This window comes from Streptococcus sp. DD13, assembly GCF_001578875.1.
Taxonomy (GTDB): Bacteria; Bacillota; Bacilli; order Lactobacillales; family Streptococcaceae; genus Streptococcus.
Genome location: NZ_KQ969506.1, coordinates 710,778 through 754,356, shown reverse-complemented (window position 1 = coordinate 754,356; position 43,579 = coordinate 710,778). Strand labels below are relative to the sequence as shown.

Below are 43,579 nucleotides of genomic sequence, written 5' to 3'. Positions count from 1 at the left end.
AAATCAGGCGCCAGGCGACCTATGGACCAGCTGATTTGTTGGGGCTTTCCGATACCCTGTTGACACCGGATGAGATTCGGCAGGCACTTGATGAGGGTGGGGCCTCCTATCAAGCAATCATCGCTCCGCTTGAACAAAAAATCGCAGAGAGGCAAAAACAAATGGATCACCTTAAGAGGGAGATGATTTTGATAGAGGAACAGCTTCAAAAAGGGATTGAAAACATGTTACAAAGTGATATAGAATTGTCTCGTCGGTTTAAAGAATGGGGAATGATGATTTATGGTGCCTTTTGATCCGTATATGCCAGATATCCTAAATGTAGAGCAAGAGCTCTACGCTTTAGAAGATAAAAAGAGACAGGGTCACGCTTCAGTAGACCGGAAAATGAACGAACTATACGACCGGAAGAGACAGTTGGAGCGGCTCATGGAGGACCGATTTGTGCGATTTCATGATCTCATCGATCGTCTGGAACTGACGGCTTATTGTGACCCATCGCAACTGCACCACCTATTCGGATCCTATCAGGCAGATATCGAGACAGCCTATCGACGAAAGGAGCGGGACTTGTGGGAGGAGTTGGATCAAATAGACCAGTCCTATCGAAAAGAAAATAGGCAACTGGAGGATAGGCTAGATAAGCTGCAAAAAGCAAGGGGAAGGTGGTTAACGAGTGATCAACAAAAACCTAATCCATGAATACATGATGCTGCACATCTATGACCCTTTAGAGATGAGGAGGCAGCAGGAGGCATTGCAAAAAGAGCTGGATCGTCAATTTATACGAACTGTTTTAGCACCAGCCAAGCGCGAAAGAATGCGAGAAATAGAAGAAAAATATTTTGACCAACTGCAACAAGTGACTGAAAAATACCAGGCCCTCTACGCTATCCTAACAGAACAGCTGGATACGAGTATAAAAGGACAATTTTCCAATCAAGTGGGGAAGGCCTTAGCACATCAGATGGAAAAAATGGAAAACCTGGCTAAACGCTAGAGTCTCTATCCCGTAGGAGAGCACAAAAAAGAAGCATTCTTGCTTCCTTTTTTGTTTTAGACTGTTCCTATCTGAACGATTTATGAAAGAGGGAGATTAACGTCCTCCGCCAGGTCCACCTCCAAATCCACCTTGTGGGCCTCCGCCCCCCATCATGGACTCAGTGATTTCGGTTACCGTTTCTCCGTTGACGGTTAAGCTTCCTCCGTTGTAGTAAGAAGAGCCGGAGAAGTCAAAGGCAGATTGGGCAGTGATATTTAAGGTACCACCATTGATGGTCAAATCACCATTAGAGTCGATGGCATCGGTATCTCCAGAGGCCATGTTGATGGTGATATTTCCACCATTGATAGTGATAAAGACCCCGTCTTGTGCCGCCATACTATCGCTAGAAAGAGATCCGTCCGCAGCATTGATCCCATCATCAGATGCTTCGATGGAAATCGTTCCATCATTGATGGTGATGGTTTTTCCTTCGATTCCTTCTACAGACTGTGTGATCTTGTAGGTTCCGCTATCGAGAATCAAGTCTTTAGAAGCATGGATCGCATCATCTCCAGCTGAGATGGTCATGGTATTGTTCGCAAGATACATGTTTCCAACCGTCAAGTCATCATCATTGTCGACTTTGACAGCATCCTCTGTTGCATCGATAGTCATGGTAGTATTGGCGATATTGAGTTCGTCGTTGACATTTAAACCGTCACCGACAGAAGTGATCTTGAAGGTTCCACCCGTGATGTGCAGGGTATCGTTGGCTTTGATTCCTTTGTCCTTCTTGGCATCAATCGTCAGGGTCCCCTTCCCGTTGATGGTCAAATCCCCTTTAGAGAAGATCACAGCATCGGCATCTTCATCTGTACTAGAGCTAGAGTCTGATAGGGTAGAAGTTGTGCCATCTTTGAGCGTGATGTATACATGACCGGCCTTGGTCGCTGAGATAGGAGCTTCCGTATTGGTCATGGTTACCCCATCCAAGATAATATGAACATCATCTGAGTCGCCAGCTTCAATCTTTAGCTGTACACCATCAGAAGTTCCCGAGATGACATATGTTCCTGCTTTTGAAATGGTCACAGTAGAGCCTGAGACCGCTACACCATCTCCCGAGACAGTCGCACTCGAACCAGACAATTTTACAGTAGAAGCGGTACTTTCATCATAAGAAGTGTCATAGTCTTTTTCTGTAAAATATGAAGCATTAGTTGTGGTAGTAGTTGTAGTGCTTGAACTCCCAGTGCTTGTGGCAGTGGTTGCTTGGTTTTTCGAGCAACCAGCCATAAGGGCTAGTGCAACAGCACCTGTTAATAAAAATTTCCATTTGTTAGATTTCATAGAGTCTTCCTCGCTTTTTTAAGATAGCTCTAGTTTAATGGAAGGACCTAAAAGTTTTCTGAAAGTAGTCTGAAAGAATTCTTAATTTCAGGTTTGGTTAAGGTTTCCTTAAAGAAAGATTAAGAAAACCTCTATACACTAGATGGCAATGAAAGCAAGAATCTTCTACTTCAACTTCATTCTTTTATAGAAATTAGTCAGGGAAGACAAAAGCTTTTTTTCAACCAAATGTTTTGTATAGAAAAGAGGATAAAGGATGACAAAGCCAGTTGAGACCAAGTTCAAACGTGTGGAAACTAAATATGTTGTTGAAAAGGAGAATCTTTCAGCGCTTTTAGCGGATTTGAAAGAATACCTAGTAGAGGATGACTATCCAACTTCCACGATTTCAAATATTTACTTTGATACAGAAGAATTTGATGTGATCCAAGATGCCCTAGCAAAGAAGAATCGCCGTGAAAAAATTCGGATGCGGACCTATTTAGAATCTCCAAAGTCAGATAGCCAAGTCTTCTTGGAAGTAAAGGAAAAAGATGAGCAAGGAGTCGGTCACAAGTATCGAACGCTGGCAACGGCTCAGACCATTACCCAGCTCTTAACAGCAGGGATCGCTCATCCAGAACTAGAGGATGCAGAGCTTGTGGGGGAAATTACTAGATTGCGCAAGCGGTATGGCAATGCCCTAAAACCACGAATGTATATCTACTATGATCGCTATTCCTTGAAGGAAAAAAAGTCTATTAAGGGCTATCCCTACTCCAAGATTCGCGTGACGATCGATCAAAATCTGATCTATCAAGATGAAGATGTTAGCTTATTTCGAGGGAAAGAGGGCTATCCTCTTCTAGATCAAGACAGTGTCATCATGGAAATCAAGGCTCCAGGGGAAAAGCCACAGTGGCTTCAGGAGATTCTTGACAAACATGACCTCGTCGAGCAAAAATTCTCTAAATACAGCTGTGCCTATCACAAATCCCAAGGGCTGGATTACCAGCCTCGCAATAAAGAAATGAGAGGAAGCCTTCATGTCTAATTTGTTTCGATCAATCTTTCAGACAACGACAACAACCGTTGATCCATTGCAATTGCTCTATGTCCTTTTGGTGAGTCTCTTTTTAGGACTTGCCTTGTCTTGGACCTATCGTTACCGAACCTTATACACACGGGAATTTGTCATTAGTCTAACCTTATTACCGAGTTTGATGAGTTTGGTGATTTTCCTTGTGAATGGCTCACTCGGAACGTCCATCGCCGTCGCAGGAACCTTTAGCCTGATTCGTTTTCGTTCGGCCACCAGTGGCTCTCGAGAATTGATAGCCATCTTTTTAGCTATGATCATTGGCCTCGCAGCTGGGTCTGGGTATTTGGTACTAGCGGTTGTAGCGACCTTGTTTATACTAGGAGTCTGGTTGCTTTTGGAAAATCAGCAGAGCCGAACAGTTCATCAGCGGAGACGTCACCTTACCTTAACAACTTCCAAGCAGGATGGTTTGGAACAAACGCTGCAGCATCTCCTGCCCCAGTCTTGCTCAGAAGTCGAGCTCATCTCCGTGAGCACCAGTCAGTCTGGTCAGTCCCTGACCATTCATTATGAAGTGGATCTAAAACCAACAGTCGATGACTTCCAACTCACCCAAAAATTACTAGGGACGATCTCCGATTGTGATGTCGCCTTAACCAAAAAAGCGAAGAAGAAGAAAAACCTTTAAAGAACAAAGAGCCCACGACACCATTTCCCTACAGAAATGGTGTTTTTTGGTGGGTGGAAATAAAAGATATGTTCAACATATATATTTTAGATGTAATTTTATCTTAAATAAACAGATACAATACAAACAAAGATTTATTTATAATAAAAATAAAAAGACTTCCACAATGTTCTGGAACAAAAGTGATTTTATTTCTAGTTATGTAAGCGCTATACTAAATGTGTGGAGTGATGAAGGAGTGATTAGCTATGAATCAACGTCAATTCAATATACTCTATCAATTAACCAAGGAAGCTGAACCGATTACAGGTTCCGAATTTAGTCAACAATTTCAGGTTTCTACGAAAACAATTTATAAAGATATCGAACAAATCAATTTGTACCTAAAGGATTGTCCTGCTTATGTTCAAAAAAAATCAAGCGTTGGCATTTTATTATGTTATCAAGGATTCTCAAGAGAAAAGTTATTGGCGGAGTTAAAAAAGTCTCCTTATTTTAGTGAAATTAATGGAGTAGCTGACTTACGTGCTCTTCATTTGCTGGTTGATTTACTATTACATACTCAGGTTGATATTCTGGATTGGTCAATGGAACATTATATCAGCGAAGCGACTGTTCGAAGAGATTTAGAAGAGATTGATAGACTGTTTCTGCCCCATTCAGTAACTGTTCAAAGGTTAAATGGGGGGATAAGGATTGAGGGAGACGAAGAAACGATTCGGAATATCTCACGGAATTATTTTTTAGACTGTCAGTTTCTATCGAATGAGACCGTTCAAAACTTGTTGATTACTAACGGTGAACTAGAGGAGACCTTACATCATATCAGACAATGTCTGACAAAATTTCATTTCACCATTCAAGATGGATATAGGGACTATTTATTGCTGGATATGCTGTTGGTTAAGACAAGGAGTCGGATTAACAAACATATTAAAAAAGTAAAAAAATTTAATTTATCAAATAAAAGAATGATGGAAGTCTATCTCCTGGCAAGGGAATTGCTAGGAGGGCTAGTAGAAGAAGTGTTTGAGGGAGAAATTGTCGTATTAGCTGAAGCTCTGATTACTTTTGGAAATTATGAACAATTGTACTTTCAAAGCAACTCTCCAATTAAGCGTATTACTCGTCAATTGATACAAGGTGTAGGGGATATGCTAGGTTTAGATTTATTGCAAGATCAGTATTTAGAACAAATGCTCTTAAATCATATCCCAGCAATGATTATGCGATTGAAAAATAGGATGAAAATTAAAAGTGTCGTAACTGAAGAAGTAAAGCGAGAGTACAGTGTCCTATACCATGTCATTTGGCTTTCCTCTCATGTCCTTAAAGACCAATTCCTTGTAGAACTAACGGATACAGAAGTAGCTTTTCTGACAATCCATTTTGAAATTGCATTAGAAAAGCTTGGTCGGCCTATGAAAATCTATGTTGTCTGTCCACATAACTTAGCGACTTCAGAGCTGTTAATGAGTCAAGTGAAAAGACTTACTGGTTATTATCAGCATATTTTTAAGGTTGAATGTGATGAACTATATAGATTGAATTTTAACTCCTATGATTTATTGATTAGCGCAGTTCAGCTAGATAATGTTTCATTTCCTTATATGCATGTCGGTAGTATGATGTCAAAAAGTGATAAGCAGCTTATTCAAAATCATTTTTTAAGGTATTCTGAAGAAAATGTTTGGTTAGAAGATATATTACCGTCAGAAGAAGAAAAGCAACAAATTATGCTGAAGAAATTGCTAGGTCATTCGATTTTTTTAAATGAAAAACAGGGCAATTCCTATGCTTGTATTGATAGATTAATTGAAGCTACTAGTAACGTCAACAGTCAAAACCCTCAGTTTAAAGAGTCTATTTTTAGGAGAGAAAAGATGGGAGTGACGAGTACATATACTGGGATCGCCCTTCCCCATGCAGATCCTAAAGAGGTCGAGGTGTCAGAACTTGTTATCCTTACTTTAGATAGACCGATATTCTGGGGACAGAATTTAGTTAAGGTAGTCATCTTGATTGCTATTTCTGAACAAGATATAGATATGTATAAAAATGCACTTTTGTCTATTTACAAAAAAGTAGATAGTTCGAGTTATATCGATTCACTCTGGAAATCTAAACATTTGGAAGAATTTTATCATCGCTTATTTTCGGAAGTCGTTTTTGACTCTATTTAATATTAGTACATCAAAGTTTAAAAAATAGAAAGGAGAGATGCATAGTGACTATCGTTTCTCAACTTGTTAATAGAGAACTAATTTACTTAAAGGAGGAAGGAGGCAGTAAAGAGCAACTTTTGACAAACATTGGTCAAAAACTATTTGAAAAGGGATATGTTAGAGAAGATTTCTCACAAGCTTTGTTAGAAAGAGAGGCAGAATTTCCGACAGGACTTCAGCTAGAGAAGATTGCAATTGCGATACCTCATACTTACTGTCAATATGTAAAGAGACCATTTATTTCTATCGTTAAATTACTGGATCCGGTTGAGTTTATCCAAATGGGAACAATGGACGAAAAAGTTGATGTTACCTTTATTATTGTTCTTGGCATTACAGAACCAAAAAATCAAACGGGTTTATTGGTCGAATTGATGAATGCATTTGGGCAAAAAAAATTCTTAAATCAGTTAGTCCGAGAAACTGATGTGGAACGAATGTATCAGTTATTCAATATGTTTAAAATGGAGGAAGAAGAATGAAAAAATTAATTGTAGCCTGTGGTTCAGGTGTCGCCACTTCACAAACTGTCGCTTCAAAAGTTGAGCGTTTATTAAAGGAAGCACAAGTTCCTTGTGAAATAGAAGCTGTTGATATGAAATCATTGGATCATCATGTTAAACAGGCAGATGGTTATATTTCTATTGTAAAGGCGAAAAAAGATTATGGGATTCCCGTTTTTAATGGGGTAGCCTTTCTGACAGGAATGGGTCAAAAACAGGAATTACAAAAGATTATTGATTTCTTGAAGAGTTAGAAGGAGGATATGATGGAATTATTACAAACTATTGTCCAATTTATTTTGGATTTAGGAGCTGCAGTATTTGTACCATTTTTAATGCTTATCGTAGGTCTTGCAATGAAAATGAAGTTTCGTGATGCTTTTACAGCTTCTTTGACATTGGGAATTGCCTTTACAGGTATGGGAATTCTGGTGAATTATATTATGAGTAGTATGGGAGCGGCTGCTAATGACTTGACAGTTCATACTGGTCTCAGTCTACCTGCAGTAGATATAGGTTGGCCCGGAGCAGCATCTATTAGTTGGGCTTGGCCGTATGCCTTTCTAGTATTCCCTTTGCAGCTTATCATAAACTTTGTGATGCTTGTGTCCAAACAAACGAAAACGCTGAACGTAGACTTGTGGAATGTTTGGAATAAGATTTTTACAGCCGTTATCGTAACTTATTTTACAAATAATATTATCTTTGGGTTCATTGCAGCTGGCATCATTATTGTCTTGGAACTAAAATTAGGAGATGCATTTGCGCCAGAAATAGAGCGTTTAACTGGTGTTCCAGGGATCACTGTTCCTCATTTTATCACCCTTATCGCTGTTATTTTACATCCAATTGATGAATTATTGAAAAAAATACCTTTTTTGAATAAGCAATTTGATGCGGATACCTTAAAAGAAAAAATCGGAATATTTGGTGAAAATTCTGTAATGGGAGCACTGATTGGGTTAGCATTAGGGGCTGCATCTGGAAATGGAATTAAATACGCCTTAACCCTAGCGGTTCAAGCGGCTACTGCCTTGACCTTATTTCCTATGGTTTCAAAGCTCTTTTCTCAGGCACTTTCTCCGATTTCTGAAGCTGTTTCAGACTTTATGAGAGATAAATTTGAAGATCGTGAAGTTTATATTGGTTTAGATTGGCCTGTCTTGGGAGGACGGAATGAACTGTGGGTAGCTGTTATTTTTACGATCCCCTTCCTTTTAATTGGTGCAATTCTACTTCCAGGAAATATAGTCTTACCGTTTGCTGGAATTATTAATTTATCATTTGTAGTGGGCGCTTTGTTACTGACAAATGGAAATGTACTTCGGATGATCATTCATGGTCTGATCTCAACGCCTCTCTTTCTTTACGGAGCCACTTACTTTACTCCTTATATGACGCGATTAGCTGAAGAAACTGGAACGCTAACTCAAAAAGGCCAAATTTCTTGGGCAACCTTTGAAGGTCCGGATATTCGATATATTTTAGCAAATGGCTTTAATGGACAATGGTTGGCGATTCTTCTAGGTGTTATTTGGTTAGGTTTGTATGCGTGGTTATTAGCAGATCGAAAAAAATATAATCGGACATTAGAATGAGGATTCAAATGAAAAAAGGTTTACTATTGTTCCTTTCGGCTCTATTTATCATTTCGATTATTTATCGCATTTTATGGTTAAATATCCTCATACTTCCTATTGGGATTTATCTTGAAAAACAAAAGTTATTTAGAGACTGGGATAAAAAGCGAGCTATAAAATTGCAAGAAATAAAAGAGAGGAGAAAACATGACATATCCAACATATATTGAAGAACTTTGTGAGGTGACCTACGATATGTGGCAAAAGGGGTGGGATGAGTATAATGGAGGAAATGTTAGCTACCGCTTAACAGAAGAAGAAATAAAACATCTCGTCCGAGATCTCAAAGATACACCTTTTACTGTATACGAGGAAGCCCTTCCTGAAGTTAAAGTGATGGAAATACCTAAAATTATACGCGGGCAATACATCCTCATAACTGCTACTTTTAGTCATTTTAGAGTGCTACATCATCAGCCAGAAGTTGATTCAGGAATTATTCGCTTAACAGAAAATGGCTATCAAGTTGTAGCTGGTTTTGTAACAGGTAAGAAACCGACTAGTGAAATTTTCATGCACATATTAGCACAGGCTAGTCGAATGGAACAAAATCAAGATCAACGTGTTGTGATTCACAATCATGCCACTAATATCGTGATTTATTCCCTCTTACAAAATATCACGAGTCGTTCGTTGACTATGGATCTATGGTCAGTCTTGACGGAGTCAATTGTTGTTTTTCCGGATGGTCTTGCAGTTCTTCCGTGGGAGGTTCCAGGAACGAAAGAAATTGGTTTGGAAACGGCTCGAGAATTGAAAGGTCATCGAATGGTTGTATGGGGAAAACATGGCGTATTGGCCACAGGAACAAGCTATCAAGATTGTTTTGGGCTGATTGAAACAGCAGACAAAGCGGCTCACATCGCATTAGAACTGAAGCGGATTAGTGGAAAAGATATTTATGAAAATAATGTGCTGAGCCAGGATAATCTTCGTCTTGTTTGCGAGAAATTGGGAGTATCAGGAGCTTACTTATAGTGTGAGGGAATCCTTGTGATTTCTAGGTTTTAGAGTGCAGACAAACCATTTTTGAGGTTTGTCTTTTCTTGTTCCTTATCCTAAAAAACGAAAAAGAAGAAAAATCTTTAAAGAACAAAGAGCCCGCAACATCATTTCCCTACAGAAATGGTGTTTTTTGGTGGGAGGGAAAAGGTTTTTTAAAGAAGGCTCTCATGACGAAAATCTGGTAGAAAGCAACTTCTTCACCTCCTAAAATATCTAGACGGGAGTTTGTGAAAGTGGTATAATGAAGACATCGTTAAAAAAATCACGAACTTTCTCTTGGAGGATGATTTCAGGAAAAGAAGTGAGAGGAAAGGGGTATTTCAGACAAGGGGATAAAAGGTCACATTCTTTTTTACATTGAAAAATGGGTTGTATGTTAGTGTGTCACTCTACAAGCCATTTTGGCAAATACTAGTGGAATACTCCACGTTAAAAACATCATAAAAAGAGGTATTATCATGTCAGAACGTTTAAATGGTCATACATTGCTAGTTAGCTTAATTGCATATCCTATTCGCCATAGTCTTTCACCAACCATGTGGAATGAATCATTCGCAAAAAATAAGATGGACTATGCCTATTTAGCATTTGAAGTTGGGAATGAAGAATTAGCAGATGCTGTGCAAGGAATTCGTGCCCTCAAAATTCAAGGTTCAAATGTTTCCATGCCAAATAAACAAGCTATCCTCCCCTTGCTAGATGAGTTATCTCCAGCAGCAAAATTGGTGGGTGCAGTCAACACGGTTGTCAATGTGAATGAAACCGGACATTTGGTAGGTCATATCACAGATGGTGTAGGAGCGATGAAAGCGCTCGCATCAGAAGGGGTAGAAATTAAAGACCAAATCGTCACGATTACAGGTTGTGGAGGTGCAGGAACAGCGATTGCGATTCAAGCGGCCTTAGACGGTGCAAAGGAGCTTCGCATCTTTAACCGTGATGATAAGACTTACGCGAATGGACAAGAAACAGTCCGTAAAATCCTAGAAAATACAGATACGATTGCGACGCTGAACCATTTGGAGGACCAGGAAGCGTTCAAAAAATCCTTGGCAGAGTCTTCTATTTATATCGATGCGACGAGTGCAGGGATGAAACCACAAGAGGATGTTTCCTTGATCAATGATCCTGAGTTGATTCGTCCTGACTTAGCGATTATGGACGTGGTGTATGCGCCAGCAGAAACGAAATTATTGAAATTTGCGAGAGAAAATGGAGCTAAAATTGCCTTTAATGGATTGAAAATGATGTTGTATCAAGGAGCAGAAGCCTTTCAATTGATTACAGGTGAAGAAATGCCGATTGATTATGTTGAGTCCGTCTTATTTAAATAAGAAAACGAGGGGAGATTTGAATTTATGACAAAGAAAAATTACCACTTAACAGCCTTGTCTCTATACATTAACTATATCGTCCATGGGATTGGGGTTGTGATTATTTCTCAAAACAAGGCTGCTTTAGGTGTCCAGTGGAATACGGATGCTCAAGGGGTGATGACAGTTGTTTCGATGTTGGGGATTGGTCGCTTGATTGCCATTGTCTTTTCAGGCTACTTATCGGATAAGTTTGGTCGAAAACCGTTTGTTCTACTTGGAATGGTGAGTTACATCTTGTATTTTGTCGGCTTGCTCTATGCGCCAAATACGACAGTTGCCGCAATCTTAACAGTGATCGCAGGGATTGCAAATTCCTTCTTAGATTCCGGAACCTATCCTGCCTTGATGGAAGCTTATCCGAAAAATGCCGGAACTGCTACTGTTTTGATTAAGGCGGCAGTTCAAATTGGACAGTGGATTCTGCCTTTTATCATCCTCTTAGCGACTGCTGTAGGCCAGTATCAATTAAGCTTTTATATCGCAGCATTAGCTCTTTTGTTAAATGCTTTATTGGTTTGGCGGACCCCTTTCCCAGACCAAGATGCGAAAGAAGCAGAAGCGGCTGGTGAGAAAAAAGAAGAATCTGTTTCTGTATTCAAATCTCAACCCAAAATGTGGTTAGAAGGGGTCGCTTTTGTTCTCTATGGTTTTATCTCACAAGCGACTTTCTATACGATTTCCCAGTTCATCTCCGCTTATGGCCAATCGGTTGCAGGGATGGACGAGGGGGCTGCTTCCTTGCTCTTATCGACCTATTCCACAGGAACTTTGGTGTGTGTAGCCTTTACAGCACTTGTAGGGATAAAAATTCGTCCAGTTAATTTAGTTCTTCCTTATACCTTTATGTCTATGATTTCCATCGCTGTCATGTACTTGTTCCCTAGTCCAACAGTGATGCAGATTGGTGCCGCTCTGGTTGGTTTCTTTGCAGCAGGTGGTGTGATGCAATTAGGATTGACAGTGATGGGAGAAATGTTCCCAGCCGGTAAAGGAACGATCACCTCAATTTTCTACACATTTGGTTCGATTGCTTCGTTTGCGATTCCTTTCTTTGGTGGACGGATGAGCCTCCAAAATGTGATGTTGATGGATACCGTGTTTGCAGTCATCGGGTTTGTGATTGCCGTGATCGTCTTTATTCGCTATTACCAAACAATCGATACAACAAAAAAATAGGAGACTGGAATGAAAACTGTTCAAGTTGAAAATGTCGTATTTGGTCAAGGACGACCAAAAATTCTCGTTCCTCTGGTAGGACAAACAGAAGCTGAAATTTTGGCTGCGGCGAAACAGGCGCGTGACTTAGATTGTGATGTCATTGAATGGCGGATTGATTTCTATGAAGCTGTCGAAACTCCTCAAGCAGTCGCTGCCTTTTCCCATCGTGTGAAAGAAGCGGCACAAAAACCTCTCTTGGTAACCTTCCGGACAGCCAAGGAAGGTGGGGTATTGGAAATTTCTGATGCGCTTTACTTTGATATCTACAAAGCAGTGGTAACAAGTGGAAAAGCTGATTTGATCGACTTGGAACTGTTCATGCCTGAAAGAGATGTTCAAGAAATGATTGACCTGGCTCATGAGCATGGTGTGAAGGTCATTATGTGCAATCATGACTTTGATGCGACACCAGAAAAGGATGAAATCGTCCGTCGTCTGGCTCTTATGGAGGAAAGACGAGCAGATATCTGTAAGATTGCAGTGATGCCTCAGTCAAACCTGGATGTCTTAACCCTTTTGCAAGCAACAGCAGAACGAAAAGCTGTCTCAGAACGTCCCTTAATTACCATGTCGATGGGAGCACTAGGGATGGTCAGCCGTGTAGCTGGAGAAGCCTTTGGTTCCTCCGCTACCTTTGGAGCTGCTGCCAAAGCTTCTGCACCTGGTCAAGTACCTGTTTCAGAGTTGCGGACGATTTTAGATACTTTCAAATTGGATAGCAGTCAGTAAGGAGTGACCATGTCAAAACAATTATTTGAAGCATTTTCCCTAAAAAATGGAGCTTCGCTCAAAAACAGGATCGTCATGTCCCCCATGACCACTCAATCTGCTTACTTTGATGGGAAAATCCCTCAAGAATTGGTAGAGTATTATGCTCATCGTTCGGGTGAAGCAGGTGCGATTATTGTGGAGTCTGCTTTTGTCGAAAACTTTGGTCGTGGCTTCTATGGAGCTGTTGGGATTGACACGGATGACAAGATCCCTGGCCTAGCTCGCCTGGCATCTGCAATTAAAGAAAAAGGCTCAAAAGCTATCATTCAGATTTACCATGCTGGTCGGATGGGCTTCCCAAATATGAACGAAGGGAAAAATCCGATTTCGGCTTCGCCTGTAGCAGCCCTTCGACCAAACGCTCCTGTCCCAACGGAGATGACCCACCAAGAAATCTTAGCCATGATTGATCACTTTGCTGAAGGGGTCCGTCGGGCTATCCAGGCTGGTTTTGACGGAGTGGAGTTGCACGGAGCCAATACTTATCTCTTGCAACAGTTCTTCTCCCCTCACTCAAACCGTCGGGAAGATGCTTGGGGAGGTAGCATTGAAAAACGGGCAAAATTTCCTCTAGAAGTCGTCAAAGCAGCCAAACGCGTGATTGCAGAAGAAGGGGCAGAAAACTTTATCTTGGGCTACCGCTTCTCACCTGAAGAATTGGAAGAACCAGGTATTCGCTTTGAAGATACCATGTACCTTTTACAGGAACTGGCTGAGTATGATTTGGATTACTTCCATTTCTCTATGGGGGTGTATACACGAAGTTCCATCGTCGATAATACCGATCCAGAAATGCTCGTGACCAAATTTAACGCACAAAAAACGGGTAAATTGGCTGAAACTCCTATTATCGGTGTCGGTGCCATCCTGCAAAAAGAAGATGCAGAAGGAGCCTTAAAAGCCGGTTATGACTTGATTGCTGTAGCCAAAGGGTATCTAGTAGATGCTGATTGGGCTGGCAGTATCAAAGCTGGTAAGGAAGTTCAACCATTCGCTGATGTACATGACCGTGAGGCTCTCTTTATTCCAGAGCCACTGTGGGACTTCATGGACGATACCTTCTTCCTTGTCAAGGATGTCGAAGCGGAGAAAGCGAAAGCGGCACGCTTAAAAGAATTGATGAGCAAGGACTTAGAATTCACACCAGGTCAATACCATGTGACCGCTTATGGTCACAATAGCGAATTGCCAATGGTGGTCACCTTCGATGAGCACAAGATTACAGCGATTGAGATTGACAATTCAGGAGAATCAGCTGGTTTGTCTGACTTGGTATTTGAGCGCATGCCAAAACAAATCATCGAATTCCAAACACTGAATGTGGATGCCGTATCGGGTGCGTCCTCAACCAGCCAAGGGGTCATTGATGGCGTATCCGATGCAGCACGTCAGGCTAGCGGTCAAGATGCTGTGGATGTCTTGAAGGCACGTAAAAAACCAATCATCGAACGCTCAACAGAAGTCTTCGAAGAAGAAGTGGATGTCGTCGTTGTCGGTGGTGGTGCTGCGGGTATTGCGGCCTCCCTTCGTGCAGATGAATTGGGCTTAAAGACCGTCTTGATTGAAAAACTCAGCTTTATTGGAGGTGCAATCTCGGTATCGGGTGGAAACCAGGTGGTGCTCGGTTCACGTCTTCAACACGAAGCTGGAGTTACAGACGATGAGCCACAAATCATGGTCGAAGACTTCCTAAAAAATGGGAATCACAAAAATGTGGTCGAGTTGGTCGAACTCCTGGCTACAAACGTGGGTCAAACCACTGATTGGGTTCACGATTATGTAGGAGTCAACTATGACATGGCAGGTGGCCTGCACATCCTAGCAGAATACCGTAAAAATCGTGAGCTAGCCTATGCCCATGGAGGGCACGGCTTTGCGGATGCTGTCCGTGCCAAAATGGCAGATTCTGGTGTTCAATTGCTTCTGCAAACCAAGGCTGAAAAACTCTTGACAGACGGTCAAGGCAATGTAACAGGCCTAGTAGCAGTGGAAGAAAACGGAATAACTCACCGCTTCACAGCGAAGGCGGTTATCCTCACGACAGGTGGTTATGGGAACAACAAGGCCATGCTGTCAGAGGATCTTAAAGATGTCCTCTTCTACGGCACTCGCTCATCAATGGGTGAGGGCGTCCAAATGGCTCAAGCTCCAGACGTGGATGCGGCTACCCTTATGATGGATTACGGTAAAATCTATCCGAATGGAGTAGAAGTTTCACCAGGTACAGCCAAATCAACGATTGATGGGAACTTACGTGTCCTCAAGGAAAATGGTATTCTGGTCAATTCACTTGGGCATCGTGTCATCAATGAACGGGCAAGCAACCACGACATCTTAGAAGTCTTGATGGAACAAGAGCCAAAAGTACTGTACTTGCTTTTGGACCAAAAACATTTTGACAGCTTCCGTGAAGGCTTGGCTGAAGCTGGTATTTCACCAAAAGAAGTCAACGAGTGGTTGGAAGCAAATGGTAGCAAGACACCTTTCCTCTTCCATTCTGAAACGTTAGAAGATCTGGCTGACTTAGCAGGTATGGATAGGCATGCTCTTGCAGATACCGTAGCGCGCTTCAACAAGGCTGTTGAAACGGGTGTCGATGAAGAGTTTGGGCGTCCAAGTATGTTCTTGCAAGTCCCAGTAGGAGAAGGCCCTTACTACATGATTGAGCAAAAACCACGTTTTGCAACGACCATGGGTGGCTTGGTTGTGGACACGCAATTGCAAGTCCACAATACCAAAGGTCACGTTATCAAAGGTCTTTATGCTGCTGGTGAGGTTGTCGGTGGTGTCATGGGAACCGACTCACCATCTGGTGCCAACAACGCTTGGGCCCTGACTTCAGGTAAACTGGCTGCCGAACAAGTGAAATAAAATCGTAATCTCAATAAAGAAAACAGATAAATGAAAGAATCGGACCTAAATGTCTTCCATAGAGACAGGGTTCGATTTTTTTGTGAAGGGGGATTCCGTCCTATCCGTCCTCTTTAGAATGTGATTTGAGTCTAAAACAAGATATTCTTTCCAAAACTATCTCTCCATTACGAATAATAAAAGGGAAGGGATAAAAAGCATCCGTAAAAGAAGAAAGGCCCTTCCGTTTTCTTGGAATGAAAAATGTAAGACGAAAAATGGGATGCTCAACAAGCATTTGGATGAGGAGAGAAAGATGAAGTTAACGCGATTTAGGAGTGTCCGGTGGGCTGCAGTGGTAGCCGTGCTCTGTAGTTTTTTGGAAGTGGCGATGTCTTATTCGCTATCACTCTTGGTAGTCAGTGATATACGGCAACTGTTCTTTCATATTGGTTTGGTAGTCGGAGTCTACCTGGCATTTTCAGTGATGCTGTATCTAAAAATGAAAACCAAAGCCAATGCAGTCTTCTTTTTAGAGCAAGGGATCAAGCAGAGTTTGGACCACTACCATGCCTTACTTTCTTATGAAGACTTTCATCAAAAAGATCATGGAGAGCGCTTATCCACTTATGTTCATGATGTGAACAAAGTGCTTGATTTGACCTTGGAAAAATGGTTATCCATGGTAGAAAAAGCTGCGACAACCCTATTTGTCTTCCTCGGATTGGCCTTGATCCACTATAGTATGGCTATCCTAGCCCTTGTTTCGTTTGGAGTGATGACCATCGTTCCTCAACTGTTCCAAAAGAAATTATCTGGTCTGATCCTTCAGACACAAGAGGCAAAAGAAGGATATTTGGCTAAGATGCGAGAACTATTGCAAGGATACGATACTTTTTTAGAGAATGTTGCTTTTTCTGTCTTCTTTCAGAAGTCTCGAGAAGCGTCTTATCGTTATTCAAAAGTCGTCTTAAAGACAGAAACATTTACGGCTATGATGAGTGCTGTTTTGACCTTTGTAAATGCCCTTGTCACCGTATTCGCCCTTGGCTTTTTGTCCTATTTAGTCTTAATTGGACGTGTAGAAATGGGAGCTTTCTTATCGGTTAGTGCTCTGCTTCCATCCTTTGGAGCAGCTGTCATGGTCTTTATCTCCGAACGAGAATTTTATCGTTCAGGACAGGACCTATATGCGAGTCAATTTGCGGATGTGAATCTGTTTAGCGAGAGTTCAAATGAATGGACATCAGCTTTGTGGTCTAAGCAGGCAGGCTTGATAGAATCTGCTCAAATGAAAGATAGCCCCACTCAGGTGATTGAGGATTTGGCACTACACAATATCCATGTTTCCTACGGGGAAAAGGCCATAAATTTGCCGTCCAATCTCATCTTTGAAAAGGGGAAGAAGTACGCCCTGACAGGGGAGAGTGGTTGTGGGAAGACAAGTTTGTTACGGATTTTAACAGGGCAAATTCTTCCTCAAAGTGGAGATTACCTTGTAAATCAGCAAGTTAACCAAGGACCAGTCTTTCACAGTCTTTCTTATGTCAATCAACAGACCTTTTTGTTTAATGATAGTATTCGACGCAATGTAGACCTAAAAGGGGAGCATACGGATGAAGATATCAAGCGGATCTTGTCTCTGCTGAAGCTTGATGCGTTTGAACCAGACACTCTGATTGAGGACAATGGAAGCAATCTTTCAGGAGGACAACGGCAACGGATCGCTATCGCGCGGGCTATGCTGCGCGGGAAGTCTGTGATGATTTTAGATGAAGCGACGGCTAGTTTGGATCAGGAAACTGCTCAACAGGTGGAAAAATCCATCCTTTCACAGGTCCCTACAGTGATTATGGTCAGTCATCATCTCTCGGATGCGACCAAGTCCTTCCTCAATCAAGTCATTGAATTAGGAGCCTAAGGATTGATTTCTCTCTTCATTTTTACAAAAGCTCGCTTGTTGGCGAGCTTTTTTGGTATAATGAGGACATGTTAGCGATAGAAGAAGTACAATTACTGAGCCTAGAGAATCTTCCGGCCCTCACGGTGATTACAGGAGAGGACTTGGGGCAATATGCGCAGGTCAAAGAAAAGTTGTTAGAGCTCCTTCACTATGAGGCGAGTGATCTCCGTTTTTCTTATTTTGATCTATCGGAGTCTGTTTTCGAAGAGGTTTTAAATGATTTAGAAAGCCTTCCATTTTTTGAGGAAGAAAAGATTATTCTAGTAGATCAGTTCTTAGACGTGACCACTCAAAAGAAAAATTTCTTAAAAGAAGATGAACTCAAGAAATTAGAGGCCTACCTTGAACATCCTAATGAAACCAATCGCGTGATTTTCTTTGCCCCTGGCAAGCTGGATGGAAAACGCAGGATTGTGAAATTGTTGAAAAGAGACGCGCGTGTCATTGAGGCTGCGAGTATTAAGGAAGCAGAACTTGCTTCCTACTTTTCAAAAGTGGTTCAAAATGTCGGTCTCCAGATGGAGCCTTCCGTTTTTCGGGCATTTTTAGAAAAGTCGAATATGGATTTTTCAGAATGTCATAAAAATATTCAGTTTTTACTGGCCTATAAGGCTTCAGGCTTCGTCACCTTGGAAGATATTCAGGAAGCACTTCCGAAAACCTTGCAAGACAATGTATTTGAGCTGAGTCAGTTGCTCTTGCAGGGGAAGATTGATAAGGCACGCCAGCTGGTCTCAGACCTTAGACTTCAAGGGCAAGAAGAAGTGCAGTTAGTGGCTATTTTGCTGAATCAATTTCGCATCATGTTGCAAGTGAAAATTCTCTCTCAAAGACAAGGAGGAGAAAGCCAGATTGTAGCGAGCTTATCTAGGATTCTCGGAAGGCAAGTCAATCCCTATCAGGTTCGCTTTGCTTTACGTGATTCTCGCCAGTATTCCATTTCCTTTTTTGAACAGGCTGTGAAAGAGTTGATTCAATGTGATTTTGAGATAAAATCTGGAAAAATGGAAAAAGAATACCTTTTTGATCTCCTATTATTAAGGCTACTTTCATTTACTTCATGAGCAAAAAGCTTGAAAAGGCTTGCAGGCTAGGGTAGAATGGAAGTAATCAAAAAGTTAGAGGAGGCCTATGATGGCAATTATTTTACCAGAACTACCATATGCATATGATGCACTTGAACCACACTTTGATGCTGAAACAATGACTTTGCACCATGACAAACACCATGCGACATACGTGGCCAATGTCAATGCAGCTCTTGAAAAACATCCAGAAATTGGAGAAGATTTGGTGGCTCTTTTGTCCGATGTGACAACGATTCCTGAAGATATTCGTCAAGCAGTGATTAACAATGGTGGTGGTCATTTGAACCATGCCCTTTTCTGGGAATTGTTAACAGCGGAATCCACTCAACCATCTGAAGAATTGCAAGCTGCGATTGATCGCGATTTTGGCTCATTTGATGCCTTTAAAGATGCCTTTTCTGCAGCTGCGACAACACGTTTTGGATCCGGTTGGGCTTGGCTTGTGGTCAATAAAGAAGGAAAATTAGAAGTTGTTTCGACGGCTAACCAGGATACTCCCCTTTCACAAGGATTGGCACCAATCTTGGCTTTAGATGTGTGGGAGCATGCCTACTATCTCAATTATCGGAACGTTCGACCAAATTATATCAAAGCTTTCTTTGAAATCATTAACTGGGACAAAGTCAATGAACTGTATCTAGCAGCAAAATAAGAATATTATGAGGCAGCTGCCTGTAAGGACTACAATAAATGGATGGTTCTTTTCAGGGGAGCTGTTTTTTTGTTATTCTCGGTGACCTAACGGTTGGCCTGGTCTTCTTCAGTAATTCTGATAAAGAGTTCTTCTTTGGGTATGAGAAGACGTTTCAGTCACTTGAGCAATTGGAACAAGCTATTGTAGACTACATTGATTACTACAACAATAAACGAATTAAGATCAAATTAAAAGGACTTAGTCCTGTGAAGTACAGAACTAAATCCTTTACTTAAATTATTTGTTTAACTTTTTGGGGTCAGTACGATGACAGTTCCTGCAAGGAGTGTTGCTGTTTTGGGTGATTTCAGATCATTTGACAAACATGGCATCTCCAAAGCTGAAAAATCGGTAGCGTTCAGACACAGCGTGCTCATAGGCGGATAAAACAAGCTCTCGCCCAGCAAAGGCGGATACCAACATCACTAAGGTGGATTTTGGCAGGTGGAAATTAGTCGAGAAGGCATCGACAATCTGAAAGTGATAACCTGGTTTGATAAAAATATTGGTCCAACCGGAATCAGCTCGTATTTCGCCGTTAAATCGGTTGCCGATGGTTTCGAGTGTTCGGATCGATGTAGTGCCGACAGCGACAATTCTTCCACCGTTTGCTTTGACCTCACGTAAGGTGCGAGCAGCATCTTCTGTTAATTGGTAGAATTCTGAGTGCATCTCATGCTCGTCCACATTTTCCACTGAAACGGGTCGAAAAGTCCCAAGTCCGACATGGAGAGTCAGGTATACGAGCCTGACTCCCTTTTGCTGGATTCTCTCTAATAATTCTGGGGTAAAATGAAGGCCAGCTGTTGGTGCAGCGGCAGATCCATTTTCTTTGGCATAAACCGTTTGGTAGCGATCCTTATCTTCAAGTTTTTCATGAATATAGGGAGGTAAAGGCATTTCTCCGAGACTTTCAAGTACTTCGAGAAAGATCCCATCATAGTTAAATCGAACAATCCGACCGCCATGTTCCAATTCTTCTAAGACGGTAGCGGTTAAACGGCCTTCTCCAAAGATAATCTGTGCTCCTTGTTTCAATCGTTTCGCGGGCTTCGCGAGAACTTCCCAGTCATCATTTTCTGTATTTTTCAACAGAAGAAGCTCAACATGACCATGTGTATTTAGCTTTTCGCCGTGGAGACGAGCTGGTAAAACCCTTGTGTCGTTCATCACCAAGGCATCACCTGGATGGAGCTGATCGATGATCTGGTCAAAGTGGGTATCGACGATGTCACCGGTCTTTCGGTCTAGGACAAGAAGTTTCGACTGGTCGCGCTGTTCGAGAGGTGTTTGGGCAATTAATTCCTCGGGCAAATAAAAGTCAAAGTCTGCTGTATTCATGAGATCCCCCTTAAGCCGTAATGATGATATAGAGGAAATAAATGAGAACAAGCACAGGGATGGCAAAAATAATCCCTGCAAGGACCAGGAGGATCCGACTTAAGACCTTGTAACTCCCTTGGATAAAGTAAGCAAGGATTGCTAGGCCAATAGCAATGATAAAGGCGATTAAAATCTGTGTAATAAATTCCATAAGCCCATTATACCATATTCTCTGAGGGCTGAGAAAGGAAATCGTCCCTTCTTATGGTATACTGACTGTATGCGTTTAGATAAACTTTTACGAGCCCAAGGCTATGGTAGCCGAAAAGATGTTAAAAAATTGATCCAAAGGAAACAGGTTGTAATAGATGGGATCGTCTGTCAAAAAGAAGGGCAGAATGTTGATCCGCAACTGCAGGAGATTCATGTTTCAGGGAAACGCATTCGAAATACGGAGACAGTGTATTATTTACTCAACAAGCCTCAGGGAGTCGTGGCAGCTTGTTCAGATCGAGAACATCCGACTGTTCTGGATTGTATCCGAAAAGAGGATTATCGTCCGGGTCTCTATCCGATTGGTCGCTTGGACCGAGATACAGAGGGCCTGACCTTGATAACCAACAATGGCCCTCTAGGTTATCGGATGCTTCACCCGGATTATCATGTGGAAAAAATGTATCTGGTTAAGGTGAATGGGATGCTAGAACCAGATGCTGTTGATTTTTTCAAAGCAGGAGTCCTTTTCTTAGATGGGGTAAGGTGTCAGCCGGCCAAACTCACGATTGTCCAGTCTGGAAAGGAAGAAAGTGTCGCTCGCTTGACCATTCGAGAAGGGAAGTTTCATCAAGTTAAAAAGATGTTTTTGGCCTATGGTTTAAAGGTCATCTATCTTAAGCGTGAAAGGTTTGGCCCTTTTCAGATTGGAAATCTTGAAGCAGGGGCTTATCGCACTCTGACGAAAGAGGAGGGCCAGGTGTTAAAGGAATTTTTAGATTAAAAACCTCTGATGGTTGTTCATCAGAGGTTTCTTTGTTTAGAGGTACTTTTGAGCGACAACGATATCTCCCGGATAGGACAGATCTTTCTTTCCGTTAACAATCTGATAGGCATCAGCCCCTTTTCCGGCGATGATTACGGCATCGCCTTTTTGCGTCGTCTCTGAGAGCGCCTGAGCGATAGCTTGTTCCCGATCGACAATGATCCGGTAGGGTCTCGTCATGTAAGAGGCGATTTCTTGGCAAATCTGGAGAGGGTCCTCTTTATTGGGATCATCAGCTGTTAAGATCACTTGGATCGCAGGATACTGGTTCAGCAGAAGGCCAAAATCTTTCCGCCGGCTTTCTCCTTTATTGCCAGGGGCTCCAATTAAGAGGGTGATACGTCCGGACTGGTGCTCGGTGACCACGCTTAAGAGCTTTTGCAAGCTATCTCCATTGTGGGCATAATCAACAAACACTTTTGCTTGGTTTTCTTGGGTGAGGACTTCCATACGACCAGGGACAGTGGTAGTAGCAATCCCAGAATGTATCGCAGGTAGGCTAGCACCTAAGCGCAGACAAGCTAAACCAGCTGCCAGGGCATTTTCTTGGTTAAAGCGGCCGATGAGTTGGATATCAAACTGTCCAGCTATCTTTCCGCTCGTGACAAAGTCAAAAGCGTGGGACTGCTCGATGCAGTTGCTAGATTGGCTACCGTAAAAATCATGGTCTTGAGTAGAAACCTCTTCAAAGACGGTCTGAAAGTAATCCATATCGCTATTGACAATCACAACACGACTGTTTTTCAGTAACTGTCGCTTGTGATAGAAATAATCCTCAAAACTAGGATGTTCGATAGGACCGATATGGTCGGGACTGATATTGAGAAAGACTCCGACATCAAAGGTTAGGCCATATACTCTCTTGACTAGATAGGCTTGGCTCGAAACTTCCATGATCAGATGTGTCATACCATTTTGCACGGCTTCAGCCATCATGGCAAAGAGATCTAAACTTTCTGGAGTTGTCAAGGTGGATTTGAAGAAATGTTCACCATCTAGTGTGGTATTCATTGTTGAGAGCATGGCTGGTCGGAACTCTTCTTTTAGGATATTGTAGGCAAAATAAGCAGCCGTCGTTTTTCCCTTGGTTCCTGTGAATGCTAAAAGTTTTAGCGAACGCTGTGGATTGCCATAGAAGTCCATAGCTATTAAACTCATCGCTTGTTTGATATCCTGTACGACAATGACTGGAATCGAAACGTGAAAATCAGTCTCTGAGATATAAAAGCGAAGGCCATCTTCGATAGCTTGCTCGAGGTAGGCCTTTTTGAATCCGGCACCTTTGGCAAAAAAAAGAGTATTCGCTTCTATCTTATGGCTGTCATAGGAGAGTTGATCAAAAATAAAGTCTTCCGAAAGGGAAGGAGTATCACTAGGGTTGATGAAGCTACAAAAATTCTGGTCAGATTGTAGGATCTCAACGATACGGTTCAATGTAATCATACCTCTATTGTAAACTTTATGGAATCGTTTTACAAGTTTCTAAGAAAAGTTTATAATGAAAGATACTGAAAGAATGAGGAATACTATGTCTGAAACAAAATCACACGCAGCTCATCAACAAGAGCAAATGCTTCGTTCGACGCTGTGGTCAACTATCGGAAATTTTGCGAGTCGCTTTTTAGGTCTGGTCTATGTCATCCCTTGGTATATGTGGCTAGGCAGTCAGGCAGCCCAGGCCAATGCCCTATTTACGATGGGTTACAATATTTATGGGTATTTTTTATTGATCTCGTCTGCAGGAATTCCTGTTGCGATTTCGAAGCAAATCGCCAAGTATAACTCTAGAGGAGAAGGGGATCTTGTCTATCCGATGATGCGAAAGACCCTGTCCTTTATGGCTGTTGTGGGGCTGATTTTGGCTGGGATCATGTATCTGGCAGCTCCCATGATTGCGTCTATTTCAGGTGGCGGTCAGGAGTTGATTCCGGTCATTCATAGTCTGTCTTGGGCCGTATTGATTTTCCCTGTTATGAGTGTCATACGGGGGTTGTTTCAAGGGTTTAATAACCTAAAACCCTTTGCAATGAGCCAGGTAGCAGAGCAGATTATCCGTGTCATTTGGATGCTTTTGTTTACCTTTATGATTATGAAACTAGGAACTGGAGATTATGTAGCAGCCATTACCCAGTCTACCTTTGCGGCCTTTGTTGGAATGCTTGCGAGTATGGCTGTGTTGGCCTATTACCTTTACAAGGAAGGGATGATCCAGAAGTTGCTAAAGGGAGGGGCGTCAGATCAATCGCTGGATACGACAGCCATGTTGCTTGAAACCTTGCGAGAAGCTGTACCCTTTATTATTACGGGTTCTGCCATTCAAACCTTTCAACTGATTGACCAAGCGACATTTGTCAACTCGATGTCTTGGTTTACCAAGTATACGTCTACGGAGTTACAGGTTCAATTTGCCTACTTCTCTGGAAATCCCAACAAGATTATCATGATCTTAGTGGCTGTTGCGACATCGATTGGAGGAGTTGGGATCCCTCTCTTGACAGAGAATTTTGTGAAGCGAGATCATCAGGCCTCCGCTCGTTTGATTGTCAACAACCTCACCATGTTGGCAGTTGTATTAGTTCCAGCTATTGTTGGCGGGATTGTAGTGGCTTCTCCTCTTTATACAGTCTTTTACGGTTTACCTGATGGATTGGCTGTGGGACTCTTTATCGTTTCCCTTTTGCAAACGATCTTTTTAGCCCTGTATACCGTTCTTTCACCGATGATTCAAGCACTTTTTGAAAATCGTCGGGCTGTCCGTTATTTCGGAGAAGGGGTGCTGATAAAGCTGGTTATTCAAGTTCCCTTTATCTTTTTGTTTCAAGCCTATGGCCCCTTACTTTCGACTATCGTTGGGCTCGCCTGGCCAATTTGGAAGATGCTGCAACGGATTCATCAGGTGACCCGTTTTAAAAAGCAAACCCTTATCAAACGAACGCTGTTTATCACGATTTTATCGCTTCTCATGATGCTTGTTTTAGGTATTTTGGAAGTCTTTTTCGCCCTGGTATTTCCAACTACCGGCCGCTTGTCTGCTATGATCCATCTGTTCTTTAGTGTTGTGATTGGTGGTGGAGTTTATGCTTACTTAGCCTTGTGGACGCGTTTGATTGATTTAGTGATTGGAAAAGAAAAGGCGGAAAGCTTCCGTCATAAGGTGAGAATTCGCTAACCGTCTTGGTCCGTTTTTTAAGAGAAAATGAGATATAGGAATAAAACCAAAACTAGTCTTCACCTAAGGCTAGTTTTTTCTCGAAAATGGTCTGATAAAAAATTTTAATGTTTGCCTTTAGATTTATATATCAGGAGAGAAGTTTGATTTAGAAGCTTTCATGGTAAAATAAAGGAAGAAACGAATGAAGAGGAAGTTGAAGCCGATTCATCAAGGGAGGAACAGTACATGACCGAATTTCAAAGAGACACTATTTTAGCACATGCAGGTATTCGCTCCGATGAGAAAACGGGTGCCTTAATCGCCCCAATCTACTTATCAACGACCTACCAACATCCAGAATTTGGTCAGTCAACTGGCTACGATTATACACGGACCAAGAATCCAACGCGAGCCTTGTTGGAGGAAACATTGGCAGCTATTGAAAAGGCTGACCATGCAGTTGTCACGAGTTCTGGTATGGCAGCCTTGGTTTTATTGTTTAACGGATTTCCGACAGGCAGTAAAATTGTTGCTGCTAGAGATCTTTATGGGGGATCTTATCGCTGGTTCCAGCAACAAGAAGAAGCCGGTCGTTTTGCCTTTACCTACTGTCAGACGGAAGTGGAGCTCCTGGAATCGATCTCAGAAGAGACCGATTATGTCTTTATAGAGACGCCGACCAATCCCTTGATGGTGGAGTTTGATATCGAAACATTAGCAAAGGCTACCCATGCAGTTGGGGCTAAGTTGATCGTGGACAATACCTTTTATAGTCCGATATATCAGAATCCGATTCCGCTTGGGGCAGATGTTGTCCTACATTCGGCGACGAAGTATCTCTCCGGACATAATGATGTTTTGGGCGGGGTTCTCATCACTTCCGATCAAGAGCTCTATGAAAAAATCTATTTTGATCAGTATACGACAGGGCCGACCTTGTCTCCCCTGGATAGTTATTTATTGATGAGGGGGCTAAAAACGCTCTCCTTACGGATGGAACGATCCACACAAAATGCTCTCAAGGTCGTTGACTATCTGCAATCTTCTCCCGCAGTAAAGGAAGTCCTCTATACAGGAAAGGGAGGTATGGTTTCTTTCAAAGTCGTAGATGAAGCGAAAATTCCGTCTATTTTGAACCGGTTGAGAGTCTTTACCTTTGCGGAAAGTTTGGGTGGGGTAGAGAGCTTAATCACCTACCCAGCGACGCAAACCCATATTGATGTACCGCGGGAACTACGTTATTCATATGGATTGACCGATGACTTGCTCCGTTTGTCCATCGGGATTGAGGACGCCCAAGATTTGATTCAAGATCTTCGTCAAGCACTAGAAGAGGACTAGGAGGATAGGTTATGAGTCGCTACAATTTTACGGAATACCCCAATCGCCTAGGGCAACACACCTATAAGTGGCAGGCGACAGAAGAAGATGGAGACGTCATCCCAGCTTGGATTGCTGATATGGATTTCGAAGTGCTTCCTGAAGTCCAAGAAGCAGTTCATGCCTATGCGAATCAGCTAGTCTATGGCTATACCTATGCCAGTCCAGAACTGATTGATAGCATTCGGCATTGGGAAAAAACAGAGCACGACTATGACTTTGCTTCAGAGGATGTCGTCTTCATAGAAGGGGTCGTACCGGCTATTTCAGTGGCCATCCAAGCGTTTACAAAAGAAGGCGATGCTGTTCTGATCAATACACCTGTTTACCCGCCTTTTGCACGCAGTGTCCGTCTCAACCAACGCAAACTAATTGAGAACTCGCTTGTTGAAAAAGATGGTCTCTTTCAGATCGATTTTCAACAATTAGAAAAGGATTTTCAAGAACAAAATGTCAAAATGTATGTTCTTTGTAATCCTCACAATCCTGGAGGACGCGTTTGGGAGAGAGAAACCCTGGAGAAGATTGGACGACTTTGTCAAGAATATGGTGTCCTCCTTGTTTCGGATGAAATTCATCAGGATCTGACCTTGTTTGGACATCGACATGTGAGCTTTAATACGGTTCAATCTGATTTTAAGGATTTCAGTTTGATATTGACTAGCGCGACAAAAACCTTTAATATCGCAGGGACTAAAAATTCTTTCGCAATCATTGAAAATCCCCGCCTGCGAAAAGCTTTTCAACGGAAACAACTAGCCAATAACCAGCATGAAATATCTGGACTGGGATTTTTAGCGACAGAAGCTGCTTATCGATATGGGAAGCCCTGGTTGACAGAGTTAAAGGGAATTCTGGAGCAAAATATTGAGTATGTGGTGACCGAGCTTGAAAAGAAAACCAAGATTAAAGTTATGAAACCCCAAGGGACTTATCTGATTTGGCTAGATTTTTCGGCTTATGAGCTATCCGATGAAGCCTTACAAGATAAACTTCGCCATGAAGCGAAAGTCATTTTGAATGCAGGACTGGATTTTGGTCGCGAAGGCCGGCATCATGCACGCTTAAATACCGCAGCTCCCTTCACTTTGATACAGGAGATTTGTCATCGATTGACCACATCTTTTGGAAAATAAATGCCAGAGAAAGGCATTTCCCCCATTTTGGAGCTTGATTTAAAAAATCATCTAGAGTCTCTTGACATCCTCAGGATACAGGAGTATGATAAAGACAGAAATCGGTAGGTGAGGCTACCATAAGGATACGGATGACTACCGCAAAGCAGTGGAGACACTACTCGTTGGTCAACAGTCCTGATCGCTAAGGTCAAGACTAAGCTCATTTCATCGCCTTATGGAGTTAAAGCTTGAACGGACAGTCATTAGAAGCTCGTGTTTAAGTAGAAGTAGTCTATCCGAAACCCTTGGATAGACTATTTTTAATGCCCAGCCAGTTTCTAAGGCAGGAAAAGCCACACACGACCACTATTTCGAAAGGAGAACGATGATGCAGATCGATGATCACCCCGAACCGGATACACTCAGTCTATCATTGATTTGTATCGACGGATCGAACCAGTGATGGACTCCAAATAAAAATGGAGGAAAAAATGAATCAAGTCAATGAACGCTTTAAAGCGGCTATTCAAAACACCATCAATGACACTCTGTCTGTCTACCACACCAGTCTTTCTGGGCTGACAGAGGAACAGATTGAAAAAAACCGCGCACTGTATGGCGAAAATCGCATCAGTAAGGGAAAGGAAGAGTCGATTATTCGAAAGATTTATGAATCGATCATCAATCCTTTTACGGTGATTCTGCTCGTCATCGCTTTTGTCTCTCTTGTTACCAATGTCTGGTTAGCAAAACCAGGAGAAGAAGACCCGACAACATCGATTATTATTGTTGTCTTAGTATTGATTTCTGGAGGGATTCGCTTTGTGCAGGAGCTAAGAAGCGACCGTGCGGCCAGTAATCTGTCCCAGTTGATTGTAAATACTGCCACCGTTATACGAAACAATACTGAACTCGAAGTTCCCATTGATCAGTTGGTTGTAGGAGATCTGATCAAACTGAGTGCCGGAGATATGATTCCGGCAGATATTCTCTTACTGGAATCGCGGGACTTCTTTGTCCAGCAATCTGGTCTAACAGGAGAAAGCGAGCCTGTCGAAAAAATCTGTCTCGATAAATCCAAGCAAGAAGAAACGGACAGCTTCTTGGAAAATGAATGTCTAGCCTTTATGGGAAGCAATGTCCTTTCCGGAATGGGGACTGCTTTGGTCTTAGCAGTGGGAGACGATACCATGATGGGGGCTATCGAAAAGACCATTCGTAATTTTGATGAGCCAACCTCTTTTGAACGAGAAATGAATAGCATCTCCTGGCTGTTGATCCGTCTCATGTTGGTGATGGTGCCTATTGTCTTTTTAATCAATGGATTGACCGATGGAGACTGGCTAGAGGCAGGTGTATTTGCCCTTAGTGTCGGTGTTGGCTTAACACCTGAGATGTTACCAATGATCATCACTGCAAGTCTGGCCAAAGGTTCCATTATTATGGCGAGGGAAAAGGTCGTCATCAAAAAGTTAAATGCGATTCAGGATTTAGGAGCCATTGATGTCCTGTGTACGGATAAGACAGGAACCCTAACCCAAGATGAAATTGTCTTAGAGTACCCCTTGGACATTCACGGAGAACTCGATTTAACCGTTCTTCGCCGGGCCTATCTCAATTCTTATTTTCAAACAGGATTGAAAAACCTAATGGACCGGGCGATTATCCATCGGACGGAGAAAGAAGCAGAAAAACATGAAATTGTTCGCCATCTGAACAAGGACTTTCGAAAAATTGATGAATTGCCGTTTGATTTCGAGCGACGTCGGATGAGCGTCATTGTCAAACACCAGGATGATGTCGTGAGCATGGTCACTAAGGGAGCCTTAGAAGAGATGTTGGCCATCTCTAGCTATGTGGATTACCAAGGGGAAATTAGCCCCTTGACAGATCAGGTCCGATCCGACATCTTAGCTGAAGTAGCTTATTTAAATGAACAAGGACTCCGAGTTTTAGGGGTTAGTTACAAGTCCCATTTGGATGAAACACATGCCTTTAGTGTAGCAGATGAAAGTGAGATGATTTTGACGGGATATCTAGCTTTTTTAGATCCTCCGAAACCATCTGCAGCTCCAGCCATTAAGGCTTTATCCGAATATGGTGTCGCTACAAAGATTTTGACAGGAGACAACGAGAAAGTCACTCAAGCTGTCTGTGAAAAGGTTGGCTTGGATGCAAGTCAGATCTTATTAGGCTCTGAGATCGATGAGATGGATGAGCAAGAGCTTGCTCAGGCAGTGGAGACCGTCACGATTTTTGCCAAACTTTCACCAACTCAAAAAGCTCAGATTATTTTGCAGTTGAAAAAGAATGGGCATAAAGTAGGCTACATGGGTGATGGGATCAACGATGCCCCTTCTATGAAGGTAGCAGATGTTGGGATTTCTGTCGATACAGCCGTGGACATTGCCAAAGAAACAGCGGATGTCATCTTGCTAGACAAGGATCTCATGGTCTTGGAAAAAGGTTTGGTCGAGGGGCGTAAAGTCTATGCCAATATGACCAAATATATCAAAATGACGGTCAGTTCCAACTTCGGGAATATCTTTTCTCTCTTGTTTGCCAGTGTTTTTTTGCCATTTCTACCGATGGCGCCCGTTCATCTGATCGTATTGAATTTGATTTATGACCTTTCTTGTATTGCTCTTCCGTTTGATAATGTAGACGAAGAATTTCTCAAGAAACCTCGGATTTGGGAGGCACAGTCCATTACCAAATTTATGGTTTGGATCGGTCCGATTTCTTCTATCTTTGATGTTATGACCTATCTGTTCTTGTATTTTCTGATTGTACCGATGGTTGTGGGACACGACTATGTTCATGGATCTGCAGGTGCAGCGGAGTTTATACTCCTCTTTCAAACAGGATGGTTTATTGAATCCATGTGGTCTCAAACCATGGTCATCTACATGCTTCGCTCACCGAAGATTCCTTTCTTACAAAGTCGACCAGCATTTTCTGTGCTCGTCACGACCTTGGCAGCAGCTTTCTTTGTCACCCTGCTTCCTTATACACCGTTAGCGTCCGTCCTTAAACTGGGCCAGCTCAACGGACTTTATTTCCTCTTATTGGTAGCCATTATCTTGCTTTACATGTTAAGTGTAACGTTTGTGAAACGCTTGTATATTCAACGTTACAAGGAATGGTTATAAGAGGAAAGATGAGAAAAATCTGATTTTTAGTTTGCGAATTAGAAATTCTTATAGATGGCGTTTTTCTAAAAATCTGCTATAATAGGAACAGCAAAAAATCCGAGAAAGGAATAGAAAATGGGAAAAGCAGAAGTCATCAATCACCCACTAATCCAACATAAACTCTCTATTTTACGACGCACTGAGACCTCTACCAAGGTCTTTCGAGAGCTGGTAGATGAGATTGCGATGCTGATGGGCTATGAAGTTCTTCGGGACCTTCCTCTTGAAGATGTGGAAATCCAAACCCCAATTACAAGGACAGTCCAAAAGCAACTGGCAGGGAAGAAACTAGCGATTGTCCCTATCCTTCGTGCAGGGATTGGAATGGTAGATGGATTGGTTAGTCTGGTTCCTGCAGCAAAAGTGGGTCATATCGGGATGTACCGCGATGAAGAAACGCTTCAACCAGTTGAGTATCTGGTTAAGTTACCAGACGATATTAGTCAACGCCGCATCATTGTGGTAGACCCAATGTTGGCAACGGGAGGATCTGCTATCTTAGCAGTGAATTCTCTTAAATTACGTGGGGCTCATCAGATTAAGTTTGTTTGCTTGGTCGCAGCTCCAGAAGGAGTCAAGGCTCTTCAGGAAGCACATCCAGATGTAGACATTTTTATGGCTGCTCTCGATGATCATCTAAATGAACATGGCTATATCGTTCCTGGTCTAGGAGATGCTGGAGACCGGCTTTTCGGGACCAAATAAGAGAATCATACAATTTGAAAAACGGCTCTTCATTTCTTTTGGGGTGAAGGCTGTTTTTTTGATTTCCAAAAGTAGGCGAGAAGAGCGAAAACCATACTTTTTATTTGACCATATTTGACCAAAAAAGGTATAATGACTGTAATACATCAATGGATATAAAGGAGAATACGACATGATTCCAGTAGTAATTGAACAAACTAGTAGAGGCGAACGTTCCTACGATATTTATTCTCGTCTCTTAAAAGACCGAATCATCATGGTCACTGGACCAGTTGAGGATCAAATGGCCAACTCGATTATCGCGCAATTGCTCTTTTTAGATGCCCAAGATCATACAAAAGACATCTATATGTATGTCAATACACCAGGAGGCTCTGTATCAGCTGGTCTTGCAATTGTAGACACGATGAATTTCATCAAATCGGACGTTCAAACGATCGTCATGGGGATGGCTGCTTCAATGGGAACCATTATCGCTTCTAGCGGTGCAAAAGGGAAACGCTTTATGTTGCCTAATGCAGAATACATGATCCACCAACCAATGGGAGGTACAGGGGGAGGTACCCAACAGACAGATATGGCGATTGCCGCAGAACATTTGCTTAAGACACGTCATAATTTGGAAAAAATCCTTTCAGAAAACTCTGGCCAACCGATTGAGAAAGTTCATGCGGATGCCGAACGAGACAATTGGATGAGTGCACAGGAAACTCTAGAATACGGATTTATTGATCAAATTATGGAAAATGACCAATTAAAGAAATAAGGATATTGAATGGAGAGTGGGACAGAAATCGGTCATTCCTTAAAATTCGATTTGGTCGTCCCAGCTGCGCACAGTTGAGTAGGGCTGTAAATGCTGATGAAATCAGCCTAGTAGAGCCCACTCAACCACTGCGTCTTGCTCGACCATCCAAAAACAATGGAGAGGCTAGGACTTTTGTCCCAGCCTCCTTTTTGCAAAGCTGGTGAGAGATGCTTCCCCTATTTTAGCAAGAGACCAGTATGAATCCTCCTCTACATTTTTAATTGAATTTTTGATATAATAAGAAGGTGAAGGAGTCGTTTTATGTGGGAAAAAATCAACCGAAATGGTCTCATCGTTTATTTACATTACAATCGAGACGTACGAAAATTAACCAAGTATGGGGATATCTTGTATCATTCGAAAAAAATGCGCTATGTCCTTCTTTACCTCAAGCAAGAGGAGTTAGAAGATACCCAAGCCCTTTTAGAAACGGAAAAGTTTGTGAAAAAAGTGCTTCCTTCCTATCAAAAGGAGATTGACAAGGATTTTGTGGGCAATTTATTACGTTAGAAAAGGCTTTCAACTAGATGAAAGCCTTTTTATAGTGTGCTTTCATTGACAATTATCTGACAATTCTGTATATTAGTACTTAAGACTTTTTTAAGAATATAAAGGAGTAAGATGTATGTTTAAAAAAATCGCACTAGGAGGACTTGTAGCACTCTCTGCAATCACCCTAGTAGCATGTGGGAAGTCACCTGATGTGACGGCCAATGCAAAAGGAAACGAATCCTCCAAAGACACCATCAAAATTGGTGTCAATATGGAACTCTCAGGGGCTGTAGCAGCCTATGGAAAAGCGGAGTTAAATGGGATTGAGCTAGCCGTGGATGAAATCAACGCTGCTGGTGGTGTGGATGGTCGTAAGATCGAATTGATCACCAAGGACAACAAATCAGAGACGGCTGAAGCCTCGACAACGGCGACAAACTTAGCTGTGCTCAACCATGTGGACGCCATCATCGGGCCAGCGACATCTGGTGCGACAGCAGCTTCTAGCTTGGTTTCACAAAAGACGGGAGTTCTCCTCTTGTCACCTTCCGGAACGCAAGATAATCTGACCATCAACACAGATGGTACGACCAAGAAGTATGTCTTTCGGACGACCTTCAAGGATAGCTACCAAGGACAAGTCTTGGCCCAATATGTAACGGACAATATGAAGGCAAAAAAAGTCGTCCTTTACTATGATAATTCCTCTGACTATGCTCAAGGGATTGCAGCGGAGTTCAAACGCCAATATAAGGGAGATATCGTAGCAGAATCCACCTTTATCGCTGGTGATAAAGACTATAAAGCTGCCTTGACCCGCTTTAAGGACTTGGACTATGATGCAATCGTGATGCCAGGCTACTATACTGAAACAGGGATTATCACCAAGCAGGCACGGGAAATGGGGATTACCCAACCGATTTTAGGTCCAGATGGCTTTAGTGATGCTACCTTTGTCCAGTTGGCTGGGACGAAAAATGCAACAGATGTCTATTATGTTTCAGGATATTCCACTAAGGTCAATCTGAGTAACAAGGCGACAGCTTTCATTGCCAATTTCAAGAAACGCTACAAGGAAGAGCCAAATATGTTTGCTGCTCTAGCGTATGACTCAGTCTATATGGTTGCAGAAGCTGCAAAAGGAAGTAAGAACTCGACTGAAATTGCAGATAATTTAGCGAAATTGAAAGATTTCGAGGGAGTAACTGGAACGATGACCATTGACGATCAGCACAATCCAATCAAACCGGCCCTTATCGTTAAAATGGAAAACGGAGCTGAAGCTTCCGCGACACCTGTTGAAGTCACTCAAAAATAGGAGAGTTTGGTCAGAGAACAATGTCTTTGTTTCAAACAAATTTAAAAAAGTAGAAAGTTTGGTATTTTATGTCAAGTCAAATCTTACATCAGCTTGTAAATGCCATTGTAACGGGGAGTATCTTTGCCTTGCTGGCCCTAGGATATACCATGGTATATGGAATCATCAAGTTGATCAACTTCGCACATGGTGATATTTTCATGCTGGGGGCGTTTATTGGCTATTATCTCTTTAGCCATATGAACCTTGCACCTTATCTCACCTTTATTCCTTCAGAGGAATGGCGTTTTTACATCACTCTGGTTGTCGTGATTGTGATCACTATGGTAATCACGGCGATGATTGGGATGATCATCGAGTTTTTAGCCTACCGTCCAATTCGAGGGGCCTCGCGGATCTCAGCTCTGATAACCGCTATCGGGGTATCTTTCTTCTTGGAATACGGAATGGTCTTTCTTGTCGGAGCACAACCACGCTCCTATCCTGAAAGTGCCCTTGTCATCAAACCGCTTCAGATTGGTTCATGGACCTTTGATTTCATTACCAATGCAGAATTTATCATATTTATCGTTGCGATTGCTCTGATGTTCATTCTTCAGTTTGTCGTGAAGCGTACAAAGATGGGGAAAGCCATGCGTGCAGTGTCAGTCGATAGTGATGCGGCGCAGTTGATGGGGATCAATGTGAATTCTACGATTAGCTTTACCTTTGCCTTAGGGTCTGCTCTGGCAGGAGCTGCTGGGGTATTGATTCCCTTGTCGCAACCATCGATTGAACCCTTGATGGGGATGGTTCCAGGGATTAAAGCCTTTGTGGCTGCAGTTCTTGGAGGAATCGGGATTATCCCAGGTGCGGCCCTTGGTGGTTTCTTGATCGGGGGCGTAGAAACAGTGACAGTTGCTCTTGGATTCTCCAACTTCCGAGATGCGATTGTTTACATCGTCTTGATCTTAATCTTGTTGGTTCGTCCGGCTGGAATTCTCGGAAAAAATGTGAAAGAGAAGGTATAGGAGATGAAAAAAAATCTAAAGGTAAATGCAACCTGGCTTATTCTCATCCTTGCCATGTTTGCTCTTTTGAAAATAGCTGAAGTAACAGGCCTGATGAATATGTATTATGTTCAAATCTTGATGGGGATTGGAGTTTCCATCTTAATGGGCTTGGGAACAAATTTGGTTCTTGGTTTTACAGGACAATTCACCTTGGGACAGGCTGGTTTTATGGCTATCGGAGCTTATGCCTCTGCTATCCTGACAAGACAAACCCCAACTTATGATGCTTTTTACTTATCTATGCTAGTGGGAGTCCTCATCGCAGCCTTGGTGGCTATTGTTTTTGGTCTACCAACCCTCCGTTTGAAAGGGGATTATCTAGCTATCGCAACTCTTGGAATGGCTGAGATTATTCGAAAAGTAATTGAAAATGGTGGGGATTTGACCAACGGTCCGGCTGGAATTACCAACATTCTTCCATATACAGATTGGCAAGTCGTTTTTTGGATTGTCGTGATTGTGACGATTTTAGTTCTGAATTTTCTTCGTTCTTCCATCGGGCGCCAAGCGATTACCATTCGGGAGGATGAAATCGCAGCAGAAGCAATGGGTGTCAATGTCACGAAGATGAAAGTCATTATCTTTGTGATCGGGGCGATGATTTCTGCGATTGCGGGCTCGATCTATGCAAGTTATATTGGAGTTGTGGTACCAAGCAACTTCCGAATTATGAATTCGATTGATTATCTGATTATTGCAGTTTTGGGTGGTTTGGGATCCATCACCGGAACCATTATTGCAGCTTTTGTTTTGGGGATTCTCAATATGTACCTACAAAACTTTGCAGAACTTCGGATGATTATCTATTCATTGGCATTGGTTCTTGTCATGCTCTTCCGTCCAGAAGGTTTGTTAGGAACAAAAGAGTTGGTCCTTTCCAAATTCTTTTCGAAGAAAAAGGAGGCAGGTAAATAATGGCACTTCTTGAAGTAAAAAAATTAACGAAACATTTTGGGGGCTTAACAGCCGTCAGTGATGTGTCCATGGAACTGAATGAAGGGGAATTGGTTGGCTTAATCGGTCCGAATGGGGCTGGGAAAACGACCTTGTTCAACCTCTTGACGGGTGTTTATGTCCCTTCAGAAGGAACAGTGACCTTAGATGGAGCGGTTTTAAACGGAAAATCACCTTATAAAATTGCTTCTCTTGGCTTGTCTCGAACCTTTCAAAATATCCGTTTATTCAAAGATATGACTGTATTAGAAAATGTCTTGATTGGGATGGCCAACCACCATTCGTCACACGTATTGTCTTCTTTGTTCCGACTTCCTACATACTATAAGAGTGAAGAAAAGCTAAGAGAAAAAGCTTTGGAATTGTTGTCTATTTTTCATTTGGATGGAGAAGCGGAGACACTAGCAAAAAACTTGGCCTACGGTCAGCAACGACATTTGGAAATTGTTCGTGCTTTGGCGACGGAGCCCAAAATTCTCTTTTTGGATGAGCCAGCGGCAGGGATGAATCCTCAAGAGACGGCTGAATTGACGCAGTTAATTCGTCGAATCAAGGATGAATTTGGAATTACCATTATCTTGATTGAACATGATATGAACTTAGTCATGGATGTAACTGAGCGGATCTATGTATTAGAATATGGTCGCTTGATTGCCCATGGTACTCCGGAAGAAATTCGCAAAGACAAGCGCGTGATTGAAGCATACTTAGGAGGTGAAGCCTAATGTCTCTGTTAAAAGTTGAAAATCTATCCATTCGCTATGGTGCGATTGAAGCTGTAAAGGATATTTCCTTTGAAGTGAATGAAGGCGAGGTTGTCACCTTGATTGGGGCAAATGGTGCTGGAAAAACTTCCACGCTTCGTGCTATTTCAGGTCTAGAGAAGGTATCGAGTGGACGGATTCTTTATGACGGGCAGGAGATTCAAAAGGTTCCAGCCCGCAAGATTGTGGCGTCAGGTTTATCTCAGGTTCCAGAAGGACGACATGTCTTTCCAGGTATGACCGTTCTTGAAAACTTAGAGATGGGAGCCTTCCTGCAAACAGATAAGGACAAGAACTTACTGAATCTCAAAAAGGTCTTTGCTCGTTTTCCACGTTTGGAAGAGCGGAAAAACCAGGATGCTGCCACGCTATCCGGGGGAGAACAACAAATGTTAGCGATGGGACGTGCCTTGATGAGCCAACCGAAGTTACTCCTTTTGGATGAGCCTTCTATGGGGCTAGCTCCTATCTTTATCCAGGAAATCTTTGATATTATTCAAGACATTCAAAAACAAGGAACGACCGTTCTCTTAATCGAGCAAAATGCCAATAAAGCACTTGCGATTGCAGATCGGGGATATGTGTTGGAAACTGGGAAGATCGTCTTATCTGGTACAGGTAAGGAATTGCTGGCTTCTGAGGAAGTCCGGAAGGCTTACCTAGGTGGCTAGGATAAAAGATCTACAATCAGTTTGCTAGAGGATAAAAATCCAGGAAACGGTTTCAAAATATGGTATACTAGTACTAGAAACTGGTTGATGAAAGGAAGGAGACTTCATGGCGGTAAAAGATTTTATGATTCGCAAGGTGATCTATATTTCGCCTGAAACGACTGTCGCAGCCGCAGCGGATTTGATGCGTGAAAAAGGCATTCACCGATTACCAGTAATGGAAAATGATCGATTAGTGGGCTTGGTGACGGAAGGAACCATCGCAGAAGCGAGCCCTTCAAAAGCGACGAGTCTATCTATTTATGAAATGAATTATCTACTCAACAAAACCAAGATTAAAGATGTGATGATTCGGGATGTGATTACCATTTCTCGTTTTGACAGTTTAGAGGATGCAGCACATATCATGATCACCCATAAAATTGGTATTTTACCAGTCGTGGATGGGGATCAGTTGTTTGGGATTATTACCGATAGAGATGTGATGCGGGCTTTTCTAAAGGTTTCTTCCTATGGAGAATCTGGTTTACGTCTTCGTTTTCATGTGAAAGACGAAGTTGGGATTTTAGCGACGATTGTGAGCCTCATCGCAGAAGCTGGCTATAATATTATCACGACGGTTCAAGTGCCAAAGGATGATGGGACGGAAATTATTGAAATCCAGCTAGCACAAGGTGCAGATGCAGAGAAACTTCAAGTTCTCTTCCGGAATGCTGGTATTGAGCTAAGTGATATCCAGGAAACACAGGCTCGTTCATAGCCGGATTTAGATGCTTATAATGAGCATTATCAAACGAAACATCATAAAAGAGAGTGGGACAGAAATCGGTCATTCCTTAGCATTCGATTTGGTCGTCCCCCCTCCGCACAGTTGAGTAGGGCTGTAAAAGCGGATGAACTCAGCCTAGTAGAGCCCACTCAACCACTGCGTCTTGCTCGACAATTCAAAAACAACAAAGAGGCTAGGACTTTTGTCCCAGCCTCTTTGTCATATAAGGGCTATCCTGAAATGAATCGATTCTTGAGATAGGTGTGTGATACCTAATGTTTTTGCAGGGGAAGATTATTTTCATCTAAGGTAAAGCCTTGTCCTAACACTTCAGAAGCATCCGTAATGGTAATAAAGGCAGTCGGATCAATCTGATGGATTAATGCCTTTGTTTCCGCGAGTTGCTGACGATCGATCACTGTATACACGATATTTAAGTCTGTTCGGCTATAAAAGCCTTGTCCCTTGATGAAGGTAATCCCCCGTTCGATATCTCGGTCAATAGCAGTCGCCAACTCCTCTGATTTTGTGGTCATGATCATGATCCCCTTGCTACCATACCCAGCATCCCCTACTAGGTCGATCATTCTAGAGGCAATGAAGACAAAAACCATCGTATACAGCACGAGTCGAAGGTCTTTGGCGACTAAAATTGTTACCAAGAGCACACAGATATCGATGGCAAGCATGGCTCTTCCAATCGTAACCTGGGGGAAGTATTTGTGGATGATACGGGCCACGATGTCTCCTCCCCCAGTGGTCCCTCCGAGTCGGAAAATCAAACCTAAGCCCAATCCCATAATTAAGCCAGCGAGAATGACGATCAGGAACAAGTCGCCCTCTAGGTTGATATCGAATTTAATTTTTTCAAAAATGGCCAGCCAGATAGACATGGAAAAGGTTCCAATTAGGCTGTATAAAAGAGTTTGCTTCCCTAATAAATGCCAACCGGCTAAGAAAATAGGGATATTGAGAATGGCGTTCATAAGAGACGGTTGGATACCAAATAGATAAAAGATAATCAAATTGATACCGGTCAATCCGCCTTCATACAAATGAGCTGGAATCAGTAAATAAGTAAGGCCAAATGAAAATAAACCAGCCCCTAGGATAATGAAGAATGTATCTTTAATTTTTGTCATGAAGGTCCTCTTTTTCTTTCCATTTTTCATTTTAGCAAAAAGGCCAAATGCCTGCAACAGGGTGTCAGGTGAATTTTGCTTAAAAATTTGATAAAATAGAGAAAAAAGAATGAGAAGAGGACTCGAATGAAAAGGGGATTAATGATTAGCTTAGAAGGTCCAGATGGATCTGGAAAAACCAGTGTCTTGCGGGAGCTTTCTACTCTATTAAATGCAGATGGCATCGATGTAGAGAGCACACGTGAGCCTGGTGGCGTTGTGATTGCGGAAGAGATCCGACAGTTAATCCTCAACCCTCAACATACGAGTATGGATGTGAAGACGGAGCTTTTGCTTTATATCGCGGCAAGAAGACAACATTTGGTGGAAAAAATCTTACCAGCTTTGGCAGCTAAGAAGCTCCTTTTGGTGGACCGTTTTATTGACTCTTCTGTCGCTTACCAAGGATTTGGTCGAGGCTTAGCGATTGAGGATATTCAATGGCTGAATCACTATGCAACGGACGGTTTAAAACCGGATTTAACCTTATATTTAGATATTACAGCAGAAGAAGGGCTGGCGCGTATTGCTCAAAATCGGTCTGATGATATCGATCGCTTGGATATGGAGACGTTGGATCTTCATCAGCGTGTACGAGAAGGCTATCTTTCTCTTTTGGAACAAGAACCAGATCGACTGGTCAAGATTGATGCCAGTCAACCTTTGGACAAGGTAGTCCAAGATACTGTAGAGGTTGTAAGGAGGAAACTTTCCCAATTATGATCAGCTACGAAAAACTCAAGAGTGGGCAAAAGGACATTTTTGAACGGTTTGATCGTGTCTTGGCACAGAGAAACTTAGCCCATGCTTATCTTTTTTCAGGGGGCTTTTTGGCTTATGATATGGTACTTTATCTAAGTCAGTCTCTTTTTTGCCAAGAGTCAAAGGACCACCGACCATGTGGACACTGCCGTACTTGTCGCTTGATTGCCCAAGAAGAGTTTTCAGATGTGACAGTTTTGTCGCCTCAGGGGAATATGATTAAGACAGAAACTGTCCGTGAATTGGTCCGCAAGTTTTCCCAGTCGGGCTTTGAGTCCGGTCAGCAAGTCTTTATCATTCGGGATGCTGAAAAAATGCATGCAAACGCCGCCAACTCCCTCCTAAAAGTAATGGAAGAACCACAAAGTGCGATTCATCTTTTCTTGTTGACCGAGCAGGAAGACCTCATCTTGCCTACAGTACGCAGTCGGACTCAGATTGTCTCTTTTCCTAAGAATTTGCCTGTGATGGAACGCTTCTTGGAAGAGGGAGGCCTCTTAAAAAATCAGGCACAGGTGCTGGCCCAGCTTGCGAGTGATTGGACAGAATGCGAAGTGCTGTTAGCGGATAAACGCTTACTAGATGGTTTAGGGCAAGTCCAACAGTTTGTCAGTCGGCTTCTCTCAAACCCGCAACAAGCCTACCTATTGGTTCCTGGTCTTGCCTCAGGAGCCGCGGATAAAAGTGAACAGGGGCGACTTATAGATATGTTAAGTTTGACATTAGCCCAACAGTTGCAAGAAAAAAAAGCCCAAGCTTATTTGAAACACGTCAGTATCCTACGCCAGATGTGGCAGAGAAATGTTAGTCTACAAAATGCTTTGGAATATATGATTTTACAGGTAAAGTAACCCAATGAAGGAAGAAAAATGGATAAAAAGGAAATTTTTGATTCACTAGATAGACTTTCCCAGAGTTTAATGATGATCCTCCCTGAGGTTGAAGAGATCAAAAAACATATGCAGGGAGTAATTGAAGAAAATACGGCCCTACGCTTAGAGAATGCTAAGTTAAGGGAACGCCTGATTTTGGAAGAAACTGCAAGGACAGGCGATTCATCGAAAGATAGTTTGACACAGTTAACCAATATTTATGATGATGGTTTTCATGTTTGCAACCAATTTTATGGACAGCGGAGAGATAATGATGAACCCTGTATGTTCTGCTTAGAATTATTGGATCGAGAATAAAATGAAAGTACAAAAATCCTTTAAGGGCCAGTCTTCTTTCGGAACACTCTATTTGGTCCCTACCCCGATTGGGAATCTCGAGGACATGACTTTTCGAGCTATTGATACCTTGAAATCGGTCCAATTGATCGCAGCAGAGGATACTCGAACAACGGGGATCTTACTCAAGCACTTCGGGATTGAAACACGACAAGTTTCTTTTCATGAGCACAATGCGAAAGAAAAACTTCCCTTCTTAATCGAACGATTGAAATCAGGATCCTGTGTTGCCCAAGTTTCGGATGCCGGCCTGCCCTCTATTTCGGATCCTGGTCATGATTTGGTGAGCTTGGCCGTAGAGGAGGATATTCCGGTAGTGGCTTTACCTGGCCCTTCAGCGGGAATTACCGCCTTGATCGCGTCCGGTCTGGCTCCGCAGCCTCATATCTTTTATGGTTTTTTGCCTCGAAAAGCAGGAAAGCAGAAAGAGTTTTTTGAAGAAAAGAAGTATTATCCAGAAACACAGATTTTCTATGAATCTCCTCACCGCATGGTGGATACTTTACGAAATATGCTCGCAGTCTATGGGAACCGATCCGTTGTCATTGTGAGAGAGCTCACCAAGCTTTATGAAGAGTATCAGCGCGGGAAGATAGAAGAACTCTTGTCTTATCTAAGAGACCATCCACTCAAGGGAGAATGTCTTCTCATCGTCGAGGGTGCTGAAGAAGGGCAACCTCTTATAGGAGAGACAAAAGGAGACCCAATCGGAGAGGTACGTGATTTGATTGCCCAAGGAAAGAAACCAAATCAGGCCATCAAAGAAGTGGCGAAGCGCCATCAGCTAGTCCGGCAAGAACTTTACCAAGAATACCATCAGAAAGAAGGAAATACTGACAATGGAGATTAGATTAGCGCATCCCAATGAAGTGGAGCAGATTATAGGTATTATTGAGGATGCAAAAAAGATGCTAGCGGAAGATGGAATCGATCAATGGCAAGACGGCTACCCGGATGAAGATACTATTTTTGAAGATATCTTAGAAAATCGTGCCTTTGTTGGTCTCATCGATGGAGAGATCGTGGCTTATGCAGCCTTGTATAAGGGGAATGAGGCGAGTTACAATGACATCTATGAAGGCAAATGGATGCACAATCACTATATGTATATCACCTTTCACCGCGTCGCGGTCTCCCGCCAGTATACTGGCCAAGGGATTGCCCAGACTTTCTTGCAAGGCTTGATTGAAGGGGAGAAGGGCCCAGATTTTCGATGTGATACGCATCCGGATAACCACAAGATGCAGCATTTGCTTGAAAAGTTAGGATTTACATACTGTGGGAAGGTTCCACTAAGTGGTGTTCGATTGGCCTATCAAAAAATCAAACGGAGTGGTGAGAAGAGCTTATTTCAAGAAATCAGTGAAGAGGATCGTTGGATGTTGGGAGCGACAGACTAAAGATGGAAACGATTCGCTATTGTAAGCAGATTTATCCGTCCCCTTTAGGAGATATTTCCATCGTAACGAGTCAAAAAACCTTGCATGGACTTTGGTTTTGGGACCAACGTCATAAGGAGGCAAAGGTTGATGAGCTACAGATGGTTCGAACGCCTCTACATGAGCAGGTTTTTCACTGGTTAGACGCCTATTTTTCTGGAAATTTCCTGACACTAGACATTGAACTAGCTCATTCAGGGACTCCTTTTCAAGAAGCAGTATGGGCACAATTGAGAGAGATTCCACTTGGCAAGACAAAGACCTATAAAGAAATAGGGAATCAGCTGGGCTGTTCCTCCTCACAAGCTATCGGGAATGCGGTTTCTCGCAATCCTTTTAGTATCCTTGTCCCCTGCCACCGAGTGATCGGGACAAATGGAAGTCTAAAGGGATATGCGGGTGGTCTAGCGAGAAAAAACTGGTTATTACAACATGAAGGTTACTTTGAAAAGGAGAAGATATGTATACCCTCTACCAATATCCAAACTGTACAACCTGTAAAAAGGCCTTGAGAGAATTAGAAAACCTGGGTTGGTCGGTCAAGATTGTCAATATTAAAGACACACCACCGACTAGAGATGAAATACAAGAGTGGTTAAGTAGTGACCATCTACCAATCAAACAACTTTTTAATACTTCTGGTCAAGTATATAGAGAATTAGGACTAAAAGACAAGCTCCAGCAAATGTCTCAAGAAGAAGCTGTACAGCTCTTAGCGAGTAACGGGATGCTGATCAAGCGGCCACTGCTTGTGAAAGATCATCACTTGCTGCAAGTGGGCTATCGAACCCCTTATCAAGCATTAGAAGAAAACAAGAAAAGGTGAAAAGTGAACTGCACCCCAAAAGTTAGA

Annotated in this window: 44 protein-coding genes and 1 riboswitch; of the genes, 39 read left to right on the top strand and 5 right to left on the bottom strand. The window is 42.4% G+C overall.

Features of this window, described 5'->3' with window-relative positions; all coding sequences use genetic code 11:
• From STRDD13_RS03430 to STRDD13_RS03420, 3 genes are all read left to right on the top strand, one after another.
• Positions 1 to 296, top strand: a 296-nt coding sequence (locus STRDD13_RS03430) for a hypothetical protein (protein WP_197457147.1), incomplete at its 5' end; no start/stop codon positions are given.
• Complete coding sequence (locus STRDD13_RS03425; protein ID WP_067101902.1) at positions 283 to 702, top strand: hypothetical protein; 420 nt, start codon at positions 283 to 285, stop codon at positions 700 to 702. The genes STRDD13_RS03430 and STRDD13_RS03425, both read left to right, overlap by 14 nt.
• On the top strand, positions 677 to 1,000 hold the full coding sequence (locus STRDD13_RS03420; RefSeq protein WP_067101899.1) for a hypothetical protein: 324 nt from the start codon (positions 677 to 679) through the stop codon (positions 998 to 1,000). Before STRDD13_RS03425 ends, STRDD13_RS03420 begins: the two co-directional genes overlap by 26 nt.
• 96 nt (positions 1,001 to 1,096) lie before the next feature.
• On the opposite strand, the gene STRDD13_RS03415 is transcribed toward STRDD13_RS03420, so the two are convergent.
• Entirely contained in the window at positions 1,097 to 2,335 is a 1,239-nt protein-coding gene (locus STRDD13_RS03415; protein ID WP_067101896.1) for a carbohydrate-binding domain-containing protein, read from the bottom strand.
• 256 nt (positions 2,336 to 2,591) lie between these two features.
• Between STRDD13_RS03415 and STRDD13_RS03410 the strand changes: the two genes are divergently transcribed.
• From STRDD13_RS03410 to STRDD13_RS08825, 15 genes are all read left to right on the top strand, one after another.
• Positions 2,592 to 3,368 carry a polyphosphate polymerase domain-containing protein gene (locus STRDD13_RS03410; protein WP_067101893.1) on the top strand — a complete coding sequence of 259 codons (777 nt, stop codon included), beginning with the start codon at positions 2,592 to 2,594 and terminating at the stop codon, positions 3,366 to 3,368.
• Positions 3,361 to 4,044, top strand: coding sequence for a DUF4956 domain-containing protein (locus STRDD13_RS03405; protein ID WP_067101891.1), 684 nt, complete (start codon positions 3,361 to 3,363; stop codon positions 4,042 to 4,044). Before STRDD13_RS03410 ends, STRDD13_RS03405 begins: the two co-directional genes overlap by 8 nt.
• Positions 4,045 to 4,292: 248 nt before the next feature.
• On the top strand, positions 4,293 to 6,227 hold the full coding sequence (locus STRDD13_RS03400; protein WP_067101888.1) for a BglG family transcription antiterminator: 1,935 nt from the start codon (positions 4,293 to 4,295) through the stop codon (positions 6,225 to 6,227).
• Positions 6,228 to 6,271: 44 nt separating this feature from the next.
• Positions 6,272 to 6,751, top strand: coding sequence for a PTS sugar transporter subunit IIA (locus STRDD13_RS03395; protein WP_067101885.1), 480 nt, complete (start codon positions 6,272 to 6,274; stop codon positions 6,749 to 6,751).
• Positions 6,748 to 7,026 carry a PTS sugar transporter subunit IIB gene (locus STRDD13_RS03390; RefSeq protein WP_067101883.1) on the top strand — a complete coding sequence of 93 codons (279 nt, stop codon included), beginning with the start codon at positions 6,748 to 6,750 and terminating at the stop codon, positions 7,024 to 7,026. Before STRDD13_RS03395 ends, STRDD13_RS03390 begins: the two co-directional genes overlap by 4 nt.
• Positions 7,027 to 7,038: 12 nt before the next feature.
• Positions 7,039 to 8,370: a PTS galactitol transporter subunit IIC gene (locus STRDD13_RS03385; RefSeq protein ID WP_067101880.1), complete on the top strand. Its 1,332-nt coding sequence runs from the start codon at positions 7,039 to 7,041 to the stop codon at positions 8,368 to 8,370.
• Between the two features lie 189 nt (positions 8,371 to 8,559).
• Positions 8,560 to 9,390 carry a rhamnulose-1-phosphate aldolase gene (rhaD, locus tag STRDD13_RS03375; RefSeq protein ID WP_067101875.1) on the top strand — a complete coding sequence of 277 codons (831 nt, stop codon included), beginning with the start codon at positions 8,560 to 8,562 and terminating at the stop codon, positions 9,388 to 9,390.
• 485 nt (positions 9,391 to 9,875) lie between these two features.
• Positions 9,876 to 10,751, top strand: coding sequence for a quinate/shikimate dehydrogenase (locus STRDD13_RS03370; protein ID WP_067101872.1), 876 nt, complete (start codon positions 9,876 to 9,878; stop codon positions 10,749 to 10,751).
• A gap of 24 nt (positions 10,752 to 10,775) precedes the next feature.
• Positions 10,776 to 11,969, top strand: a complete 1,194-nt coding sequence (locus STRDD13_RS03365) for an MFS transporter (protein ID WP_067101869.1) — start codon at positions 10,776 to 10,778, stop codon at positions 11,967 to 11,969.
• A gap of 9 nt (positions 11,970 to 11,978) precedes the next feature.
• Positions 11,979 to 12,740: a type I 3-dehydroquinate dehydratase gene (aroD, locus tag STRDD13_RS03360; RefSeq protein WP_067101866.1), complete on the top strand. Its 762-nt coding sequence runs from the start codon at positions 11,979 to 11,981 to the stop codon at positions 12,738 to 12,740.
• Between the two features lie 9 nt (positions 12,741 to 12,749).
• Positions 12,750 to 15,653 (top strand): oxidoreductase, encoded by a 2,904-nt coding sequence (locus STRDD13_RS03355; protein ID WP_067101864.1) that lies wholly within the window; start codon positions 12,750 to 12,752, stop codon positions 15,651 to 15,653.
• A 295-nt stretch (positions 15,654 to 15,948) separates the two neighbouring features.
• Positions 15,949 to 17,553, top strand: coding sequence for an ATP-binding cassette domain-containing protein (locus tag STRDD13_RS03350; RefSeq protein ID WP_067101861.1), 1,605 nt, complete (start codon positions 15,949 to 15,951; stop codon positions 17,551 to 17,553).
• Between the two features lie 68 nt (positions 17,554 to 17,621).
• The gene (holA, locus tag STRDD13_RS03345) at positions 17,622 to 18,659 is read left to right on the top strand and encodes a DNA polymerase III subunit delta (protein ID WP_067101858.1); all 1,038 of its coding nucleotides are present in this window, start codon (positions 17,622 to 17,624) and stop codon (positions 18,657 to 18,659) included.
• A 70-nt stretch (positions 18,660 to 18,729) separates the two neighbouring features.
• Positions 18,730 to 19,335, top strand: a complete 606-nt coding sequence (gene sodA, locus STRDD13_RS03340; RefSeq protein WP_067101855.1) for a superoxide dismutase SodA — start codon at positions 18,730 to 18,732, stop codon at positions 19,333 to 19,335.
• A 38-nt stretch (positions 19,336 to 19,373) separates the two neighbouring features.
• The gene (locus tag STRDD13_RS08825) at positions 19,374 to 19,613 is read left to right on the top strand and encodes an integrase core domain-containing protein (protein WP_269450094.1); all 240 of its coding nucleotides are present in this window, start codon (positions 19,374 to 19,376) and stop codon (positions 19,611 to 19,613) included.
• A gap of 76 nt (positions 19,614 to 19,689) precedes the next feature.
• Here the strand turns inward: STRDD13_RS08825 and queA are convergent, their stop codons facing one another.
• Both queA and STRDD13_RS03325 read right to left on the bottom strand, forming a co-directional pair.
• Positions 19,690 to 20,718: a tRNA preQ1(34) S-adenosylmethionine ribosyltransferase-isomerase QueA gene (gene queA / locus STRDD13_RS03330; protein ID WP_067101852.1), complete on the bottom strand. Its 1,029-nt coding sequence runs from the start codon at positions 20,716 to 20,718 to the stop codon at positions 19,690 to 19,692.
• Positions 20,719 to 20,728: 10 nt separating this feature from the next.
• The gene (locus tag STRDD13_RS03325) at positions 20,729 to 20,911 is read right to left on the bottom strand and encodes a hypothetical protein (protein ID WP_067101849.1); all 183 of its coding nucleotides are present in this window, start codon (positions 20,909 to 20,911) and stop codon (positions 20,729 to 20,731) included.
• Positions 20,912 to 20,980: 69 nt separating this feature from the next.
• On the opposite strand from STRDD13_RS03325, the gene STRDD13_RS03320 reads away from it, so the two are divergent.
• Entirely contained in the window at positions 20,981 to 21,697 is a 717-nt protein-coding gene (locus STRDD13_RS03320) for a pseudouridine synthase (RefSeq protein ID WP_067101846.1), read from the top strand.
• A 36-nt stretch (positions 21,698 to 21,733) separates the two neighbouring features.
• On the opposite strand, the gene STRDD13_RS03315 is transcribed toward STRDD13_RS03320, so the two are convergent.
• Positions 21,734 to 23,182 carry a UDP-N-acetylmuramoyl-L-alanyl-D-glutamate--L-lysine ligase gene (locus STRDD13_RS03315; protein ID WP_067101843.1) on the bottom strand — a complete coding sequence of 483 codons (1,449 nt, stop codon included), beginning with the start codon at positions 23,180 to 23,182 and terminating at the stop codon, positions 21,734 to 21,736.
• Positions 23,183 to 23,267: 85 nt separating this feature from the next.
• On the opposite strand from STRDD13_RS03315, the gene STRDD13_RS03310 reads away from it, so the two are divergent.
• From STRDD13_RS03310 to STRDD13_RS03250, 13 genes are all read left to right on the top strand, one after another.
• Entirely contained in the window at positions 23,268 to 24,908 is a 1,641-nt protein-coding gene (locus tag STRDD13_RS03310; RefSeq protein ID WP_067101841.1) for a putative polysaccharide biosynthesis protein, read from the top strand.
• A gap of 228 nt (positions 24,909 to 25,136) precedes the next feature.
• Complete coding sequence (locus tag STRDD13_RS03305; protein WP_067101838.1) at positions 25,137 to 26,231, top strand: cystathionine gamma-synthase; 1,095 nt, start codon at positions 25,137 to 25,139, stop codon at positions 26,229 to 26,231.
• Positions 26,232 to 26,242: 11 nt separating this feature from the next.
• Positions 26,243 to 27,406 (top strand): MalY/PatB family protein, encoded by a 1,164-nt coding sequence (locus STRDD13_RS03300; protein WP_067101836.1) that lies wholly within the window; start codon positions 26,243 to 26,245, stop codon positions 27,404 to 27,406.
• Positions 27,407 to 27,499: 93 nt separating this feature from the next.
• A riboswitch (M-box (ykoK) riboswitch) is annotated at positions 27,500 to 27,653 on the top strand.
• 214 nt (positions 27,654 to 27,867) lie between these two features.
• Entirely contained in the window at positions 27,868 to 30,540 is a 2,673-nt protein-coding gene (gene mgtA / locus STRDD13_RS03295) for a magnesium-translocating P-type ATPase (RefSeq protein ID WP_082781165.1), read from the top strand.
• Between the two features lie 117 nt (positions 30,541 to 30,657).
• Positions 30,658 to 31,287 carry a uracil phosphoribosyltransferase gene (gene upp / locus STRDD13_RS03290; RefSeq protein ID WP_067101832.1) on the top strand — a complete coding sequence of 210 codons (630 nt, stop codon included), beginning with the start codon at positions 30,658 to 30,660 and terminating at the stop codon, positions 31,285 to 31,287.
• 172 nt (positions 31,288 to 31,459) lie between these two features.
• Positions 31,460 to 32,053, top strand: coding sequence for an ATP-dependent Clp protease proteolytic subunit (locus STRDD13_RS03285; protein ID WP_067101829.1), 594 nt, complete (start codon positions 31,460 to 31,462; stop codon positions 32,051 to 32,053).
• 303 nt (positions 32,054 to 32,356) lie between these two features.
• Positions 32,357 to 32,605 (top strand): DUF2129 domain-containing protein, encoded by a 249-nt coding sequence (locus STRDD13_RS03280; protein ID WP_067101826.1) that lies wholly within the window; start codon positions 32,357 to 32,359, stop codon positions 32,603 to 32,605.
• Positions 32,606 to 32,720: 115 nt separating this feature from the next.
• Positions 32,721 to 33,905, top strand: a complete 1,185-nt coding sequence (locus STRDD13_RS03275) for an ABC transporter substrate-binding protein (protein ID WP_067101823.1) — start codon at positions 32,721 to 32,723, stop codon at positions 33,903 to 33,905.
• 80 nt (positions 33,906 to 33,985) lie between these two features.
• Positions 33,986 to 34,915: a branched-chain amino acid ABC transporter permease gene (locus tag STRDD13_RS03270; protein WP_067103174.1), complete on the top strand. Its 930-nt coding sequence runs from the start codon at positions 33,986 to 33,988 to the stop codon at positions 34,913 to 34,915.
• 3 nt (positions 34,916 to 34,918) lie between these two features.
• Positions 34,919 to 35,872, top strand: coding sequence for a branched-chain amino acid ABC transporter permease (locus STRDD13_RS03265; RefSeq protein WP_067101821.1), 954 nt, complete (start codon positions 34,919 to 34,921; stop codon positions 35,870 to 35,872).
• Positions 35,872 to 36,636, top strand: a complete 765-nt coding sequence (locus STRDD13_RS03260; protein ID WP_067101818.1) for an ABC transporter ATP-binding protein — start codon at positions 35,872 to 35,874, stop codon at positions 36,634 to 36,636. The genes STRDD13_RS03265 and STRDD13_RS03260 overlap by 1 nt, the downstream gene beginning before the upstream one ends.
• Positions 36,636 to 37,346: an ABC transporter ATP-binding protein gene (locus STRDD13_RS03255; RefSeq protein ID WP_067101816.1), complete on the top strand. Its 711-nt coding sequence runs from the start codon at positions 36,636 to 36,638 to the stop codon at positions 37,344 to 37,346. The genes STRDD13_RS03260 and STRDD13_RS03255 overlap by 1 nt, the downstream gene beginning before the upstream one ends.
• Positions 37,347 to 37,452: 106 nt before the next feature.
• Positions 37,453 to 38,106: a CBS domain-containing protein gene (locus STRDD13_RS03250; RefSeq protein ID WP_067101813.1), complete on the top strand. Its 654-nt coding sequence runs from the start codon at positions 37,453 to 37,455 to the stop codon at positions 38,104 to 38,106.
• 281 nt (positions 38,107 to 38,387) lie between these two features.
• Here the strand turns inward: STRDD13_RS03250 and STRDD13_RS03245 are convergent, their stop codons facing one another.
• A complete protein-coding gene (locus STRDD13_RS03245; protein ID WP_067101811.1) occupies positions 38,388 to 39,257 on the bottom strand; it encodes a YitT family protein in 870 nt (289 codons plus the stop codon).
• A 126-nt stretch (positions 39,258 to 39,383) separates the two neighbouring features.
• Between STRDD13_RS03245 and tmk the strand changes: the two genes are divergently transcribed.
• The 7 genes from tmk to STRDD13_RS03210 are packed head-to-tail and all read left to right on the top strand — an operon-like array spanning position 39,384 to position 43,552.
• Positions 39,384 to 40,019 (top strand): dTMP kinase, encoded by a 636-nt coding sequence (gene tmk / locus STRDD13_RS03240; RefSeq protein WP_067101808.1) that lies wholly within the window; start codon positions 39,384 to 39,386, stop codon positions 40,017 to 40,019.
• Complete coding sequence (locus tag STRDD13_RS03235; RefSeq protein ID WP_067101804.1) at positions 40,016 to 40,909, top strand: DNA polymerase III subunit delta'; 894 nt, start codon at positions 40,016 to 40,018, stop codon at positions 40,907 to 40,909. The genes tmk and STRDD13_RS03235 overlap by 4 nt, the downstream gene beginning before the upstream one ends.
• Before the next feature lie 18 nt (positions 40,910 to 40,927).
• Positions 40,928 to 41,248 (top strand): DNA replication initiation control protein YabA, encoded by a 321-nt coding sequence (gene yabA / locus STRDD13_RS03230; RefSeq protein ID WP_067101801.1) that lies wholly within the window; start codon positions 40,928 to 40,930, stop codon positions 41,246 to 41,248.
• Position 41,249: 1 nt separating this feature from the next.
• Positions 41,250 to 42,137, top strand: coding sequence for a 16S rRNA (cytidine(1402)-2'-O)-methyltransferase (gene rsmI, locus STRDD13_RS03225; RefSeq protein ID WP_067101798.1), 888 nt, complete (start codon positions 41,250 to 41,252; stop codon positions 42,135 to 42,137).
• The gene (locus STRDD13_RS03220) at positions 42,127 to 42,687 is read left to right on the top strand and encodes a GNAT family N-acetyltransferase (RefSeq protein ID WP_067101795.1); all 561 of its coding nucleotides are present in this window, start codon (positions 42,127 to 42,129) and stop codon (positions 42,685 to 42,687) included. Before rsmI ends, STRDD13_RS03220 begins: the two co-directional genes overlap by 11 nt.
• A gap of 2 nt (positions 42,688 to 42,689) precedes the next feature.
• Positions 42,690 to 43,238 (top strand): methylated-DNA--[protein]-cysteine S-methyltransferase, encoded by a 549-nt coding sequence (locus tag STRDD13_RS03215; RefSeq protein ID WP_067101792.1) that lies wholly within the window; start codon positions 42,690 to 42,692, stop codon positions 43,236 to 43,238.
• Positions 43,187 to 43,552: an arsenate reductase family protein gene (locus tag STRDD13_RS03210; RefSeq protein ID WP_067101789.1), complete on the top strand. Its 366-nt coding sequence runs from the start codon at positions 43,187 to 43,189 to the stop codon at positions 43,550 to 43,552. Before STRDD13_RS03215 ends, STRDD13_RS03210 begins: the two co-directional genes overlap by 52 nt.
• The last annotated feature ends 27 nt before the right edge of the window (positions 43,553 to 43,579 follow it).

What these genes read in the sequence shown, in the direction of transcription:
- STRDD13_RS03425 (WP_067101902.1), top strand. Translation starts at nt 283, where the DNA reads ATGGTGCCTTTTGATCCGTATATGCCAGATATCCTAAATGTAGAGCAA.
- STRDD13_RS03415 (WP_067101896.1), bottom strand. Translation starts at nt 2,335, where the DNA reads ATGAAATCTAACAAATGGAAATTTTTATTAACAGGTGCTGTTGCACTA.
- STRDD13_RS03410 (WP_067101893.1), top strand. Translation starts at nt 2,592, where the DNA reads ATGACAAAGCCAGTTGAGACCAAGTTCAAACGTGTGGAAACTAAATAT.
- STRDD13_RS03405 (WP_067101891.1), top strand. Translation starts at nt 3,361, where the DNA reads ATGTCTAATTTGTTTCGATCAATCTTTCAGACAACGACAACAACCGTT.
- STRDD13_RS03400 (WP_067101888.1), top strand. Translation starts at nt 4,293, where the DNA reads ATGAATCAACGTCAATTCAATATACTCTATCAATTAACCAAGGAAGCT.
- STRDD13_RS03390 (WP_067101883.1), top strand. Translation starts at nt 6,748, where the DNA reads ATGAAAAAATTAATTGTAGCCTGTGGTTCAGGTGTCGCCACTTCACAA.
- STRDD13_RS03385 (WP_067101880.1), top strand. Translation starts at nt 7,039, where the DNA reads ATGGAATTATTACAAACTATTGTCCAATTTATTTTGGATTTAGGAGCT.
- rhaD (WP_067101875.1), top strand. Translation starts at nt 8,560, where the DNA reads ATGACATATCCAACATATATTGAAGAACTTTGTGAGGTGACCTACGAT.
- STRDD13_RS03370 (WP_067101872.1), top strand. Translation starts at nt 9,876, where the DNA reads ATGTCAGAACGTTTAAATGGTCATACATTGCTAGTTAGCTTAATTGCA.
- STRDD13_RS03365 (WP_067101869.1), top strand. Translation starts at nt 10,776, where the DNA reads ATGACAAAGAAAAATTACCACTTAACAGCCTTGTCTCTATACATTAAC.
- aroD (WP_067101866.1), top strand. Translation starts at nt 11,979, where the DNA reads ATGAAAACTGTTCAAGTTGAAAATGTCGTATTTGGTCAAGGACGACCA.
- STRDD13_RS03355 (WP_067101864.1), top strand. Translation starts at nt 12,750, where the DNA reads ATGTCAAAACAATTATTTGAAGCATTTTCCCTAAAAAATGGAGCTTCG.
- STRDD13_RS03350 (WP_067101861.1), top strand. Translation starts at nt 15,949, where the DNA reads ATGAAGTTAACGCGATTTAGGAGTGTCCGGTGGGCTGCAGTGGTAGCC.
- holA (WP_067101858.1), top strand. Translation starts at nt 17,622, where the DNA reads ATGTTAGCGATAGAAGAAGTACAATTACTGAGCCTAGAGAATCTTCCG.
- sodA (WP_067101855.1), top strand. Translation starts at nt 18,730, where the DNA reads ATGGCAATTATTTTACCAGAACTACCATATGCATATGATGCACTTGAA.
- STRDD13_RS08825 (WP_269450094.1), top strand. Translation starts at nt 19,374, where the DNA reads ATGGATGGTTCTTTTCAGGGGAGCTGTTTTTTTGTTATTCTCGGTGAC.
- queA (WP_067101852.1), bottom strand. Translation starts at nt 20,718, where the DNA reads ATGAATACAGCAGACTTTGACTTTTATTTGCCCGAGGAATTAATTGCC.
- STRDD13_RS03325 (WP_067101849.1), bottom strand. Translation starts at nt 20,911, where the DNA reads ATGGAATTTATTACACAGATTTTAATCGCCTTTATCATTGCTATTGGC.
- STRDD13_RS03320 (WP_067101846.1), top strand. Translation starts at nt 20,981, where the DNA reads ATGCGTTTAGATAAACTTTTACGAGCCCAAGGCTATGGTAGCCGAAAA.
- STRDD13_RS03315 (WP_067101843.1), bottom strand. Translation starts at nt 23,182, where the DNA reads ATGATTACATTGAACCGTATCGTTGAGATCCTACAATCTGACCAGAAT.
- STRDD13_RS03310 (WP_067101841.1), top strand. Translation starts at nt 23,268, where the DNA reads ATGTCTGAAACAAAATCACACGCAGCTCATCAACAAGAGCAAATGCTT.
- STRDD13_RS03305 (WP_067101838.1), top strand. Translation starts at nt 25,137, where the DNA reads ATGACCGAATTTCAAAGAGACACTATTTTAGCACATGCAGGTATTCGC.
- STRDD13_RS03300 (WP_067101836.1), top strand. Translation starts at nt 26,243, where the DNA reads ATGAGTCGCTACAATTTTACGGAATACCCCAATCGCCTAGGGCAACAC.
- mgtA (WP_082781165.1), top strand. Translation starts at nt 27,868, where the DNA reads ATGGAGGAAAAAATGAATCAAGTCAATGAACGCTTTAAAGCGGCTATT.
- upp (WP_067101832.1), top strand. Translation starts at nt 30,658, where the DNA reads ATGGGAAAAGCAGAAGTCATCAATCACCCACTAATCCAACATAAACTC.
- STRDD13_RS03285 (WP_067101829.1), top strand. Translation starts at nt 31,460, where the DNA reads ATGATTCCAGTAGTAATTGAACAAACTAGTAGAGGCGAACGTTCCTAC.
- STRDD13_RS03280 (WP_067101826.1), top strand. Translation starts at nt 32,357, where the DNA reads ATGTGGGAAAAAATCAACCGAAATGGTCTCATCGTTTATTTACATTAC.
- STRDD13_RS03275 (WP_067101823.1), top strand. Translation starts at nt 32,721, where the DNA reads ATGTTTAAAAAAATCGCACTAGGAGGACTTGTAGCACTCTCTGCAATC.
- STRDD13_RS03265 (WP_067101821.1), top strand. Translation starts at nt 34,919, where the DNA reads ATGAAAAAAAATCTAAAGGTAAATGCAACCTGGCTTATTCTCATCCTT.
- STRDD13_RS03260 (WP_067101818.1), top strand. Translation starts at nt 35,872, where the DNA reads ATGGCACTTCTTGAAGTAAAAAAATTAACGAAACATTTTGGGGGCTTA.
- STRDD13_RS03255 (WP_067101816.1), top strand. Translation starts at nt 36,636, where the DNA reads ATGTCTCTGTTAAAAGTTGAAAATCTATCCATTCGCTATGGTGCGATT.
- STRDD13_RS03250 (WP_067101813.1), top strand. Translation starts at nt 37,453, where the DNA reads ATGGCGGTAAAAGATTTTATGATTCGCAAGGTGATCTATATTTCGCCT.
- STRDD13_RS03245 (WP_067101811.1), bottom strand. Translation starts at nt 39,257, where the DNA reads ATGACAAAAATTAAAGATACATTCTTCATTATCCTAGGGGCTGGTTTA.
- tmk (WP_067101808.1), top strand. Translation starts at nt 39,384, where the DNA reads ATGAAAAGGGGATTAATGATTAGCTTAGAAGGTCCAGATGGATCTGGA.
- STRDD13_RS03235 (WP_067101804.1), top strand. Translation starts at nt 40,016, where the DNA reads ATGATCAGCTACGAAAAACTCAAGAGTGGGCAAAAGGACATTTTTGAA.
- yabA (WP_067101801.1), top strand. Translation starts at nt 40,928, where the DNA reads ATGGATAAAAAGGAAATTTTTGATTCACTAGATAGACTTTCCCAGAGT.
- rsmI (WP_067101798.1), top strand. Translation starts at nt 41,250, where the DNA reads ATGAAAGTACAAAAATCCTTTAAGGGCCAGTCTTCTTTCGGAACACTC.
- STRDD13_RS03220 (WP_067101795.1), top strand. Translation starts at nt 42,127, where the DNA reads ATGGAGATTAGATTAGCGCATCCCAATGAAGTGGAGCAGATTATAGGT.
- STRDD13_RS03215 (WP_067101792.1), top strand. Translation starts at nt 42,690, where the DNA reads ATGGAAACGATTCGCTATTGTAAGCAGATTTATCCGTCCCCTTTAGGA.
- STRDD13_RS03210 (WP_067101789.1), top strand. Translation starts at nt 43,187, where the DNA reads ATGTATACCCTCTACCAATATCCAAACTGTACAACCTGTAAAAAGGCC.